Below are 57671 nucleotides of genomic sequence, written 5' to 3' on the forward strand. Positions count from 1 at the left end.
GGTGCAGGACGTAGATGCGGTCGGCGTGGCGGACGTTGGCGAGCCGGTGGGTGATGAGGATGGTGATGCCGTGGCGCTGCCGGTCGCGGATGGCCTGGAAGAGGGCGTCCTCGGCGCGGGGGTCGAGAGCGGAGGACGGTTCGTCCATGATGAGCACGTCGGCGTCGCGGAGGAAACCGCGAGCGGCGGTGATGCGTTGCCACTGACCACCGGAGAGGTCCTGGCCACCGGCGAAGGTGCGGTCGAGCAGGGTCTCGTACCCGTGGGGTAGTTCGGTGATCATGTCGTGGGCGACGGCGCGGGCGGCGGCGGCTTCGATGCGGTCCTGCTCGGCGGCGGTCGTGACGTCACCGATGGCGATGTTCGTCGCGGCGGTGAACGGCCACTTGTGGTACTCCTGCGTGACGACCGCGATCCGGGCCCGCAGCGCGTCGCCGTCCCAGTCGGTGACGGGCCGCCCGTTGTAGCGGATGCTGCCCCCGGTGGGGGTGCGCAGGGTGGCGATCATGGTGGCGAGGGTGGACTTCCCGGAGCCGTTCTCGCCGACGAACGCCACGGTCTGTCCCGCCTCGATGGTCAGGGTGACCTGGTCGACGGCGGCGCTGTCCCGGTCGGGGTAGCGCAGACTGACCGCGTCGACGGCCACCTCGCGCAGCCGCTCACCCGGCGGGGTGCGCGGGTCCGGGGTGGCGGCGGGCGGAAGGTAGTCGGCGGCGCGGGTCATGAACGCGGTGTAGTCGCGGAAGTGCTGGCCCTCGGTGTAGACGCGGTCGATCTGGAAGGTGACCACGGCCAGGTTGCGCTGCGCGGCCTGCACGGCGATGACGCAGGTCGCGGCGGCGGCGAGCGGGATCTGCCCGTCGATGAGCAGGAGCCCGAGCAGCACGTAGACCGCGGCGGTGGCGATCCCGCCGATCATCGCGCCGACGGTGGTGGTCGTGGTGACCCGCCGGGCCAACGCGAGTTGGATGCCGGTCTCGACCCCCATGACCCGGTCGTACTGGTCGAGCAGGAAGCCCCGGAGGCCGTAGGAGCGCAGTTCGGGGGCGGAGTCCCGCTCGGCCATCAGCCGGTGGAGCAGCCACAGCCTCCGACGCCGTACCGATCCCGCGGCGTAGGTCTGGTAGCGCAGGTGCCCGGCCCGCAGCGCCGCCCACCCGTTCGGCACGGTCGCGACGAGCAGGGCGAGCAGCAGCAGGGGGTGGATCACCGCGACGGCGACGGTGACGGCGAGGACACCGGTGACCCCGGCGAGCAGGTTCATCGACGACTGCACCAGGTCGGTGGTGGAGTCGGCGCCCCGGGAGGCGCGTTCCATGTCGTCGGCGAACGCGTCGGCGTCGAACGCCTCCAACCGGACCGCCGTGGTCACCTCGAACAGCCCCCGCTCGACCTCCCGGTCGACCTTCGGGGCGAGGCCGTTCTGCGCGTACCCCGTCGCGGCGGCCATGCCGGCGCGCAGCGCGGTCACCGCCGCGAGCGCGGCCAGCGCGGGCAGCGCGGCGACGACCTTGTCGGCGGTCGGCCCGCCGGCGAACAGTTCCACCAGCACCCGCTGGGTGGCGATCAGTCCGAACGCCGACAGCACCCCGGCGCCCACCGTCGTCGCCGCCACGATCGACGTCCGGAGCCGGTCGGCGCGCCAACTGACGGCGAGGGCGCTCCGGACCAGCCGGGGCAGCTCGGAGAAGACCGCGAACAGGCCGGCCTGGGCCCGCGCCCGCACCCCGGTCTCCCACCACATCTCCCGCAGCTCCGGCAGGACCGAGTCCGGCCGGGCCGGTTCGGGGCGACCGGAGTCACGGTCGGGGTGGTCGGCTCTGGTCATGGCGGTACCTCCCGAAGGTGAACGAGGGTGCGCGACGGCGGTGCTGGTGCCTACGGGGACGGGCAGGTGGTGGCGACGCGGCGGGGCCTGCCGGCACGGTAGAGCGCGGCGGGGCCGACACGCCCGCAGCGCCGTGCGCCGACATTGTCAGCACCTGCCAACACCGACTCCGACACCACGCCGGCCTGGCCCGACACCACCGGCCAGCCACGCCGGCCCGGCGTGCTGCCACCGGCCGGCACCGCCGGGCACGGCGCGGTGTCTGCCCACGGCCGAATGCCTTGGGTACGGGGCCGGCGGCCGGCGAGACTCGGGGGCATGCCGGAACTGATGGACGTCGCGGTCGGGGACCTGCACTTCGCACTGCGGGTGTGGCCCGCCCGCGACCAGGAGAGGACACCGACGGTGCTGCTGCACGGCACCGGGAAGACCGCACGGGACTGGGACGTGATCGCCGCCGGACTGGCGGCCGAGCGCCCGGTGTACGCCGTCGACCTGCGGGGTCACGGCGGCAGCGCCTGGCCCGGCAGGTACCGCGTCGGGCTCTTCGCCGACGACGTCGTCGGCATCCTGGAGCGGCTGGACACCGGCGCGGTGGACCTGGTGGGTCACTCCCTCGGCGGTCTGGTGGCCTGTGCGGTGGCCGCCGCCCGCCCCGGGCGGGTCCGCAGGCTCGTGCTCGAGGACATCGGCTTCCCGCACCCGCGAGCACCGGGGCTACCCGCCCGCCCCGCCGGGCCCCTGCCCTTCGACTGGCGGGTGGTGGAGCAGGTCCGGCCCGAGATCGACGATCCGGATCCCGGCTGGGCCGGCACCGTCGCGCGGGTCACCGCGCCCACGCTGCTCATCGCGGGTGGGGCGGCGAGCCCGGTCGCCCACGAGCACGTCACCGAACTCGCGCGACGCCTTCCCGACGCCCGGCTGACCACGATCGAGGCCGGTCACCTGGTGCACGAGACCGCCCCGGACGCGTACCTCGCGGCGCTGACCGCCTTCCTCGCGGACTGACCGCCCACCCCCCGGCGTGCGGTCCCGACAGCACCCGTCGGGACCGCACGCCGTACCCCGCCCCGGGGTCAGGTGGACAGGGGCTCCGGATCGCGGTACGCCGCGACCGGCACGACGGTGCTCACGGGGCCGGGGCGAACGGGTCCGGCGCCGCCGGCTCGAACACCAGGGGCAGGTCCTTCTCCATGGCGTACTCGTTGAGCCAGCGCTCGACCGGCCCGCCCGACGGCGCGACCCACGGCTCCGCGCCGTCCTTCGGCACCACCAGCGGGCCGGTGGCGAGGCTGTCCATGATGTCGCCGGTCTCGATCGCGCGCACGGTGTTGAAGGGGAAGAGCCGGCGTCAGGCAGTGCTCTACGGTCCCCGAAAGTCCCACCAGTCCGTATTCGGGGCGTTTTCACCTGGTTGCACCGCACGAACATGCCGTTCGGGCCATCGGAGGCGAACCCCATCCTCGGCGGTCAAGCACCCGTCGAGCACGCAGATACTGTAGCGACGAGAAACGTTCGCACTCACATCGGCGGATCCGCGTGCCGAGCCGCGCGTCGCGGGTGGCCACCAGCGGGTGGTGCTCTGCTCACCACCGCGACGGGCCGCCGTTGGTCAGGCGGGACGGGGCGACGGAGTCGACTGAGTCGACAGCCACGATCTCCGTGACCACCCTGAACCGGGCCGGCATCGCCGCCGACGCATCCGTCCGTGGCTGAGTTGCCGTCTGGTGGTCCACGAACCGCCGCAAGCGGCCGAGCGCTCCGCCCGTTTCCAGCACCTCGTCACAGCGGGCCAGGACATCGAGACTGGCCGTCCGCTCCGCCTTTTCGATCTTGCCGAGGAGGTCCGGGCTCACGTACACCAGCGCCGCGAGCCGTGCCAGCGACAACCCGCGCTGCTGCCGCCAGCACCGCAACTCCGCTCCGAGAAAGTGCCGCGCGGACGCATGTGGCCTCAACTCGGCCGGTCGCTGCTCCATCAGACCCGCCCACGCCCGTCAACGAGCGAATACACCCGCGCCCCGCTACCGGCGGTCAGCGGCAGCGCCGAAGGCTCGGAACCGTCCCCAGGCACCGTGGTCACGAGGACTCGGACCGGCCCACGACACTCACTGTCAAGCGTGATCACGACCGCTGCACCCGCCGCGACACCGAGATGAACGGTGGGGATCGCCTCCGCTTCGTCGGCCGGGGACGGGGCCGGTGTGGGCGCCGGCTTTGCCTCCCGTACCGGCGGTGCCACCGTCTCCGCCGCCTCGACCGACCGGCCCAGACCGTAGATCACGTACAACCCGATCGACGCATCGTTGGTCACGCCGAAGACGCCACGCAGCCCCGCCCGCACGTGGGCCACCGGCCAGCGATGCTCCCCACGCTCCAACTTCCCGATGTACGCGCCGCCCAGATACACGCGTCGCCCCTGGTGCTCCCAAATCCACGCGTTCACCGCCTCGGCAACCTCCTGCCGCGACATCACCCGCCCCGACCCCGTCGGCGACCGCAACCCCAGCCGCGCACGCCGCAACAGGTCATTCGGACAACGGGGAGCCCTCGCGTGAGCGCCCGGCACGGCGTTTACCTCCGTCGGCGTCATTAGTCGATGGGGGTTCGGTCGGCGAACAGGCCGCCGGTCGGGCCCTCCGGTCGCAGCGTCGCCAGCCACACGGGCTTTTCACGCGCGATCGCTGGTTGGCCACTCGCGGCGATCGCCCCGATACCGCTCACGGTCCCGCCTCCTCCGAACGTGATGAAGGTCCGATGGTTGGCTGCTGAGGGTGGGGATACCGATGTGTCCAGCCGAGGAACCGGTCGAACAGTCCCCCGCAACCGCCCGTACTCCTCGCGTCGAGATCACGCAGATTGTCGATGGCCTCGTGCAGACACGCCGACAGGTCCAGCGACAACGCCACCCGGTGGCCCGCGTACTCGACAAGAAGCGAGTCCCGCGCCGGGATGCAGGGCCAGGCATGGCCGCAGGCGCGGCAGTGCCACCGGGGACGCGACGGCACATGCTCGCCCCGCACCAGGCCACCGCTCTCGACTGTGCTCTCGCCGGAAGCAGGCTCTTCCGCGGTCACCGGCGGACCCCCTGTCGGCTCCGCTGCTCGAAGTACCGACGCCAGGCGTAGGTGAACAACGGCGGATCCGCAGCCGCCGCCGGCACCGACAGCGACGAAGGCGACGAGCCGGGCCGCACCCGCTGACTAGTTCTGGCGTGGCTGGAGACGTACACGGTCACGTCCGCTCCTCCGCCCTGGCTGTTCCCGGGAGGCGGTGGGCCCGCCACTGGCGAGGCGAGCCCACCGCCACCGGCCGGCGGCTGGGAGCGGACCGCCGGTCACCCACCCACGCAGCCCTGTCGGCAGTACGCGGACGGGGAGTCATCTGCACGACCGGCAGAGCGCCCGGCGGAAGCACCTGCCGGTATGCCGGATCGCTTTCCGGTCTGCCGCCGATCGACACATTCACGCTAAGCCCCCAGGTGAGACTGCCTCTGACCGTCATGGCGCCCGAAGAAGCGGCGCGCCGGCACATCCAGCCTGGCCTGGAAGACGAGTCGACGGAATGTCCTGTCGGTGCACTGGCGGTGCATCTGCTGTCACCCCACGTGCCGCTACGATCGACCAGGCAGGTGATTGTCCGTTTCGGGAGGGCATGCGATGGCTGCGGTGACGACCTGGACCGGTCGGGATGCGACCGCACTGCGCCAAGCGTCACGGATGAGCGTCACCGCCTTCGCCGAGCACCTGGGCGCGGCCCGACGGACGGTGGCCAAGTGGAGCAGCCAGGGCGACGGCGTCGTCCCGCGTGCCGACATGCAGGCCGCGCTGGACACCGTGCTGGCCCGAGCCACACCCGGCGTGCGGGCACGATTCGATGCCCTGAGAGCAACCGGCACCAGCGGTGCACCCATGAGCACCACACCACCGCGTTCCGGCACGGCCGCTGATACTGGAGAGGACAGACACGGTGGCTCGGACTCGGATGGTGACGTGCGACGAAGAGATCTTCTCCGCGGTGCGGCGGTCGGCGTCGCCGCTGCACCCAGCGTCGCGCCGTTGCTCGACGCGCTCGTCTCGCCCCGCCGTCCACCTGCGGCGGTGCCGTCCGTCGAGCAGCTCTCCCGCGACGTGGCCGCCGTCAAACGCGACTACCAGGCCTGCCGGTACGAGCGCGTCCTGACCCAGCTCACCAGGCTGCTACCGGCCCTCGACCCCGTCCGTACCAGCGCAGAGGCCGGGCGTCAGGCGCGGGTCGACGTCCTCGCCGCCGACCTGTACCACGTCGTCGGTAGTGTCCTGCTCAAGGTGGGCGACCGAGGGATGGCCCTGGTCGCGGCCGAGCGGAGCGCCCGCGCCGCCGGGGCGAGCCAGGACCCGGTGGCGGTCGCCGCGAGCGCACGGATCATGACCCACGCCCTGATGAGCAACGGCCACGACGCCCAAGCGGTGACCCTCGCCGGCAACGCGGCCGGCGTACTCGACCGGGACACCCGCCTCAGGTCTGCCGACGCGGTCGCCGTGTACGGCGCCCTCGTCCTCCGGGGCACCGTCGCCGCAGCCCGCCGCGACGACCGGGACACCGCACACTCCATGCTCGACGAGGCGACCCGCGCCGCCACCCGCCTCGGCTACGACGGCAACGACCGGTGGACCGGCTTCGGCGCCACCAACGTCCTGCTGCACCAGGTCAACGTCGCACTCACCCTCGGCGACGCCGGCACCGCCATCGCGATCGCCCGCACCGTCCCCCTCGACAAGGTGACGCTCGCCGAGCGCAAGGTATCGCTGTACCTCGACGTCGCCCGCGCCTACACCCAGTGGGGCCGCCACGAGCACGGCCTGACCGCGCTGCGCACCGCCTACGAGGTGGCACCCGAGGAGATCCGCTGCCGTCCAGCGGTCCAACGCATCGCCGACGACCTTGCTACCCACGCCACGGGCTCGGTCCGCACCGCTGCCGTCGCCTTCGCCCAGACCGCCAGAATCCCGCTGTGACCGGCAGCCATCTCCAGATCGTCGTCTGCGGCGCCGGCCCCACCACCGACGTCGCTCACCTCGTCCACGCCGCCCACGCGCAGACCTGGACAGCAGCCGTCACCGCCACACCCAACGCGATGAACTTCCTGAACACGCCTGCGATCGAGGAGTTGACCGGCACCGCAGTGCGGTCCAGCTACCGGGCAGCGCCGGGCGCCCGCCGGTCACTGCCCGCACCCGACGCCCTGGTCATCGCACCCGCCACCTTCAACTCCATCAACAAGATCGCCCTCGGCCTGGCCGACAACTACGCCATGACCTCGGTCGCCGAAATGATCGGACGCCGGGTCCCCACCGTCATCGTGCCCTTCGCCAACGCCGCCCTCGCCGCCCGACTCCCCTTCCGCCGCGCCGTGGCCAGCCTCCGCGACGAAGGCGTACACGTCATCGTCGGCCCCGAACACGACTGGGAACCACACCCACCCGGCAGCGGCAACGACCGGCAACGCACCTTCCCCTGGACAACCGCCTTCGAGATCGCGACCCGGCATGCCGGCTAACTGATTCGACCGACCACACCCAGGACCGGCGCCAGCCCGCCACGCGAAGACCGTGCGACAGTCGCGGGCGTGACCTTTCCACTGGAGGCACTGCCAGCCGCCGTGCTGGCCCGGACCCAGACCTGGGCGAGGCTCGGCATGACGTGGCACACGCGACCAATCGAGCCGAACCATGGCACGCCGATCGTCATCAGCGAGTTCGAGTCCACGTCGTGGCTCGCCGCGATCACGATCTGGAGCACCGGCGAGGCCGAACTGGAAACAGCCCGTCTGGCCGACGAACGGATCGTCAACAAGCACTACGACCTGAACACCCCCGACGACCTCGAACTCCTGCTCGACGACCTCGTCGCCCTCCTCGTCGACGACCACATCCCCGAGGCGGCAGTCGTTTCCCACGCACCTTCGGCACCAGCCTGAAGCCATCAATCGAACGCGCCCCGGCGGGACACCGGCGTGGGCTCCTGTCCGTCCAGGCCCGGGACGGTCCAACGGCTCCCGAGCACCCATCGAGCACCGGACCATCGGCGGGGAGATGAAGAAGGCCCTAACCCAGGGTGAAACCCCAGGTCAGAGCCCTTATTGCTGGTGCGCCGCCAGGGACTCGAACCCCGAACCCGCGGATTAAGAGCCAGCACCCACCCCCGCTCGGTGGCCGCGTCCGACAGCAGCGCCAGCGGCTTGCCCGACCCGCTCTGTTCGAGCCGCCGGAGCGCCGCGGCCGCCCGGACGAGTGCCCTGTCGGCGTTCATAGCTCGGTCCTCTCTCTTGGTCCTCGGCCCCGGTCACGGTGGTGACCGGGGCGGGCACCGGGATCAACTGACGGCTACCGGGGCCGGGGTCGTCCGTGGCCGCCCATCGTCAACGACTTCGGCACCAATAAGGCCTGGATCCGGATGCCGGCCGGCTGGACGCTGCTCAACGCCACCGCGGTGATCAGCGGTACGGCCGACTTCTTCGTCCTCACCCACACCTGCGCCGCGTCCAGCCCGGAGGTCAACCCGAGGCTGACGCTGACCAAGACGGGGTCGCCGACCAGTGGGCTGAAGGTCGGTGACGTGGTCACGTACACGTACACCGTGACCAACGCGAGCACCGGCACGGCCACGCCGATCACTTCCATCGCCGTCACCGACGACACGGTCACCGGCATCACGTGCGAGGACACCTCGCTCGTTCCCGGGCAGAGCACCACGTGCACCGGCACCTACACGGTGACCGAGGCCGACGTGGAGCGCGGCCGGATCGTCAACACGGCCCAGGCCACCGGGCGCTTCGGCGAGCAGCTCGTGCCCTCCAACGAGGCGACCTTCACCGTCACCACGAAGAAGACCCGGCCTGGCCTGAAGATCCACAAGGAGGCCCGGGTCGACACCGACTGCGAGGACAAGTGCAAGAACGGCGACGTCGCGCACAAGGGTGACGAGATCTTCTACACCTACCGGGTGACCAACACCGGGAACGTGTCGATCAGCAACGTCGCCGTCAACGACCCGACCGCCGGCCAGGTGGTCTGCGACCGCACCACCCTGGCGCCGGGCACCAGCACCGACTGCCACGCGGTCAACCCGTACGTCGTCACCGAGGCGGACGTGAAGGCCGGCAAGGTGGTCAACACGGCGCGGGCCACCGGCACGTACCGGGACCAGAACGTGGTCTCCTCCTCGGTCACCGTCACCGTCACCGTCTGCGTCGAGGAGCACGAGAAGGGCAACTGGAACGACAAGGAGAACGACAAGGAGAACGGCAAGGGCAAGGACGGTCTGCCCGTCACCGGCCAGAGCCTCACCGGCGCCCTCGCCCTCGGCGGCGGCCTCCTGGTCGCCGGCGGCGGCCTGATCGGGCTCAGCCGGATCCGCCGGGAGGTGAACTCCTCACTCTGACCGCTCCGTTCGCGAACTCCGGGCACCACCTGGTGCCCGGAGTTCGTCTGTCGTGCGGCGGTGGGCCGCCGGCGCCGTGGCCGGTCGGGCGGGGTCAGGGGCGTCGGGCCAGCCAGACGGTCCGGGTGGCCCGGACCGTGAGGTCGGTACGGCTCGCCACGCCCGCCGCGATCGTGTCCAGCGCCGCGAGGTCGGCCGCGGGGAGCCGCCCGTCGAGGCCGTGCCGCATCCGGGCCAGGGTGAGCTGGGCGTAGCGGCCGGTGGCGGCGGGCAGGGGTGCGCGCAGCGCGATGTCGAACCGCCGTTCCGCCTCGACGGTGAAGCCCGCCTCGGTCAGTCGGGCGGCCCAGTCCTCGGTCATGTGCAGGCCCTTCTCGGCCCGGAGTTCGGCGAGCACGGCATGGCACCGTTCCTCCAGGTCCGCCCCGGCCCCGTCGGGCAGGAACCGGGGGAAGGAGTCCAGCTCGGTGACCACGAACAGGCCCCCCGGGCGCAGCGTCGCGTGGGCCCGGCTGAGGGCGCGGGCGGGCTCGGCGAGGTGGTGCAGCGAGGCGGACGCCCAGATCAGGTCGGCGGGGCCCAGCGGTGGCCAGGACTGGTCCAGGTCGGCCTGGACGGTGTGCACCCGGTCGGCGACGCCGAGCGCGTGCGCCCGGCCCCGGAGGTGGTCGAGCATCTCGTCGTCGACGTCGACCGCGACGATCTCCGCGTCCGGCAACTGCCGGGCCAGCGCGAGGGTGCCGGTGCCGGAGCCCGCGCCCAGGTCGACGACGCGGGGCCGGGCGGGGGTGAGCGAGCCGACCCAGGTGAGCACGGTGTCGTGGTACTCGTGCAGGACGTCGGCGTCGAGGTCGAGCAGCTCGGCCAGGTGGGTGTGTGCCATGCCGCGACCGTACCCGCGTCTTGCTCGCGCGGCATACAATCTTGCGTATGAAGCAAGACGGTGAGGTGGACGCCCTCGTCCGGCAGCGGATCCGGGGGCTGCGGGTGGCCCGTGGCTGGTCGCTGGACGAGCTGGCGGCCCGCAGCTTCCTGAGCCCGTCGACCCTGAGCCGGATCGAGACCGGTCACCGGCGGATCGCCCTCGACCAGTTGACCCCGATCGCGCGGGCGCTGGGCACCACCCTCGACCAGCTCGTGGAGTCGGGCACCGACGACGACGTGGTGATCCGCCCGCACCGCGACGAGGAGCGCGGCGTGACCACCTGGCTGCTGACCCGGCACGGCGCGCCGGCCGGGATGACCGTGGCGAAACTGCGCGTCACCCGACCGGCCCCCGCCGAGCTGCGGGTGCACCCCGGGCGGGACTGGTTCACCGTGCTCTCCGGCACCGTGGTGCTGCGGCTCGGCGAGCGGACGATCCTGGTCCGGACGGGCGAGGCGGCCGAGTTCTCGACGATGGTGCCGCACGCGTTCGGTGCGCACGGCGGCCCGGCCGAGATCCTGTGCATCCTCGACCACGAGGGGGAACGCAGCCACCTCGGGCCGCAGCGGCCCCCGGCCGGCACCGGGTGACCCCCCGGCCGACCGGCCCGGCCCCGCCACCAGGCCGGCTCCACCCTCATCTCCACCCTCCGAAGGTGCCGGTCCACCCGGCCCCGCTCGTAGCGTTCGGCTCATGAACGAGCGGATCGACACCACGAGGAACGGCTTCCCGGCTGCCCGGCGCGGCACCGCCGTGCGGGCCGCGAACTATCTGCTGACCGGCGACGGGAAGGGCAGCCGGAGCACCCGGCTGGCCGGCACGGTCATCAACCGGGTGCTCGAACAGGAGGGGGGCAAGGTGACCGGCCGTGTGGTGATGGCGGTCCTGGTGGTGCTCGGCGTGGCGGGACTGGCGTTCGTCGCCTACCGTCTGCTGGTGCTGGACCTGATCCTGACCCTGGTGCGGGAACGCGGTTGACCCTGGTGGACGGGCTGCGTCGGCTGATCCGCCGGGGCGTACGGCTGCTGAAGGCCGACGACCCGGAGACCGGCTGGCTGGTCCGCGTCGTGCTCAGCGCGCTGCTGGTCTGGTCGCTGCTGTACCTGGCCCCGACCGAGCCCGGCGTGCGGCCGGTGCTCGCCGTCAGCCTCGCCTGGTGGGCCTGCTTCGTGGTCACCGACCGCCGGTGGCCCCGGCTCGCCCGTACCGCGTTGGCCCTGGCGGCACTGCTGCCGGCCACCGTCGCGGGCGTGCCGGACAACGCCGCGGCACTGATCTTCCTCTACGGCGCGCTGTTCACCTTCGTGCTGCTGCCCCGGACGCCGATGTGGGCCATCCTGGCCCTCACCGGCGCGGTCGTCGCGGTCCTGCTGACCGGCCTCTGGCTCGCCGGTCGCGGACCGACGGCGATGCTGACCCAGCCCGCGCTGATCGTCATCCTGCTGCTGTTCAGCCTGCACCGACGCGAGTACCGGCTGCGGGCCGACCAGACCGCGCTGCTGCTCGACCAGACCGCGCGCACCCAGCAGGCCCAGGCCCGGGCGGCGGCGCTGGACGAGCGGGCCCGGATCGCCCGGGAACTGCACGACGTGCTCGCCCACTCGCTGGGCGCGCTCGGCGTGCAACTGGAGGTCGCCGAGGCCCAACTGACCGAGAAGGGGGACGTCGTGGCTGCCACCGCCCGGATCCGCCGGGCCCGCCGGCTGGCCGGCGACGGCCTGGCCGAGGCCCGCTCGGCGGTCGCGGCCCTGCGTGCCGACGTGCCGCCGCTGCCCCAGGCGCTCGGCGACCTCGTCGCCGGCCACCGGGCGGACCACGCGGCCATGGTCACCCTGCGTACCGAGGGCAGCCCCCGGGGCCTGCCGTCGGCGGCCGAGGTGTCACTGCTGCGGACCGCCCGGGAGGCGTTGACCAACGCGGCCAAGCACGCCCCGGGTGCCCCGGTCACCGTCACCCTCGACTACCACGGGCCGGTCGTACGGCTCACCGTGGAGAACCCGGCCCCGGACCCGACCCGGGACCGGCCGGACGCCGGCGACGGCGTGGGTGGCCACGGGCTGACCGGAGCCCGGGAACGGATCGCGCTGGTCGGTGGGACCCTGGAGGCGGGCGTGGCCGACGGTACGTGGCGAGTCAGCGTGGAGGTGCCAGCATGACCGACCGCACCGAGCAGGCGGTGCCGGACGTGAGCCACGGCCGGGACGGCGAGGGCCGGGAGGGCATGCCAGTGCAGCCCAGCATGACCGACCGCACCGAGCAGGCGGTGCCGGACGTGAGCCACGGCCGGGACGGCGAGGGCCGGGAGGGCATGCCAGTGCGGCCCAGCATGACCGACCGCATCGACCAGCCGCTGCGGGTGCTGGTCGTCGACGACCAGCAACTCGTCCGGGAAGGGCTGACCGCCCTGCTGGAACTCACCGACGGGGTGGTCGTCGTCGGGGCGGCCGGCGACGGCCGGCAGGCGCTCGACCTGGTCGCCGACCGGAAGCCGGACGTGGTCCTGATGGACCTGCGGATGCCGGTACTCGACGGGATCGCCGCGACCGCCGAGGTCCGGGACCATTTCCCGGAGGTCGCGGTGGTGGTGCTGACCACGTACGCCGACGACGAGTCGATCGCCGGGGCGCTCGCGGCCGGGGCCCGTGGCTACCTGACCAAGGACGCCGGGCGTGCCGAGATCGGCATGGCGCTGCGGGCGGCGGTCGCCGGCCACTCGATGTTCGACCCGGTGATCTCCGCCCGGCTCGCCGCCGCACTGGCCCGGTCGACGCCACCACCGGCACGCGACCGGCTGCCGGACGGGTTGACCCAGCGGGAGGCGGAGGTGCTCGGCCTGATCGCCCAGGGGCGGACCAACGCTGAGATCGCGGTGGCCCTGTTCGTCGCCGAGACCACCGTCAAGACCCACACCAACAACGCCTTCGCGAAGATCGGCGCCCGGAACCGCACCGAGGCTGCCGGTTACGCGATCCGCCACCGGCTCGGCTGACCCGGCGTCGCCCCGGCGACCGGTCGGCCCGCTGGCAGACCGTCTTCACGGGCAGACCGGGGCCGGTGGCAGACCGGCCCGGTGAACGGCCGGGCCAGCCGATCCACGGCCGGGCCACACGAAACCCCGGGACAGGCGACAGGCCAGCGATGGCGGCCACCTGTGCCCGAAATGTCGAGTAACAGCACCGAGAAGGAGGGGATCAGTGCGACCGAGGATGCGGGCGTTCACCGTCGCGATGGCGGCCGTGACGCTCGTCGCGGGCACCGGTACCGGCGCGGCCGGGGCGGGGCCACGGGCGCAGGAGCGCGACCGTGACCGTGGCTACCGCGCCGACATCACCTGGGTACCGTGCCCGGAGGCGGCCGACGTCGAGTGCGGCACGGTGCCGATGCCGGTGGACTGGGCCGATCCGGGTGGCGAGACGTTCACCCTCGCGCTGGCCCGCCGCCCGGCGACCGTCCCCGCCGAGCGCGAGGGCGTGCTGTTCGTCAACATCGGCGGGCCCGGCGGCTCGGGCGTGGACTTCGCCCTGGTGGCGGACCGGTACTTCAGCCCGCAGGTGCGGCAGCGGTTCGACATCGTGGGCATCGACCCCCGGGGGATCGCCCGCAGCACCGAGGTGGCGTGCCCGCCGGGCCGACTCGACCAGCGCCCCTCGCTGACGCCGGCCAACCAGGCCGGGTTCGCGCGCCTGGCCCGGTTCAACCGGCAGTTCGCCGCCGAGTGCCGGGCCCTGACCGGCCCGCTCTACGACCACGTGGACACCCGTAGCGTGGTCGAGGACATGGACGCCGTACGGCGGTCGTTGGGCGAGCGCACCATCAGCTACTTCGGCCTCTCCTACAGCACGCTGATCGGCCAGCAGTACGCCGAGCGGTACGGCCACCGGGTCCGGGCCATGGTCCTGGACAGCGTCATGGACCACAGCCTCGGTACCCGGGGCTTCGTCGAGACCGAGGCGGCAGCCGCCGAGGACTCGTTCCGCGAGTTCGTGGCCTGGTGCGGCCGGACCGAGTCGTGCACGCTGCACGGCCGGGACGTGCCACGGCTGTGGCACAGCCTGCTGCGACGGGCCGACCGGGGCGAGCTGTCCGACCCCGGATCGGGTACGCCGGTCACCGCCCGGCAGGTGCGGGACCGCGCCTTCGCCGACTTCTACGGCCCGACCTGGTCCTCCCTCGCCGACTTCCTGTCGGCGCTGGACGGCTCCACCGCCCCGACGAAGCCGACCGGGGAGGCCGACCCGTACCTGAAGGCGCACCTGTTCCCGGCGGTGTTCTGCCTGGACTGGAGCATGCCGGTGCGTGACCACCGGGAGCTGACCACGCTGACCGGGCGGGCCGCCCGGGTGGCGCCGGCCATGGGCGGCTCACCACTGGCCACCGAGGCGGTCGGGTCGTGTGTCGGCCGGTCCGGGGACACGGTGAACCCGCAGCAGCGGCTGCGGATCACCACGGCACCGACGATCCTGTTGCTCAACGCCCGGCACGACCCGTCGACCGCGTACGAGTGGGCGGCCAACGTGCACCGGCAGGCCCGTGACGCCACCGTCCTGCTCACCTACGAGGGCTGGGGCCATGGCGTGTACGACCGCAGCGCCTGCACCAGGAACACGACCGACGCGTACCTGCTCGACCTGACCGTGCCCCGGGCCGGTACCCGGTGCGCCGCCGTCGAGCCGGCTGCCGCCACGGGCCGGCCGGCTCCGGTGGAGTCGCTGGTCAGCCCGCTGCGGAGCGTCGGCTGAGGCGGTGACCGGGCGGCGGGTGCCGGTGGGGTCGCCCCGTCGGCACCCGCCGCCGTGTTCGGGTCGGGTCAGGTCAGGCGACCGTGCAGGTTGCGCCGTTGAGGGTGAACGAGGACGGCCGGGCGGTGTTGCCCGTGTGGGTGGCCTGGAAGCCGACGCTGACCGAGGCGTTGGGCGCGAGCACGCCGTTGTAGTCGACGTTCCTGGCCGTCACCTGCCCGGAGGTGGGGGCGTAGCTGGCGTTCCAGCCGCCGGTGATGGTCTGCCCGCCGGGCAGGGTGAAGACCAGGGACCAGCCGGTGATCGTGGTGCTGCCGGTGTTGGTGATGGTGAGGTCCTCGGTCAGGCCGTTGCCCCACGCGTTGACGGTGGCGGTGACCCGGCAACCCGCCGGGCCCGGCGGCGGAGTCGTCGGATTGGGCGTCGGGGTGGTCGGACCGGGCGCCGGGGTGGTCGGGTTGGGCGTCGGGTTCGCCCCGAACTGGGTGAAGAACCGCCACGTCTCGCCCGGCAGCCAGGTCCGGGAGCCGCTGTCACCGGGGGCGCCGTCCTGCGGGGCGGCGATGTGGCCCTCGTCGAAGGCGGCCCACACCACGGGGTACCCGGCCGCGCAGCCGGAGTAGGTGGTGCTCCGGTGGGTCAGGCTGCCCTGTGCCGGCTCGGGCGGGTTCTGGGCGGTGCACCCGTTGTTGCGGACGAAGCGGTCGCGCAAAGTACGGCCACCGGAGATGCCGAGCACGTTGTCCCGGATGCCGTGCGCCCCGAAGTACGCGACCCGGCCGGTACCGCCGCTGCACCCGCTGATCTGGCCGGCGCCGTAGACCGCGACCGCGCGGAACACGTCCGGGCGGGCGCAGGCGAGCGCGTAGCTCATGCCGCCGCCCCAACTGAAGCCGAGCGCGAAGCGCTGGGTCGTCTCGACGCAGAGCTCCCCCTCGATGCGGCGGAGCATGTCGTCGACGAAGGTGACGTCCTCGCCGCCGCTGTTGGCCCAGCCGTTGTTGAGGCCCTGCGGGGCGACGAAGATGGTGCTGTTGTTCGCCAGCCGCAGCAGCCCGTAGTACGCCCAGACGTCGCGCTGCACGGTCTGACCGGTGGCGACGTCGGTGGCCGTGGCGCCCCGCCAGTGGAACCCGAAGACCAGGCGGTGGGGGGTGCGGTTGTCGTAGTTGTCGGGCAGCCGCAGGATGAAGCTGCGGCTCTTGCCGCCGCTCTGGATCGTGTGCGTACCGCTGGTCAGCGTCGGGGTCCGGCCGCAGCCGGCGGTCGAGGCGGCGGCGCCGACGTCCGTGGCCGCCGTGGCCGCGCCGGACGCGGCCGACGAGCTGGCGGCGGCGCCGACGGCGAGCGTCGTGCCGCCGAGGGTCAGGGCGAGCAGGGCCGCGACCGCGACCGATCTGGGTCTCACCATCACGCGAAAACTCCCTCTGCCGTCCATGCGTCGGCATCAGTGGCGATGTGGGGTTCGGATCGGCTCGACGTACCGGACGGCTCCCGCGACTGGTCTCTGTGTCGGCCGGTACGTGTCCGATCGGTGTCCCGCCGGGGTGCCCGGGGGGTGTCCGTTGTCGATGTCGGCGAGCGCTGCTCGGGCAGCGGACGACGGACCCGGTGGGGACGGCGGAGCGTGCCCTTCGCTCCTGTCTGGAACCTACATTGTGAACGATAACATCGCAATGCGTGGATGGAATGTGGCGGCTGTCGGGCGGGTGGGGTCAGGCCGGGTGCTGGTACGCGGGATAGGTCAGGTAGCCGGCGTCGCCGCCGGTGTACCAGGTCGCCTCGTCGTGCGCGGCGATCGGCAGGCCCTGGCGCAGCCGCTCGACCAGATCGGGGTTGGCGAGGTAGGCGCGGCCGAAGCTGATCAGATCGGCGCCCAGCGCCAGCCAGTGGTCGGCGGCGGCCCGGTCGGTCTGCCGGGCGCCCATCGGGAAGACCGGGTTGACGACGAACGTGCCGGGCCAGGCGCGGCGCAGTCCCACCAGGACCTCCTCGTCGGTGGTGGCCTCGACGTGGACGTACGCCAGGCCGAGGGGAGCGAGTTCGGCGAGCAGCGCGCCGTACAGGTCGGGCACCTCGGTCTCCCGGGCCCCCCCAGATGCCCGCGCCCGGCGAGAGCCGGATGCCGGTGCGCCGCCCACCCACCGCGTCGACGGTGGCGGCGACCGCCTCCACCGCGAACCGGATCCGGTTGCCGATCGACCCGCCGTACCGGTCGGTACGCAGGTTGGCGTTGCTGGACAGGAACTGGGCGATGAGGTACCCGTTGGCGCCGTGCAGTTCCACGCCGTCGAAGCCGGCGTCGACGGCGCGGCGGGCGGCGTCGGCGTAGGACCGGGCGTGCTCGGGCACCTCCCCGGTGGCCAACGCCCGGGGCACGGGCGCCGGCTTCGGCCCGGTGGGGGTGAACACGTCGCCCTCGGCGGCGACCGCCGAGGGGCCGACCGGCTGCGTCCCCGTCGTCTCCGAATGGGACACCCGGCCCCCGTGCATGAGCTGGGCGAAGATCCGTCCCCCGTTGGTGTGCACCGCGTCGGTGACCGGTCGCCAGCTCGCGACCTGCGCGTCGGTGTGCAGGCCCGGGGTGCCCGGGTTGGACTGCCCGACCAGGCTCGGCTGCACGCCTTCGGTGACGATCAGCCCGGCGGTCGCGCGCTGGGCGTAGTACGTCGCCATCGACGGGGTCGCCAACCCGCCCGTGGCGGCGCGGACCCGGGTCGTCGGGGCCATCACCACGCGGTTGGGCAGGGTCAGCTCACCGAGCCGGTAGCGGTCGAACAGGGTGGTCATGGGGTGCCCTCCACGGGTGTCGGACGCAACGGTCGCGTCGGTGGCTCCGGCGCAGCGCTACGCTAAAACCTGACGTTTACGTCAGAGGCAAGTGTTGCGGGACGGATCACAGGGAGGCGCGGTGCGGATCGGGGACCTCGCGGCGAGCGCGGGGGTGAGCGTGCGCGCGCTGCGCTACTACGAGGAGCAGGGCCTGCTCACCAGCGTCCGCAGCCCCGGCGGCCAACGCCGGTACGCCGACCGCGACGTCGCCCGGGTGCTCCTCATCCAACGCCTGTACCAGGCCGGGCTCTCCAGCCGGACGATCGTCGACCTGCTGCCCTGCACCGAAACGCCCAGCCATGAGGCCTCCGACCTCGCGTTCGAGCGGATGCGGCAGGAACGGGACCGGATCACCGGGCACATCGCGGAACTCACCCGTACCCGGGACGCCCTGGACCGGCTCCTCGCCGCCAACCGCGCCCACCGGGAGGGGCTCGTCCCCGGCTGACCTCCGGCCCCCCGGTCAGTTCGATGGTTTGCCCGTGCCGGGCCCGCCACCCGTACCACGATGGTCGGGCAGGCCGGTACGGGTGACGGGGGCACGGGGTGAGCGCGCTTGTCCTGATCGTGGTGCTGGGCGCCACGGTGATCATCGGCACCACCCTGGGCGGCCGGTACAGCGTCGCCCCGCCCGTCCTGCTCATCACGATGGGCGGTCTGCTCGCGCTGCTGCCGCCCTTCTCGCACGTGGTGCTGGAACCCGAGGTGGTGCTGGTGCTGTTCCTGCCGGCGATCCTCTACCGGGAGAGCCTGGTGGTCAGCCTGCGGGAGATCCGGGCGAACCTCCTCGTGATCACGTTGCTCGCGGTCGTCCTGGTCGTGCTGACGATGGTCTCGGTGGCGGTGGTCGCCCAGGCGCTCGGCGTCGTGCCGGCCGCCGCCTGGGTGCTCGGCGCGGTCCTCGCGCCCACCGACGCCGCCGCGGTCGCCGGCCTGGCCAAGCGGATGCCCCGCCGGATCCTCACCACCCTGCGCGCGGAGAGCCTGATCAACGACGGTACGGCGCTGGTGCTGTTCAGCGTGGCGGTCGGCGTGATCGCCGGGCACGCCTCACCGGGGTTCCTCGTCCTGCTCGGTGAGTTCGCCGGCAAGGCCGCCGTCGGGGTCGCCGCCGGGCTGCTCACCGGGGGCGTGGTGATCATGGTCCGGCGCCGCCTCGACGACCCGCTGCGGGAGGGGGCGTTGAGCGTCATGACGCCCTTCGTCGCGTTCCTGCTCGCCGAGTCGGTGCACAGCAGCGGGGTGCTCGCGGTGGTGGTCGCCGGCCTGCTCCTGACGTACGCGGCCCCCCGGGTCATCCGGGCCCCCTCCCGGGTCCTGGCGCTCAACTTCTGGGACCTCACCACCTTCCTGATCAACGGTTCGCTCTTCGTCCTGCTCGGCATGCAGATCCCCCGCGCGGTGCGGAGCATCACCAGCACCTCGACCGGCGAGGCGTTGATCATTTCGGCGGTGATCGCCGGCGTCGTGGTGGTCACCCGGATGGCCTGGGTGCACCTGTCGATCGCCACCCTCCAGGCGGTCGAGCGCCGGCCGGCCCGCCGGGAGAACCGGGTCGACTGGCGGGTCCGGACCATGGCCGGCTGGGCGGGTTTCCGGGGCGCGGTCTCCCTGGCGGCGGCGCTCGCGGTACCGGTGACCACCGACACCGGCTCACCCGCCGCCGAGCGGGATCTGATCATCTTCTGTACCGCCGTGGTGATCGTGCTGACCATGCTGGTCCAGGGCACCACCCTGCCGGCCGTGGTCGGCTGGGCCGGCCTGGTCGGCGACCCCGACCGCGAGGACGAGGTCCGGCGGGCCCGGTTGGCGGCCACCCAGGCGGGGCTGGCCGCGCTGCCCGAGGTCGCCGCCCGCATCGGCGTCGGGCCGGACGCGGTGGACCGGCTCCGCAGCGACTACCAGCGGCACCTCGACGAGGTCCAGTCCGCCCCCGACGACGAGGAGGCCGCCCGGGACCGGGATCTGGACCGGCAGTTGCGGCTCGACGTCCTCGAACACAAGCGCCGCGAGGTGACCCGGCTGCGGGACAACCACGAGATCGACGACGCGGTGCAGCGGGAGTTGCAGGCGGCGTTGGACATCGAGGAGATCCGCCTGCTGGGGCCACAGAACAACGACTGATCCCGGGCCGCGCGCCGGGCGTCCCGACCGCCGCGCCCGCTGTCGGGCACACCCTCCGCTGTGTACGGAGCGCACACCACAGCGTCGCTCACTGCTAGGATTCGTCGTCGCCGGGCCCTCCGACGCCGCCCTGCCGGGTGCCGTCCACCGACCACGCCGAGGTGTGTTCACGCCGAACCGCGACCACCCCGAACCGCGACCACCGCAGAACCGCGACCCCCCGAGGTGCCCGTCCGCCGATCACGTCCATGTCGCGTCAGTCGATCCGAGAGGACAGTGTCAATGACCGTCAGCGCGGATGCAGGACGACCCTTCGACTACCGGGTCGCCGACCTGGGCCTGGCCGAGTTCGGCCGCAAGGAGATCCGCCTCGCCGAGCAGGAGATGCCCGGCCTCATGGTCCTGCGGGACGAGTTCCGCGACACCCGCCCGCTGCGCGGGGCCCGGATCTCCGGTTCGCTGCACATGACCGTGCAGACCGCCGTCCTGATCGAGACCCTGGTGGCGCTCGGCGCCGAGGTGCGCTGGGCGAGCTGCAACATCTTCTCCACCCAGGACCACGCCGCCGCCGCGGTCGTCGTCGGTCCGGAAGGGACGGTCGACCAGCCGCGCGGCGTCCCGGTCTTCGCCTGGAAGGGCGAGACGCTCCAGGAGTACTGGTGGTGCACCGAGCAGATGCTCACCTGGCCGGGCGCCACCGGGCCGACCACGATCGTCGACGACGGCGGGGACGCCACCCTGCTGGTGCACCTCGGCGCGGAGTACGCGCGGGCCGGAGCGGTGCCGGCGACCAGCCCCGAGGACAGCGAGGAGTTCGGCGTCCTGCTCGACGTGCTGCGCCGCTCGATCGCCGAGCGGCCCGACACGTGGACCGCGATGGCCGACGGGATCCGGGGCGTCACCGAGGAGACCACCACCGGCGTGCACCGCCTCTACGACCTGGAGCGCAGCGGGCGGCTGCTCTTCCCGGCGATCAACGTCAACGACTCGGTGACCAAGTCGAAGTTCGACAACCGCTACGGCATCCGGCACTCGCTGATCGACGGCATCAACCGGGCCACCGACGTGCTGATCGGCGGCAAGGTGGCGGTCGTCTGCGGCTACGGCGACGTCGGCAAGGGCTGCGCCGAGTCGCTGCGCGGCCAGGGCGCGCGGGTGGTGGTCACCGAGATCGACCCGATCTGCGCCCTCCAGGCGGTGATGGACGGGTACCAGGTGGCCCGGCTGGAGGACGTGGTCGAGCAGGCCGACATCTTCGTCACCGCCACCGGCAGCCGCGACGTGATCACCGCCGACCACATGGCCCGGATGCGGCACCAGGCGATCGTGTGCAACATCGGGCACTTCGACAACGAGATCGACGTGGCCGGGCTGACCGCCGTGCCGGGGATCGTCCGGGACCAGGTCAAGCCGCAGGTGGACGAGTGGCGGTTCGCCGACGGCCACTCGGTCATCCTGCTCAGCGAGGGCCGGCTGGTGAACCTCGGCAACGCCACCGGCCACCCCAGCTTCGTCATGTCCACCTCCTTCGCCAACCAGGTGCTGGCCCAGATCGAGGTGTTCACCAAGCCGGACCAGTACCAGCGGCGGGTCTACACGCTGCCCAAGCAGCTCGACGAGCGGATCGCCCGGGTCCACCTGGAGGCCCTCGGCGCGCGGCTGACCACGCTGACCAAGTCGCAGGCCGACTACCTGAACCTCCCCGTCGACGGGCCGTACAAGCCGGACCACTACCGGTACTGACGGTCACCCCGTCCGCCCGGTCGTGGCCGCCGGCCCGAGCAGGGCCAGGGCCGCGGCCGGGCTGCGGATCGTCACGTCGGCGGGGACGGCCGGGTCGTACTCGTGTCCCCAGCCGGCGGCGACCGCGAGCGCGCCGGCGTTCCAGGCCGCCATCAGGTCCCGGGCCGAGTCGCCGACCATCGCCAGCGCGTCCGGCGCCACACCCAGCCGCGCGGCGACCACGAGCAGCCCGTCCGGCGCGGGCTTGGCCCGCCGGGCGTCCTCGGCGCAGACCAGCACGTCCACCAGGTCGGCCAGGCCGGCGTCGTGGAGCAGCACCGCCGCCGCCCGCCGGCTCGCCCCGGTGCAGACCGCCACCGGCCCGTAGGCCCGCTGGGCGCGCAGCACACCCGGCACCCCCGGGTACGCCACCACGCCGGTCGCGCCGAGCTGCGTGTAGTACGCGCTCAGGTCCTCCTCGGTGGTGGGGCGGCGCAGCAGGTGGGCGAGCATCCGTTCCGGCGGCCCGAGGGGGTACGCGGCCTCGACGTCCGCCGGGCTGACGACGTGCCCGCCGACGGCCGCGACCGTCCGGACGAAGGCCTGCGGCACGTGGTGACCGGAGTCCACCAGCGTGCCGTCGAGGTCCCAGACCAGCATCTCGGGCGGGGCGGTGGGGGTGGCGGGCGGCACGGCCGGCTCAGCTCGGCGGCAGCGGCAGGTCGGCGCGGCCGGGGGTGCGTGGTGGCCGGGGCGCGAACGTCACCGGGAGCCGGCGGAAGCCGTTGACCTGGCCGACCGACGGGTACCGCCGCACCCCGGCGGCGTCGACGCGGAAGTCCGGGATGCGCCGCAGCACGGCGGCGAGCAGGACCCGGAACATCGTCCGGGCGAAGTGGGCGCCGAGGCAGTGGTGCACCCCGGCGCCGAAGGCGACGTGCCGGTTGTCGGGGCGGTCCAGCACCACCCGGTCGGGCTCGGCGATCGCCGTGTCGTCGTGGTTCGCCCCGGCCCAGGAGATCAGCAGCCGGTCGCCGGCCTTCAGCGGGCAGCCGTCGAGCACCGTGTCGGCGGCGACGGTCCGGCCGTTGAGGTGGATCGGGGAGAAGTACCGCAGGAACTCCTCGGTCGCCGGCTCCAGCAGACGCGGGTCGGCGGCGAGCCGGTCCCGTTCGGCGGGGTGCGCGTCGAGCCAGTGCACGACGCTGCTGATCAGCGCGGTGGTGCTGTCCACGCCGCCGAAGAAGACCAGTTGGGCGAGGCTGACCACCTCCTGGTCGGTCAGCGGCCGGTCCCCGTCGGCGTCGCCGACCAGCCCGCTGATCAGGTCGGTGCCCGGTTCCCGGCGGCGGCGCGCCACGGTCTCGGCGAGCAGCGCGAGCACGTCGGCCAGCCCGGCCTGGGCCCGGTCGTGGCTCGGGGTGCCGGGCGGATGGGTGACCAGGGTGTGGAACGGGTCGACCAGCTCGCGCCACCGGGGCACGGGCAGCCCGAGCAGCGCGACGACGAGCGCCGCCGGCACGGGGAAGCCGAGGTCGTCGGCGACGTCGAGCCGGCCGGTGGCGATCCTCGCGTCGATCAGGTGCTCGGTCAGCTCGGTGAGCCACGGCTCCCAGCGGGCCACCTCGCGCGGCGAGAACCAGCGGCTCATCCGGCGTCGGTAGAACGCCGACTCGGGCGGGTCCGCCTCCTGCGGCAGGCTGCGGGTGCCCACGGAGGCGGGGATGCCCACCCCCCGGTACCCGGTGCGCTCCCCGGTCGGGTCGTGGTCGGAGGAGAAGACCTCCGGGGTGCGAGCCACCTCGCGGACCGCCGCGTACGAGGAGACGACCCAGAAACCGCCGTGCGCCCGGGAGTAGCCGACCGGGCAGGTGGCCCGCAGACCGGCGTAGATCTCCGGCCAGTGCCGGGCGTACTCCGTGGAACTGAAGTCGAAGTCGATGACCGGTCGGGCCTGGGTCACCTCGCGCCACCTCCCCCGTCGCGCACCGGTGCGAATAGCCGGCACGAACCGGCAAATCGATCGACGGCGATCGTACTCTCAATCGCGCCGGAGGGGCAAACGCATTGCGCTCGTCCGGTCGCTTCGAGTGACGTACGGGGTTGTGTTCATCGAACGCCTGTGCCTAGCATCGATCGGAGCAAGTAGATCAATGCCAAATGTTGCCGGTAAGACGGGTATCCGGGTCGTGGCTGTGGTCCGCCCGGGCCCGGTGCCGATGTCGGCGCCCGCACATCAATTGCATCCCTGATCGAAAGCGCGGGGGACCATGCCCGAACTTCTCACCATCGGTGGATCGCGTCCGGAGGGTTCCCGGGACCGCACCCGGGTGCACTACCGCAGATTCCACAACATCTATCTCTACATCACCGAGCGGTGCCAGTTGCGCTGCGGCCACTGCTACATGGGCGACCGGCTCGAACGCGGGCTCTCGCTCAGCTACGACAAGGCCGTCCGCATCATGAACCAGTGCCGCACGCTGGGCGGCGAGTACATCACCTTCCTCGGTGGCGAGCCGACCCTGCACCCCGACCTGCCCCGCATGGTCGACCACGCCCGCGAGGTCGGCTACCGGCAGGTGATGATCAACTCCAACGGTCTGCTGGAGCGCACCATCGACAAGATCGCACCGGAGAAGCTGCACTACATCTCGTTCAGCCTGGACGGCGCCTCGGCCGAGGTGCACGACGCGGTCCGGGGCGAGGGAATGTTCGACAAGACGGTGCCCTGCATCCGCAGCACCGTCGAGGCGGGATATCCGGTCCGGCTGATCTGCACGATCTCGCAGATCAACATCGCCGACGCGCCGAACATCCTCGCGCTGGCCGACGAGATCGGCGTGCAAATGGTGAACTTCCACGTCTTCTCCGAAGAGGGGCGGGGCATCGCCAACGCGGAGACCTGGTCGCTGTCGCCGTACGAGTGGATCAGTTTCTACGAGCACCTGGAAAGCATCAAGGACGAATACCGGACCTCGATCTGGTACCCGCCGACGTACGCCAACCGCGAACGGCTCGAACGCTACGTCGACGAGGGGTACCGGGGCTGTGTCGGCTGCTCCCTGGACCGCCTCTCGATCTTTCCGGACGGACGCTCGTACGTCTGCTCGGTCCTCTTCGACGAGCCGATGCACTTCGCCGTGATGACCGACCAGGGGCTCCGGCTCAACCGCCAGCAGAACGAGTTCGAACTCTTCACCCAGGCCACCTTCCAGGCCGGTGACGAGCCGTGGCTCAGCGGCTGCCCGGCCGAGGCGGTCCTCGCCCGCAACGGCAAGCCGACCACCCCACCGGACCTGGTCTCGCTCTGCCGGCTCTGGAAATCGCAGGCATGACCACGACCGACACCGAGCGGGGCCCGGCCGCCGGCCGCGCCGCCGCGCCGCCGACCGACCCACCGTCGACCGACGCGGCCCGCTCCGGGACGCGCCCGAGCGCCAGCGCGACGGCCCGGCTGCGCCTGGCCTGGCGGCAGATGCCGGTGCTCGCCGCGCTGCGCCGCCAGGTCCGCGCGGACCGCCCGCTGCTCGGCGTACCGGTGGCGGCGGCGATGCACGTGAGCACCGAGACCGCCCACCTCATGGTCACGCTGAAGGACGCCGGGGCCCGGCTCCTGCTGCACCCGTCCAACCTGGGCACCCTCGACCCGGCGGCGGTGGCGGAGCTGCGGCGGCGGGCGATCCGGGTGAACCTGCCGGACACCGGATCGGCGTCGCTCACCGAGCAGCTCGCCGCCTTCCGGCCCCGCCTGCTCGCCGACAACGGCACCCTGCTCACCGCCTGCGCCGACGTCCCCGCCCTGGCCGGCGACCTGCTGGGCGCCACCGTGCACTCGCGCAACGCGGAGCGGACGGCCCGCGCCCTGGCCGCCGCCGGCCGGCTGCCCGTACCGGTCATCCCGGTGGCCGACTCGGTGCTCAAGAGCGCGGTGGAGACCCCGGCCGGCACCGGCCAGTCCACCGTGCACGCGCTGGTCCGGGCGACCGGGGTGCAGCTCGGTGGCAAACGCGCGGTGGTCGTCGGGTACGGCACCGCCGGCACCGGCATCGCCCGGTACCTCCAGGCGATGCGGTGCCGGGTCACGGTGGTCGACACCTCGGCGGTCGCCTGCCTGCGGGCCCTGGCCGACGGCCACGCCGTCGGGGCGCTCGACACCGTCCTCGCCGACGCCGACATCGTCGTCGTCGCCACCGGCACCCGGAAGGTGGTCACCGACCGGCACCTCGACCTGCTGCCGGACGGGGTGCTGCTGGGCAACATCGGCCACTACCCGGACGCGATCGACGTGCCCGCCCTGACCCGTGCCGCCGACCGGGTGACCGCCCTCGGCGGCGGTGTGCACGAGTACCTGCTCGCCGGCCGGTCGGTGTTCCTGCTCGGCGAGGGCAGCCAGCTCAACCACGTCTGCGCGGGCGGGAACTCCAGCGAGACCATGGACCTGACCCTCTCCCTGCACGTGCTCTGCCTGCTGCACCTGGTACGGCGACCGGACGACCTGGTACCCGGTCTCAACCCGCTGCCGGACTCGTTCTCCGAGACCGTCGCGCGGGCGAAGCTGCGCGCCCTCGGACACGTGGCCTGACCATGGCCGAGCCGATCGACAACGCTGTGCTGGCCGCCCGGATGCCGGTGCTGGCACGACTCGCCCGGGAGTTCGCCACCGACCGGCCGCTCGCCGGGCGTCGGGTGGCGGCGGCGCTCAACGTCACCCCGGAGGCGACCGCCCTGGTCCGGGTGCTGTTGGCCGGCGCCGCCGAGGTGCTGGTGGTCTCCTCGAAACCGACCACCTTCGACCCGGCCGCCGCCGGGGCGATGGGCCGGCTCGGCGCCCGGGTGCTGCCCGGCCCCGACACCGCCAAGGAGGTGCTGGCCTTCGCGCCCGACCTGGTGGTCGACAACGGCTCCGTGGCCGAACTCTGGGCCGCCGAGCCGGACCCGCCCGCCGTCGTCGGCGGCACGGTCCACTCCCAGCACGCCCTCGGCCGGGTGCGCCGGGCCGGCCGGCTGCCGTTCCCGCTCTACACCGTCACCGAGTCGGCGGTGAAGACCGCCGTCGAGACCGCGCACGGCACCGGACAGGCCGCCCTGCGCGGCCTGCTCGACGCGGGGGTGCAGGTCGCCGGCAAGCGGGTGCTGGTGGTCGGGTTCGGGGTGACCGGCCGGGCGGTCGCCGACTACCTGCGCGGCTGCCACGCCCGGGTGGCGGTCGCCGAGGTCGCCCCGGTGCCGCTGCTCCAGGCGGTCCACCTCGGCTTCGAGGTGGTCGGCCTGACCGCCGGGCTGGCCACCGCCGACGTGGTGGTCACCGTGACCGACGCGGAACAGGTGCTCGACCTCGACCACCTGCGGCTGCTCCCCGACGGGGCGGTGCTGGGCGGGATCGGGCACGCCGCCACCGAGATCGACCGCGCCGGCCTGGCCGCCGCCGCCGACCGGGTCGATCCGGTCCCGGGCGGGCAGCGGTACCGGCTCGCCGGCCGGCACCTCACCCTGCTGGCGGGGGCGGGCGGCAACCACGTCTTCGCCGGCATCAACCCGCCCGAACTGATGGACCTGAGCCTCGCCCTGCACGCGTTGTGCCTGGCCCGGCTCGCGTCGACCGGTCCACCACCGGCCGGGCTGCACCCGGTGCCCGCCGAGGTGGACGCCCGGGTCGCCCGTACCAAACTGGCCGTCCTCGGCCTGGCCGGGGTCCTGCCGTGACCGGCTCCCCGCAGCGGCCCGCCGGGCCGGGCGAGGTGCTCGACGTGGTCGTGCACGGTCCGGTCAGCGACCTGGGGCGGGACCTCATCCGGCGGGAGCTGCCGCCCGACCGGTTCACGGTCCGTTTCTCCGACCGCGCCGACCCGGACCGGCCCGCCGTGCTCGCCGGCTGCGAGGCGATCGTCGTCGACCACGCCCCGCTGACCGGGGCCGACTTCGCGGCGATGCCCCGGCTGCGGCTGGTGCAGCGGCTGGGCCGGGGGCCGTTCGACATCAGCGCGGAGATCGCCGCCGCGCACGCCCACGGCGTCCCGTTCGCGCACAACCGGTCCGGCTTCGCCGCCTCGGCGACCGCCGAGTACACCGTGCTGGCCATGCTCGCCCTGCCCCGCCGGCTCGTCGAGGCCGACGGGTACGTCCGGCGGGGCGGGTGGGGCCCCGACAACCGGTTCGACGCCGCCACCGCGGACCTGGCCGGCAGCACCGTCGGCCTGGTCGGCATGGGCCGGGTCGGCCGGCAGGTGGCCCGGCTGCTGCGCCCGTTCGGCGTGACCGTCCGGTACGCGTCCCGCCGCCGGCTGCCGGCCGAGGAGGAACGGGCGCTCGCCGTCGAGTACCTGCCCCTGCCCGACCTGGTCGCCACCGTGGACGTGGTCAGCCTGCACGTGCGGGCCACCGGGCCGGAGCCGTTCCGGTTCGACGCCGCGCTGATCGACCGGATGCGCCCGGCGGCGTACCTGATCAACACCTCGCGGGGTCCGTTGCTGGACCAGGCCGCGCTGGTCCGCGCGCTGACCGAGGGCCGGCTGGCCGGCGCCGCGCTGGACGTCTTCGACCCGGAGCCGCTGCCCGCCGACTCCCCCCTGCACACCCTGCCCACCGTCATCCTCACCCCGCACATCGCCGGACGCACCCGGCAGGTCGCGGAGATGTACTACCGGTGCGCGGTCGACAACCTCGTCCGGCTGGCCGCCGGCGAGCCGCTGCGCGACCTGGTGCCACCCGCATCCGTGGAGGAGGCCACGTGCTCGTCCTAGGCGTCAACTTCGGATTCCACGACCCGTCCGCCGCGCTGGTCGCCGACGGCCGGCTGCTCGCCCTCGCCGAGCAGGAACGCTTCAGCCGGCGCAAGCGGGCGCCGCTGGAGATGCCGCTGGACGCAGTCACCGCCTGCCTGGAGACGGCCGGCGTCCGGCCCGCCGACGTCGACGCGGTCGCCTGGGGCTGGGACGTCGACCGTTTCGACCCGCCGCTGCCGCCCGCCCCCCACCTCGACCCGGCCAACGCCCTGCCGGCCGGCTTCGACCCGGCCCCACCGGTCACCCCGGTCGCCCACCACGTCGCCCACGCCGCCAGCGCCTTCTGGGCCAGCGGGTTCCCCTCCGCCGCCGTCCTGATCGCCGACGGCCAGGGGGAACGGGAGGCCACCTCGCTGGGCGTCGCCGACGAGTCGGGCGTCAAGCTCCTGGCGACGTACCCGGTCAACGCCTCGCTCGGGCACTTCTACCGGGGCGCGGCGCAGTACGCCGGGCTGGAGCGGGGCGCGTCCCGTGGCGAGGGCAAGCTGATGGGGCTGGCCGCGTACGGCCGGCCGGTCGACGCGATGCCCCTGCTCACCGGGGACGGGCAGCTCGCCCTCGACCCCCGGGTCCGGGTACCGCACACCGCCGACACCCGCAGCGAGATGCGGGACGCGCTGCGCCGCTGGTGGACGACGCACACCTTCCCGTACGTCAGCGGCAACACCGCCGAGCAGATGGCGTACGTCAACTTCGCCGCGTCGGCGCAGGCCGCCCTGGAGACCGCGCTGGTGAACCTCGCCGCGCAGGCACGTCACCTGACCGGCCAGCGCCGGCTGGTGATCGCGGGTGGCGTGGCGCAGAACTGCTCGGCGAACGCGGCGATCGTGGAGGCCGGTCACTTCGACGAGTACTACGTCCTCCCGGTGCCGCACGACGCCGGGGTCTCGTACGGCGCCGCGCTGGCCGTGGCACACGCCGAGGCCCTGCGCACCGGGACGCCGTTCCGGCCGCAGCGGCTCGACCACGCCTACTGGGGGCCGGACGTCCGGCCCGAGCAGGTGACGGCGGCGCTGCACGGCAGCGGCCTGCACGCCGAGCGGCTGCCCGAGGAGGAACTGCTGGGCCGGGTGGCCGCCGCGCTGGCCGAGGGCCGCATCGTCGGGTGGTACTCGGGGCGGGCCGAGATCGGCCCCCGCGCGCTGGGCGCCCGGAGCCTGCTCGCCGACCCCCGCCGCCGCGAGACGGTGCTGCGGCTGAACACCCTCAAGGGGCGGGAGGTGTGGCGGCCGCTTGCCCCCAGTGTCCTCGCCGAACGCTTCGACGAGTACTTCGAGGCGGGGCTGGCCTCGCCCTTCATGAACGTCCGGGCGATGACCCGCCCGGCGGTCCGCAGTCGGATCGCGGCGGTGGTGCACGTCGACGGCTCGGCCCGCCCGCAGGCGGTCAACCGCGCGGACTCGCCCCGGTACTGGTCGCTGATCAGCGCGTTCGAGCGGCTGACCGGGGTGCCGGTGGTGCTCAACACGTCGTTCAACCTGGCCGGCGAGCCGATCGTCAACACCCCGGCGGAGGCGGTGCGGACGTTCCTCGCCGGCCAGCTCGACCTGTTGGTGCTCCAGGACCGGCTGGTCACCCGGCCCGAGCCGGCCGACCCCGGCTCGGCCGGGTGACCGCTCCGGCGCGGGTGGGCTGCCCGGCTCGGCTCAGCGGTGTGCCGCCACCAGCGGGTCGCTGACCACGAGTCCGTCGCGCAGCCACCGGGCCACGTCGGCGTGCCCCACCCCGGACCGGCGGCCCAGCTCACCGACCGTGGTCCCGGCCGACAGTTCCGGGACGCACCGGACGAACCCCTCGTCGTCGCGGTGGTAGCCGGTGTAGTCGTGGTAGTAGCCGGCGCGCAGCGGCGCCGCCCACGGCGGTACGGCGAGCCGCGTCTCGTCGGTGATCGGCCCCGCCAGCGGGCGCAACGGCAGCTCCGGGCCGCGCTCGCACTCCAGCAGCGCCCGCTCGTAGCCGCGCAGCATCTGCGACAGGCCGAACCGGTCGCGCAGCAGCGCCCGCAGCTCCGGCCCGGTCCGCTCGCCCTTGCCGATGATCTCCGCCAGGTGGTCGGCGACCGCCTCGGTGTCCTTCGGGTCGACCTTGCGGGTCAGCTCCTCGGGCACGGTGGTGCGCTGCGCCGCCACCCGGGCCAGCACGGCCGGCGTGCCGGAGAGCATCGACTCCACGTGCACGTTGCCGAACGCCTCGGGGAAGGTGCCGACGCAGAGGGTCGCCGCCCCCACCGAGTAGTACGCCGCCATGTCCGCCATCGGCACCCACGGGTGCAGGTGCAGCTTGTCCGCCACGCCGAGCCCGTCGGCGTACTGCTGGGCCTCCGGGTACAGCGTCTGCTGGATCTGGGTGGAGTTCTCCACCAGGTGGGTGTCCTGCCAGATCGGCACCAGCAGGCGTACCCGGGCGTACGTGTCGGCCGGCAGCCGGCTCTTGAGCTGCTGCACCGCCAGCAGCGCGTCGTACAGGCCCTTGTCCGGGTCGGGCCGGTGCGGGTAGAGGATCGCGACGGCGTCCTCCGGCAGCCCGAGACGGGCCCGCATCCCGGCCGGGTCGGTCGGGGCGAACCGCTCGGCGAACCCGTTGTTGACCACGAAGAGCGAGTCGTCGTCGAGTGGCCGGAAGCGCCGGAACAGCTCGTGCAGGCAGGCGCCGAGGTAGTCGGAGACGGCGATCAGCCGGTCCCGGGTGAACTCCAGCGCCCCGGACATGCTGTCGCCGTACACCAGGTCGTGGACGGCGGCCACGGTCGGCCGCTGCGCCCCGGCGAACTTGAAGTGCAACTGGCTGTCGTGCACGTAGAAGACGTCGTGGTCCTCGGCCGCCCGGCGCAACGTGTCGATGATGTCGGCGAGGTGGTACGGGCTGGTCCAGTACGGCTCGGGGTAGGTCTCCTTGAACCGCAGCACGGGCCGGACCCGGACGCCGGGGAAGAGTTCGAACTCCTCGGGATTGTCCCGACGCCAGGTGCAGTGCACCGTCACCTGGACCCCGAGCGAGCTGAAGTGCCGCAGCATCTCGGTGAGGATGGCCTGCGCGCCGCCGTGCGCCGACCCGGCGAAGAGCGGGGCCACCTGGAACACGGAGAGTCGCAACCCCTGGTACGGGCTGGTTCGGGACACGGAACCTCCTGACAGGGCGATCACTGGGCGGGCAGGTGGACGCGGACGTCCCGGCCGATGCGGTGGGCCTCCGCCCGGAGGTCGTCCCCCCAGCGGTCGTGCAGGCCGGTCAACCGGGACGACACCACCACCAGGTCGAACGAGGCGTCGTCGTACGGGGTGCGCAGGCCGATGGCGAGCCGGGCCGGCGCGGCGGGCCGGTCCGCGGCGGCCTGCCGGAGCAGTTCCTCGTCGAAGTCGACCAGGGTGCCGGTCGCCGGCCAGGAGGGCGGCAGGACGCCGCCGCAGCCGATGGCGGCGATCCGGCCGCCGGCCGGCAACGCCTCGACGGCAGCCGCCAACTCCGCGCGGACGTCGAGGTCCCGGGCCTGCTCGGCCCAGCCGGAGAGGGTGCGCAGCTCCTGCTCCAACGGCACCAGGATGCCCCGCGAGTAGATGGCCCAGTACAGCTCCACCGGCGGCTCGCCGTGCTTGTCGAGGAAGCGCCGGGCGTTGCGGCGGCTGCTGGCCAGGTTGGCCTCGGTGTCCCGGTCGTGCGGGGTCTCGATCGCCCAGGCGTCCCGGGAGACCGCGAAGCGCACCCCGTGCCCGGCCGTCCGGTAGCCGAACTCCAGGTCCTCGACGCCCCAGCTCCGGAAGCCCTCGTCGAAGCCGCCGACGGCGCGGAAGTCCTCGGCCCGCACCGAGAGGTTGACCGTCCACGACAGCATCCACGGGGCGGCCAGCCGGGACAGGTCGAAGTCCACCGCCGCGAACTCGGGGTGCCGCATGTCCTGGAAGGACCGGGTGTCGGCGAGCCGGGCGACCACCTCGGCCGGCGGCAGCTCGGCCAGCAGCTCGGCCAGGCCGGGGCAGGGATCGTACGGGTTGTAGCCGTAGGTGTAGCCGATCACCGCCCGGCCCGGCCCGGCCGTGCCCAGGGTGCCCTGGTGGGCGGCCCGGTGCGCGGCCACGAAGTCCGGCCCGACCAGGACGCCGGTGTCGAGGAAGGCCAGCACCGGGGCCGAGGCGAGCCGGGCCCCGGCGTTGCGCGCCTCGGCCACCCGGAACCCCTCGTCCGGCTGGAAGTGGTAACGCAGCGTCAACCGGTCGGCGAAGGCGTCGACCACGGCGCGGGTGTCGTCGGCCGAGCCGTCGTCGGAGACCACGACCTCGAAGGCGGGCCCGGTGGGACGTTGGGCGGCCAGCGCGGCCAGGGTGCGGTGCAGCAGCGGGGCCCGGTTGTAGGTCGGCACGACGACCGAGACCTCCGGACAACCCGGTGTCGCCGAATGCGGCGTCGTCATCTTCTGTCCCCGTGGTGTGTGGCGGGCCCCGTTGTGTGTGGCGGGTCGGCACCCTGACGTGCGGAATCGGCAGGTGGTGTCGCGGGCGGCCACGTGGCCCGGCGACGGCTTCGGGGAGTGTACCGCGCCGCCGACCGTCGCCGATGTCCCGACAATGTGATCGACGCCGTTGGCCCTGGTCGTCGGCGCCTTTTCGGTGCGGCGGCGGCCCGCTTTTTCTGATCATTATCCGGGTGGACGTTGATCAATTTGTGGCGGCCGTATTCCCGGTGACGGCGGTCGCAATTTCCGGGTACAGTTCGCCGCGAACGTGCTCCCACGCCGGCCCGACCGGCGTTCACGGGGGAAGGACCTGTTCCATGTCCACGTCCGAGCACCGGGCCCGACGCGCCGATCCGACGTCCGCCCGATCCGTCGACCGCCGCCGCCTGTTGCGGTACGCCTCGCTGGGGGGCCTGGCCGCGCTCACCGCCCCGCTGGTGGCGGGCTGCGGTGACCCGCCGGCCGCCACCAGGGCCGGCCCCGGCACCATCACGTACCGGCTGTCGTGGGTCAAGAACGTGCAGTTCGCCGCCGCCTACATCGCCACCGAGCAGGGCTTCTACGCCGACGAGGGGATCGCCGGGGTGAACCTGGTCGCGGGCGGCCCGGCGGCCACCCCGGTCGACGCCGACGTGGCCACCGGCAAGGCGCTGGTCGGCGTCAGCGCCCCCGACATCACCGGGGCCGCGATCGGCCAGGGCGCCGACCTCACCGTCGTCGCCGCCGAGTTCCAGAAGAGTCCGTTCGCTGTCGTCTCCCTCGCGGACAGACCGATCCGCACCCCGCAGGAGATGTACGGACGCTCGATCGGGGTGCAGGCCGCCAACGAGACGACGTGGAACGCATTCCTGCGCGCCGCGGATCTCGACGGCACCAGGATTCGTACGGTCCCGGTGCAGTTCGATCCGTTGCCGCTGACCCAGGGCGAGGTCGACGGCTGGTTCTCCTTCATCACCGACGAACCGAATCGACTCCGCGTCAAGGGATTCGAGGTGACGACGTTCCTCTTCGCCGATCACGGATATCCACTCGTCGCGCAGACCTACTGCGTACGCCGGGACACCATCGAGAAACAGCGGGATCTGGTGAAGTCCTTCCTGCGGGCGCAGATCCGGGGATGGCGGGCGAATGTCGCCGATCCGGCCCTCGGTGCCCGGCTGGCCGTCGAGAAGTACGGCCGCGACCTCGGCCTGGACCTGCGCGAGCAGACCCTGGCCGCGCAGAGCGGCAACGACCTGCTGGTCACCACGGACACCGAGCGCAACGGCCTGCTGACCATGACGCCGGAGCTGGTCGACCGCAACATCGCCACGCTGCGTGCGGCCGGTCTGTCGGTCTCCGCCGACCGGCTCTTCGACCTCTCCCTGATCGAGGAGGTCCACCAGGAGGATCCCACGCTGCGCTGAGGCGTGAACACGTCGGACGGGGGACCACCGTGAGTAGCACCGCCACCGGGCCCGGCGCCGACCGGGCGTACGTCACCGCCACACCCGCCGGGCCCGCCACACGACCCGACACCGCCGGCACCACCGCGGGCAGCGCCACCGCGAGCGCCGCAGGAAGCGGCCTGCTCCTGCGCGACCTGCGCCGGGAGTTCCGGATCGGGCGGCGGCGCGTCCTCGCGCTGGACGGGGTCGACCTCACCGTCGAGGCGGGGCAGTTCGTCTCGCTGATCGGCCCCTCGGGCTGCGGCAAGTCGACGGTCCTGCGCATCCTGGCCGGCCTCGACCAGCCCAGCTCCGGCACGGTACGGGTGCGCGGCGAGGCACCGGAGCTGGTCCGACGCCGGCACCAGCTCGGTGTGGCCTTCCAGGACAGCGCCCTGCTGCCGTGGCGGTCGGTGGCCGGCAACATCCGGCTGCCGTTGCAGATCAGCGGCCGGCGGGACACCTCGGCCACGGTCCGCGAGCTGATCGAGCTGGTCGGGCTCACCGGCTTCGAGCGGGCCCTGCCCCGGCAGCTCTCCGGCGGCATGCGGCAACGGGTGGCGATCGCCCGGGCCCTCGCCGTCCAACCCCGGGTGCTGCTGCTGGACGAGCCCTTCGGCGCCCTGGACGACGTCTCCCGGCAACGGCTCAACATCGAACTGCAACGGATCTGGCAGCAACGGGCCGTCACCACCCTGCTGGTCACCCACAGTCTCGCCGAGGCGGTGCTGCTCAGCGACGTGGTCGCGGTGATGTCGCCGCGACCGGGGCGGATCCGGCGCACCGTACCCGTCGAACTGCCCCGACCCCGGACGGCCGCGACGCTGCGGACCCCGGAGTTCCACGCCTACCACGACGCGCTCTCCGCCCTGCTGTTCGACCAGGAGGACCGGTGAGTCTTCGACCAGGAGGACCGGTGAGCCTCCGGCCGCCACCGCAGCGGGCCCGGCCGCGCCACCGGCCCGACCGGCCGGGCGGTCGCCCCGGCCGCCGGTGGGGCACCGGGCTGGCGGGCGGGCTGGGCCTGCTGCTGCTCTGGTCGGTGCTGGCCACGACGGTCCTCTCCACCGCCGACGGGGTGCCCACCCCGTGGGCGGTGCTGGGCCGGCTGCTCCACGACGGCTGGTCGTTCTACGCGCCGCACGTGCGCCAGACCGGCGGCGCGGCGCTGCGCGGCTACCTCGTCGGGAACGCGGTGGCGCTCGGCGCCGCCCTGCTGGTGCTGCTGGTCCCCGCCCTGGAACGGCTGGTCACCCAGGTCGCCCTGGCCTCGTACTGCCTGCCGCTGGTCGCGGTGGGTCCACTGCTGTCCACCCTGCTCGACGGGGACACCCCGATCGTGGTGCTGGCCGCCCTCGCGGTCGTCTTCACCACCCTGATCGGGGCCCTGCTCGGGCTCCGCTCGGCCGACCGCGCCGCCCTCGACGTGGTGTACGCCAGCGGCGGTGGACGCTGGGCGGCCCTGTGGCGGGTCCGGGTGGTGGCGGCCCTGCCGAGCACCCTCGCCGGGTTGCAGATCGCCGCCCCCGGCGCGCTGCTCGGCGCGGTGATCGGCGAGTACCTGGGCCGCGTCGACCAGGGGCTCGGCATCGCCCTGACGATCAGCGCCCAGCAGTTGGAGGTCGCCCGGACCTGGGGGATCGCCCTGGTCTGCGGGGGCCTGGCCGGCGCCGGGTACGCGGCGACGGCGCTGCTGTCCCGGCTGGCGCTGCCCTGGGCCCGGGACGCCACCGTGGACGGCGGGCCGGGATGACCGCCCGTCGACTGCTCCGGCCGCTGCTCGGCGGTCCCGTGGTGCTGGGCACGGTGGTCGGGCTGTGGCAGGCGCTCCTGTCCGTCTTCGCCGTCGACCCCTTCCTCGCCCGGACCCCGGCCGACGTCTGGCGGTACCTGACGACCGCGCCGGACGCGGCGGCCCACCGGGAGCGGCTGGCCGCCGGGCTCGGGCACACCCTCGCCGACGCCGCCCTGGGCTTCGGCTGCGGGCTGGCCTCGGCGGTCGGCGTGGCGCTGCTGTTCGTGCTGGCCCGCCCGGTCCGGCAGGCCCTGCTGCCGATCGCGGTGCTGCTGCGCTCGGTCCCGCTGGTCGCGATGACCCCGCTGCTGATCCTGGTGTTCGGGCGCGGCCTGCTCGCCACGGCGGTGATCGCCGGGCTGGTGGTCTTCTTCCCCGCCCTGGTCACCATCACTAACGGGCTGCGCACGGCCGCCCGGCACACGGTGGAGCTGTGCCGCGCGTACGGGGCGGGAAGCTGGACGATCGCGCGGGCGGTACTGCTCCCGGCGGCCGTACCGGCGATCTTCGCCAGCGCCCGGATCGGGGTGCCGGCCGCCCTGATCGGCGCGACCCTCGCCGAGTGGCTGGCCACCGGCCGGGGCCTGGGCTACGAGATGCTCCAGGACGCGACGACGTTCGACTACGACCACCTGTGGGCGGCCGTGGCGGCCCTCACCCTGGTCTCGGTTCTGGTATACAACGGCTTCGCGCTCGTGGAGAGCATGGTGACGCCCCGGTTCACCGACGGGTGACCGGTTGCCACGAGGAGGACCCGATGACCGACGCCCCACCCGTACCCGGCGACGTCCGGGACCTGGCCGCCCTCCCCAAGGGGCACCTGCACCTGCACCTGGAGGGGGCGATGCGGCCGGAGACCCTGGCCGAGCTGGCGCAGCGGCACGGGAGGGCGGTCCCGCCGACCCGGGGCTACGGATCGTTCCTCGCCTTCGTGGACCTGTACGTCGCGGCCTGCGCGGTGCTGCGGACCACCGAGGACCTCCAACGGCTCACCCGGGAGGTGGTGCAGGACGCCGCCCGCGACGGCGCGGTGTGGGTGGAGCCGTCGATCTACCCCGTGCACCACGTCGGCACGATCGGGCCGGTCGAGGAGGTCACCGCCGCCGTGGTCACGGCCGGTCAGGAGGCCGCCCGCGAGTACGGCATCGGTTTCGGGCTGATGCTGGCGGCGAACCGGACGGCCGACCCGGCCGAGGCGGAACGGATCGCCCGGGTCGCCGCCGGGTGGGCCGGTCGGGGCGTGGTGTCGTTCGGCCTGGCCGACAACGAGGACGGGTACCCGCCCGAGCCGTTCGTCGAGGCGTTCCGGATCGCCCGGGAAGCCGGCCTGCTCGCCGCCCCGCACGCGGGTGAACTCGCCGGCCCGGAGAGCGTCGCGGCGGCGCTCACCCTGCTCGGCGCCGACCGCGTCCAGCACGGGGTCCGCGCGGTGGAGGACCCGGAGCTGCTGCGCCGCCTCGCCGACGCGGGGACCTGCCTGGACGTCTGCCCGACCAGCAACCTGCTGCTGTCGGTGGTGCCCTCGCTCGCCGAACACCCGCTGCCCCGCCTGCTGGCCGCCGGGGTGCGGTGCAGCGTGAACGCCGACGATCCGCTGCTCTTCGGCCCCGGCCTGCTCGCCGAGTACGAGCTGTGCCGCGACGAGCTGGGGCTCGACGACCGCGCGCTCGCCGCCGTCGCCCGCAGCTCGGTCGAGAGCAGCGGGGCGGACCCGGCGACCAAACGGTCGGCCGTGGCCGGCATCGACGCCTGGGAACGGCAGCCGGCGACCCCGACCGCCGGCCCCACCGGCGCTGCGGCCGGCCCGGTCCCGGCCGGGGACCGGCGGTCGCAGCCGTGACCGATCCCCGCCGCTGGCACCGGTACGCCCGGCGGCTCGCCGTCGGTGGGCTCGTCGCGCTGCTGCTCGCCAGCACCCCCTGGCTCTGGACGGAGATCGCCGCCCACGGCCACGAGTACGACTCGACCGACGCGCCGACCGCGGACGTGGTCGTCGTCCTCGGAACCGAGGTGGCGCCGGACGGGCAGCCCTCGGCGCGGCTCGCCGGCCGGCTGCGGACCGCCGCCGAGCTGGTGCACGCCGGTCGGGCCCGGGTGGTCCTCGTCTCCGGCGACGGCGGGGGCCTCTCCGGGGACGAGCCGGCGGCGATGACCGCGTACCTGACCGGGGAACTGGGGGTCGACCCCCGGCGGGTGGTGGCCGACCCGGCCGGCCTGGACACGTACGACACCTGCGTGCGGGCGCGGGACGTGTACGGCGTCGGCCGGGCCCTGATCGTCACGCAGGCGTACCACCTCTCCCGGGCGGTGGCCCTCTGCCGGCACGTCGGGCTGGACGTCGACGGGGTGACCGCCGACTGCCCCGGCTGCTCCACCGCGCTGCTCGCGGAGAAGGCGGCCCGGGACTACCTGGCCAGCGGCAAGGCGGCCTGGGACGCGGTACGCCGCCGGCCACCGGCGGTCCGCTCACCGGAGAGCCCGCACCTGCGCGACGCCCTCCGGGCGGGGTGAGCGTCCGGCCCGGACGCCTCGCCCCCACCCGGCCCCGGACGGAGATTGTCCGGCCGGGGCCGGGCCGCGGGCGGGGGGCGACCCGACACCGCTGGAGGTGAAGCGTGTGGCGCGCGGCCCGGCCCGGCGGTCGTCTCACCGGTGCCGTGGGCCAGCGCCGGTGGGTACCGTAGCCCGTCGGGCCGCGCCGCCGGATCAGGGCCACGCCGTGCCGCCGGATTCAGGACGGTGCCGCCGGGACCAGTCAGGACGGTGCCGCCGGGACCAGTCAGGACGGTGCCGCCGGATTCAGTATGGCGTGGGGCGAGGGCGGGTCGGCTCCAGACGGTAGTGCAGGCGGAGCGCCTGCGCCCGGTAGAGCCGCAACTCGTGGTCGGTACGGAGCACGCCCCGCCGGTCCCGGTAGACATGGAAGCGCTCGTGGATCGGCACCCGCGCGGCGTACGACCGGCGACCGTGCCGGACCACGACGTACGCGCCGTCGTCGCCGAAGGCCCCCACGCCGGAGGTCAGCACCAACGAGCCGTCGGCCCGTACGGCGGGGCGGAGGAAGACCTGCACGTTGCCGGCCTCCAGCGGGAACGCCACGTGCACCGAGGGCTGCGCCGAGCCGGGCAACAGGCGGGCCGAGTAGCAGCCGCTGTAGACGTACTCGCCGGTGGCGGAGAGGGTCCTCAGCCACCCGGCGGCGTGCTGCGCCCCGTCGGCGTCGAGCAGGTGCACGACCCGCGAGTCCATGCCGTGCGCGACGTCGAGCGGGCGGGTGGGCAGGGCGAGCTGCTGGACCCGCCGACCGAAGAGCCGGCTCACCAGCTCGCCACCCGGCTGGAACAGGGCCGACCACTGCGTCCACACCTCCATCCGCCAGCCCGCGGTGTGCTCGTAGAAGTCCCGGACCGCCGGGTCCAGGTCGGTGGCGCGGAACTCCGCTGCGTCGAGCACCGACATCGACGACAGCAGCCCACCGTCCGTGACGTCCTCGCGCACGGTACCGCCGACCCGCTCGGCCTCGGCCGCGAGCCAGGAGCCGCCGACCGGTCCCGGGCCGCACATCGGCGCGTCCAGCCACCGGTGTTCGCCGTCGAGGTCCACCGGGCGGCCGACCAGCCGCCACCAGGCCCGGGCGGCCGGGTCGAGGGCCCTGCTCAGTCGCCTGCCGGTCACCGCGACAGCCTCCCCACCGGTCCCGATGCCGGTGCCCGTGCTCCGGCCACGCGTCCCGGGTCCGACCCACCATAGGACCCGCTGCGCCGCTGCCGGAACGGTGTGCACGACCCGACGCCGCCGCTGGCGTGTCGCGTCGGAGAACCGGCACCGCGCTCAGCGGAAGGCTGCGCCTGACGGCAGAGGGTGAGCCGGCCGGCCCCGGGCCCCATCCGGGGCCGGCCCGGTCTCAGACCAGGGACTGTTCCGCCGCCAGGGTGGCGTAGAGCGAGTCGGTGCGGACCAGGTCGGGGTGGGAGCCGACCGAGCGGGCCGAGCCGTTCTCCAGCACCACGATCTGCGCCGCGCCGAGCACCGTGGAGAGCCGGTGCGCGACCATCAGCACCGTGGTCCGGCGGGAGACCTCCTGGATCACCTCGCGCAGCGCCGCCTCGTTGGCCGCGTCCAGTTGCGAGGTCGCCTCGTCGAGCAGCAGCAGCCGGGGCCGGCGCAGCAGCGCCCGGGCCACCGCGATGCGCTGCCGTTCCCCACCGGAGACGGAGCCGCCCCGGTGCGCGATCGGGGCGTCCAGGTCGCCGCCGAGGCGCTCCAGCAGCGGGCCGAGCCGGGTGGTGCGCAGCACCGCGTGGATCTCCTCGTCGGTGGCGCCGGGCGTCGCGTACGCCACGTTCTCCCGCAGCGTCCCGGCGAGCACGGCGACGTCCTGCTCGACGTAGCCGATCGAGGCCCGCAGCTCGGCCAGCGGCCAGTCGGCCAGTGGTCGCCCGTCGAACAGGATCCGGCCGTGCTCCGGCTCGTGGAAGCGCTCGATCAGGGCGAGCACCGTGGTCTTGCCGGAGCCGGACGGTCCGACGAGGGCGGTCAGCCCGCCCGCCGGCACGGTCAGGTTGAGGTCGTGCAGGGCCGGCTCGGCGCGGCCCGGGTAGCCGAAGCCGACCTGCTCGAAGACCACCGCCGCCGGCTCCGCCCGAGCCGCCCCGGCGTCCGCGCCGGTGCGACCGGCCCCGCCGCCACCCGGCCCGGCGACCCCCGACGTCGGGATCCCGACCGACGTCGGGGGTCCGGCGGGCCTCGCGGTCCCGGCCGGCGGGGGCAGATCGATGGGCTCGACGGGGAGCGCGTCGATCTCGCCGATCCGGGTCAGCGCGGCCCGGCCGATCTGGAGGTACGTGCCGGCGCCGACGAGTTGCAGCACCGGGTGGGTCAGGTACGCCACGTAGAGCAGGAACGCCACCAGCGCCGAGACCGGCATCGCGCCGCTGGCCACCCGCGCGCCACCGACGCCGAGCACCACCAGGAACGCGACCTGGATGGCCAGTCCGGCGCTGGTGCCGGCGATCGAGCCCCACCGGGCCAGGCTCACGCCCTGCCGGTACGCGGCCAGCGCCGCCGCGTCGACCCGGGCCGCCTCCGTCGCCTCGGTACCGGACGCCTTCATGGTGGTGAAGGCGCCCAGCGCCCGCTCCAGGGTGGCCCCCATATCGCCCACCGACTCCTGCGAGCGCAGCGCCGCCTCGCGGATCCGGGGCATCAGCACCCCCATGATCACCAGCAGCAGCGCCACCACGACCGCGGTCACCCCGAGCAGCGCCAGGTCGACCACCGCCATCAGCACCACCGCGCCGAGCAGCATCACTCCGCCGGTGAACAGGTCGATCAGGGCCTGGCTGGCGATCTGGCGCAGCAGCATGGTGTCCCCGGCGACCCGGGCCAGCAGGTCACCGGGGGCCTGCCGCTGCATCGCCGGCACGGTGAGCCGCAGCAGGTGCCGGACCAGACCCCGCCGGCCGTCCAGGGCGACCGCCTCGGCGGTGCGCAGGATCAGGTAGTTGCCGACGCCGAGCAGCACGGCGGCGGCCAGCACCAGCCCGGTCAGCGCGACCAGCGCCCGGCCCACGCCCTGTCCGGCGGAGAGCCCGTCGATCAGCGCCTTGGCGGCCAGCGGCTGCGCCAGGCCGAGCAGACTGGAGACGAGCAGCAGCATCCCGGCGGCCAGGAACGGGCCCCGGTGCGGCCGGACGTACCCGGCGAGCATGCCCAGCCAGTGCCGCTGCCCGCCGGTCGCCGGGTTCACCGCTCGTCCCCGGCGCGGTACACGCTGACGTACATCGGCTCCGCGCCGGTGAACTCGGTGCCGGTCCAGTCGGCGTGCCGGGCGACCGGTGCCAGCCCGGCCCGCTCGGCGTACCCGTCGACCTCGTCGGGGGTGGTGAGCCGGCTCAACTCGGTGGCGATCCGGGACCGGCCCTCCTCGATCCAGATGTGCGCCAGGTGCCACACCCGGTGCGTCACGTCGATTGTCGAGTAGGAGAGCAGCCCGGTGTCCCGCCCCGGGTAGGGGACGAAGAAGGAGTCCCGGGCCCGGCCCTGGTTGAGCACCGCGAGCGCGAACTCCGGGTTGTGGGTCTCCACCACCAGGGTCCCGCCGGGGGCCAGCCGGTCCGCGGCGACCTGCACGGTCCGCTGCTGCTCCGCCGGGTCCAGCAGCATGGAGAGCGTGCCGCAGACGCAGTAGACCAGCCCGTACCGGCGCTCGTCGGCCCAGTCGCGGATGTCGCCGTGCACCGGGGTGACCGGGCGGGGCCGGTCGGCCAGCGCGGCGCGGAGCACGTCGAGCATCTCCGGCGAGGAGTCCACCCCGACGATCTCCCCGACCCGCTCGGCCAGCGGCAGGGCGATCCGGCCGGTGCCCACGCCGAGTTCCAGGGTGGGCAGGCCGCCGCCGGGGTGCCGGTCGGCGAGGTACCCGACGGTCTGCTCCACCGCCGGCCCGCCGGGGAAGAGCCGGTCGTAGAAGTCGACGAACTGGCGTCCGTAGCCGCTGTCGGCGATCTCAGTCATCGGAGCTGCCCTCCAGGGGTACGAACGGTGAGACGAGCAGGTACTCGGGCTTCTGCGACTCGTCGTAGCCGGTGCTGCGGGCGATCACGAACTGGAAGCCCTTGGGGGTACGCGCCGGGTGGGTCTCCCGCACGGCGGCCTCGACGATGTCCCGCAGCACCTCGTACGCCGGGGTGTCGGTGACGTCCACGCCCGGCTGCCCGAGGTGCACGATCAGGTCGGCGCAGATGTCGAAGATGGCCTTGTCCTGGCGGCGCTCCGGGAACCAGACCACCTGCCGCCAGCACCGGCGGGGGATCTCGATCGTCTCCGACCAGCGGCTCTGCTCGCCGTCGGTGTGCAGGACCCGGTGCAGGATGTGGAAGTCGTGCTGCGCCGGCTCCGGGGCGAAGAACCGCCAGTTGCCGATCAGCAGCCCGGAGACGTCGAAGCGGCGGAACCGGTCGAAGACCTGCTGCGGGTGCTGGCTGAGCACGGTCACCCCGAACCAGCCGACCAGGCCGGCGGTGACCATGGTGGTCAGCGGGCGCAGGTCGGTGCCGACGCGGCGGCTCATCGCTCCTCCTCGTGCCGGCCGGCACCGGGGCCGTGCCCGGTGACGTCGTCGACGAAGGCGGTCAGGATCTTGACCACCTCCTCGGCCCGGTCGGCGGCGGTGAGGATCTCGTCGTGGTCGGCGTCCTCGACCACGTACCGCTCGGCGCGGGGCGCCGCCGCCGCGAACTCGTCGTGCAGGTCGGCCTGGACGGCGTCGGTCCGGGCGGTCCGCCCGGCGGTCACCACCACCAGCGGTACGTCGATGCGGGGCAGCCCGACGCTCTCGTCCTCGAAGCGGTCCCGGACCACCGACCACTCACGGCGGGCGGCGGCCCACAGCTCCGGGTCGCGGTACTGGGCCAGGGCGAGTCGGCGCACCGGCTCGGGCATCCGGTCGACCCAGTCGGCCCGGGGCAGCAGCGCGCCGAAGCCGGCCCGCAGCGAACCGGGCATGATGGCCAGCGTGCTGGTCAGGGCCCGGCCCCCCTCGGCCTGGCGCAGCGAGCGACGCAGCTCGGCGGGGTGACTGGAGTCGACCAGGGCCACCCCCCGGACCCGGGGGCCGAGCCGTTCGGCGGCGAGCAGCGCCAGGTAGCCGCCGAGGGAGTGGCCGACCAGCACCACCGGGCGGTCCCCGGCGACGTGCCGGGCCAGGTCCACCAGGTCGTCCACCATGGTCTCGAAGCGGAACCCCCGGCCGCCCGTGTAGCGGCTGGCGCCGTAGCCGGCCCGCTGGTAGGTCACCGTGGTGAACCGCTCGCCCAGCGGGGCGGCGATCCGCTCCCAGTGCTCGGCGGTGGCGGCCAGCCCGCTCTCCAGCAGCACCACCGGCCCGGTCCGGTCGTCGTCGCCGCCGGCGTACCGGTAGGAGAGCACGTTGCCGGCGGTGGTGGTGAGGGTCCGCTCGTCGCCGCGTCCCCGCTCGATGATCCGCCGCCGGCGGATCCGGGCGGCCTGGCCGGCGGCGAAGAGGGCCAGCCCGGCGGCGGCGACCGCGGCGGGCAGGGTGTCGTCGCGGCGGACCCCGTCGCGGCCGGCGGTCCGGGCGCGGGGCCGGGTGGTGTAGACGACCGCCGGGTACGTCGAGGTGAACGCCCAGAAGAACCGGCCCAGCCCCATCACCCGGGCGTTGACCAGGTGGAACGCCCCGGCGGCGGCGAGCAGGTACGGCGCCGGCCGGCCCTTGGCCGCGTACGCCAGCGGGAACGCGCACTCCATCGCCAGCACGCCGTGCGCGGTGAGCCTGGTCAGCCGGGGGTACCGCTGCATCAGCCGCCACACCTGCGGGTCGCCGTAGGTGAGGGTCCGGGTGATCCCGGGCAGGGCCCGCCCGCTGCGCCAGGTGTCGCTGGGCAGCTTCGCCCAGCCGGAGACGGTGTACGACAGCACCGACTGGAGGGCGACGAACCAGAGGCAGGCGTCCACCACGGCGGGGCGGCGCTGACCGATCCGGCCCAGTGTGGTGAGCGCCTGGACGAGGAAGGAGACCTGGTCGGCGCCGTCGCTGCCGTAGAGGTGCTGGGCGTGCAGGGCGGCCTGGCTGCCGGTGAGCACGGCGTTGGCGGCGACCCGCTGCCGGGGGCTCAGCGGCAGCCAGAGCGCGGCGGCCGAGACGGCCCGGCTGACGTGCAGCGCGGTGGCGACCCGGTCGTCGGCGACCAGGTCGAGGGCGCGGGTGATCCGGGGGACCTGGGTGTGGAAGGTGCGCCGGTTCACCGCCCAGTTGTTCGCCCCGCCCCGCTGCCGGTCGCGGCGCCGGGTCAGGTACTCCAGGCTGGCGAAGAGGTGGGTCACCGAGCTGATCCGCTCGGTCCAGGTCAGCACGGCGGATCGGTCGTACGTGGCGGGCGGCCGGAGCCGGTCGCGCCAGGCTGGTCTCGTCATGGTCAGCGCTTCCTGACGGTCGGGGGCCGGGGCGGCGGGACGGGTGGTGGGGCTGTCGGAGGAGCCGGTGTGCCGCCGGGACGGCACACCGGACCCGTACCGTGGTGGCCGGCCGCCCGGGTGGGCGGGGCCGGTTGGTCAGTTCTGGACTGGCGGGCGGGTGCCACCGAGGTTGCGGCCGACGACGTAGCCGGCGCCGAAGAGCGCCGCCACGGAGCCGACCAGGCCGACACCGGCCGCGACGCTGACGATGGTGGCCGGGGTGGCGAGCACGGGCATGCCGCCGACCTGGCTGCACGCCTCGCCGCTGTCGATCGGGATCGCGGCGAGGTCGGGGTCGGTGTTCACCCGGATGGCGAGGACGGACACGGGATCACCTCCTGGTTCAGGGCGCGTTGCCGCGCGGGGACGGGAGTGCCCTTACTGCGGCCGGGGGCGGGTGCCCTCGGCCATGTTGCGGACGATGCCGACCATGTAGCCGGCGTGGAACGCGACGGCGCCGACGGCGACGCCCAGTGCCACGGCGGTCGGGGTGGCGAGCACCGGCGTCAGACCGGCCAGCCCCTCGGCGGTGCGGTCCTCGGTCAGCTCACCGAACATCTCGGCGGAGATGTCGTTGGTGTGCGCGACGAGTGCGGTCATCTGAATTCACCTCCTGGTAACCAGTTAGCTGATGTGAAGCAAGGCAAGTTGCTTCATTCATCTCAGCTAAATTCCGAATGGCTAGGATGTCCGAGGTGGCTCCCGCCGTCAACCACGTCGACCGGGAGACCACCGGTCGACGAGGGGAGGGGTCGCGTGCGCCAGTCACCCGGGGGCACCCTCGCCGAAAAGATCAACAGACTCTTCGAGGTCGTCCGACGGCCCGACCGTGAGCAGTACCGCAACGACGAGGTCGCCGCCGCCTGCCGCGAGGCGACCGGAGAGAGCTTCTCCGCCACCTACCTGTGGCAGTTGCGCAACGGTCGCCGGGACAACCCGACCAAGCGCCACCTGGAGGCCCTGGCCCAGTTCTTCCAGGTCCCGACCGCGTACTTCTTCGACGACGAGCAGAGCGCCCGGATCGCCGGTGAGCTGGAACTGCTCGGCGCGCTGCGGGACAGCGCGGTCCGGCAGATCGCGCTCCGGGCGGTCACCCTCTCGCCGGAAGGGCTGGACACCATCAGCGACATGATCGAAGCTATCGGTCGGCGGGAGGCGAGCCGGAACACCACGTCCGGTGTGGACCGCCCGGATCGCGGCGAACGGCAGGGCAAGAGCGGGGCGTGATGGCGGTCGACCGGAGCATGTGGCGCCGGTGCCGGCGGATCGTCGACGGGTTGACGATTCCGACACCCTTCGAGCCGGCCCGCTTCGTCGCGGCCCTCGCCCGGCAGCGGGGCCGGCCGGTCGAACTGGTGCCGATGCCCGGCGGCGCCACCCAGTGCGGCGCCCTGATCGCCACCGACCAGGCCGACTACCTCTTCTACGCCACCAGCACCACCCGGCTGCACCGCGAGCACATCCTGCTGCACGAGGTCGGTCACCTGCTCTGCGGCCACGTCGGCGACCGCGCCCTGGCCGCCCTGCCCGACCTGCTGCTGCCGAACCTCTCCGCCGACCTGGTGCGTCGGGTGCTCGGCCGCTCCGACTACTCCGCCCAGCAGGAGCAGGAAGCCGAACTGGTCGCCTCGATGATCTCCCAGCGCGCCCGGCGCGACCCGTCCGGGCGGGCCGGGCCGGTCACCCCCGAGGTCGCCGACGGCCTGGCCCGCCTCGGCTCGATCTTCGACGCGGGCTGACCGTCGGCGGGCGTACCCATGCTGAACTGGCTCAACTTCTGCGCCCTGGCCCTCGCCGTGGTGGTCGCCACCTACAAGCTCCTGCGGGGACGCGGCGCCCGTCAGGCCGCCGGCACCCGCTACCTCTCCGGGTTCTTCCTCTGCATCGGTCTCGGCCTGGCGTTGATGGCGCCCCCGGTGCTGATCGCGATCAGCCACGTCGAGCCGGTGCCGAACCTGGGCCGGCTGCTCGGCAACAGCCTGGAGATGCTCGCCGCGTACTTCCTCGGCGCGCTCGGCCAGAGCATCGCCCGCCCGGCCGGCATTCCACGCTGGCTGCGCCGTTACGGCCTCCTGCTGGCCGCCGCGGTGACCCTGATGGGGACGCTGCTCGTCGTCGCCGACACCACGTTCACGCTGAACTTCGTCAACGCGTACTCCCGCGAACCCCTGGTGGTCGGCTACCTCGTCACGTTCTTCTGCTACATCGCCGTCTGCCTGGCCGCCTTCATCGCCAGCGTGGGCGGCTACCTGCGGCACGTGCAGGCCGGGCTGTTCCGGGTCGGGTTGTGCTTCGTCGTCGCCGGGGCCGGGCTCGGCATCGTCTGGGCGGCCTGGTCCGGGGTACGCCCGGTGCTCGTCCTGGTCACCGGCCGGTCGCTGGCCACCCCGCTGCCGGTGGGGGCCACCCTCGGCTCGATCTGCATGCTGCTCTGGCTGGTCGGGGCGACCCTGACCAGGTGGAACGACCGGCTCACCGCGCCACTGCGCTGGGTGCCCGCCTGGTGGCGGCTGCGCCGGATCGACCCGCTCTGGCAGGCGGTCCGGGCCGAGCTGCCGCAGATCGCCCTGCACACCAGCGGTGGCTGGCCGCTGGCCGACGCGGAGTTCGCGCTCTACCGGCGGGTGATCGAGATCCGCGACGCGCAACTGACCCTGCGCCCGTACGCGCACCCGGACGTCCCCCGCTGGGTCGGCCCGGATGCGGATCCGGCCACCCTGGAGGCGGCGCTGATCGCCGCCGCGCTGGTCGGCCACGCGCACGGTCGCCACTACCGCGCCGAGCACCCGTTCCAGGACGTGGCCGCCTCGGTGGCCTCGGAGAGCGCCTGGCTGGCCCGGGTCGCCCGGCAGTTCGCCCGCGCCGACGCGGTACAGCGGGCCCGCTGGCACGCCACCCTGGCGGCCACCACCGACCCCGACCCGCACCCCACCGGCACCGTCGGGCCGGACCGGGGCGGCACCTGACCCGGCCCGTACGCCGACGGGTCAGCGGGGCGGGTTCATCGGGGCGCCCACGTCCGGGTCGTTGGTGTGGGTCAGGTACGCGGTCTCCGGCAGCCCACCGCCGGCCGGTCGGTCCGCCTCGGCGGTCGCCGGGTCGATCTCGCGCAGCACCTGGGTACCCCAGCCGGGCCCGTTCCAGGAGTTGCCCGCCTCGTCGACCCCGTCCACCAGGACCCGCTGCTCGTCGTTGCCGAGGGCCACGTTGTCCCGGACCGTCGACGGGGAGGCGAAGGCGAAGCCGTGCCCGGCGTTGCGGAACGCGGTGTTCCGGGTGATCCGGTGCGCGCCACCCGTCCCGCTGTCGGTGAAGCCGTGCCCGTGGTTCTTCCAGGCGGCGCTGCGGGTCACCACGTGGGCGGTGGCGGCGTCGCCCAGGTCGAAACCGTGCCCGGAACCGGGCTCCCCGGGCGCCTCCGCCCGCCGCCCGCCGTTGCCGTACGACCAGGTGGCGTCGATGGTGACCGGGTCGGTGAAGCCGTCGACGACCAGCCCGTCGTCGACGTTGCCGAAGGTACGGCAGCCCCGTACGACGTTGCCCCGGCCGGAGCCGGCGCCGAAGGTCAACCCGTCGGCCTCCCGGCGGGCCGGGTCCGCGTTGTCGAAGAAGTCGCTGTCGAGCACCTGGTTGTCGCTGGTGCCCCGGCCCCGCAGGGTGAGCCCGGTGCCCCCGTTGTCGTGGATCCGCAGGTCCCGCAGGACCGTGTGCCGGCACGACTGGCAGACGTACGCCTCCCCCGGGGCCCCGCTGACGTCGAGCCCCCGTACCGTCCAGTGGCTGGCCCGGTGGGTGATGTACGGCCGCCCGGCCGGCACCCCGCTCGCGTCGATGGTCGGCCGCTCGCCGGGGTAGTTGGTCAGGGTGATCCGCCGTGCCGCCGTACCGTTGGTGGTGATCTCCACCGGCCGGGTGGCCCGGTGCACCCCGTCGCGCAGGTAGATGGTCTGCCCCGGTCGCGCGGCGGCGACCGCCCGGTGCACGGTGGCGTACGGTTCCGCCTCGGTGCCGGCGGCGGCGTCGTCGCCGTCCGGGGCGACGAAGAGCTCCGTGGGTACCGCCGTCGGGGGCGCGCTGCCCGGTGGCGTGGGCGCGGTCGCCGCCGGGCTGGGCCCGGCGGCCGGCGCGGTCACCGGCGGCGGGGGCGGTTGGGCCAGCGGTTCGTCACCGTCGGAGGGCAGGAGCAGGCCGGTCGAGAGCACGGCCACCGCGCCGACGACCGGGGTGGCGACCAGGGCGGCCGGCTTGCCGACGACGTACTCCGCCAGCCGACGGAAGACGGTGACCAGCGGGGCGGCGAGGAACGCCAGCACCTTCCCCACCACCGGCGCCGCGACGCCCGCGGCGAGCAGGTCGGACAGGGGCAGGGCGGGCGCGGCGAGCAGCCCGATGCTGACCACGTGGTGCTCGGTGGGCGCCTGGGCCGCGCCGAGCGCGCCGCAGGCGGGGCAGGCACGGACGTGCCGGGCCAGCTTGCGGAACCAGTACGGGTTGGCGCTGCCGTCCCAGCCCGCCCCGGCCCGGCTGAGGCCGGGACAGCGGGCCGGCTGCCGCAACGCCTGCAACACGGTGCGGGCCAGCAGCACCTGGCCCTTCATCCGCTGGATCCGGACCCCGGCGTGCGCGACGGTGACGCCCAGCGCCTCGGCCAGCTCGGCGCGGGTCAGGGTGCCGTTCAACTCCTGCCACCACAGGGCGAGCACCTGGCGTTCGTCGGGGTTCAGCCAGCGGACGGCGGCCAGCAGGTCCTGTCGCTGCGCCTCGTGGGCGGCGTGGGCCACGACGTCGGCGGCGACGTCGGTCTCGGGGTCCGGGGTCTCGGTGTACTCCGCCAGCGGCGTCTGCTGTCGCAGGGTGACCTGCCGGACCCGCATCCGGTCCTTGATCTGCCGGATGGTGATGCTGATCAGCCAGGCCCGGAACCGCGTCGGGTCCCGCAGGTCGCCCAGCCGTTGGACGACCCGCAACATGGTCTCCTGGACCACGTCGTCCACGTCGGCGCGTTCGGGCAGGGCCCGGCCGGCGACGTTGTGCACCAGGGGCAGGTGGGTGGCGACCAGTTCCGCGAGCGCCCGCTGGTCGCCCGCCTGCGCGGCCTGTACCAGGTCGGCGTCCATCGTCGTCTCCACGCCGTACCACCCTTCGGGATCGCGCCGAGCCTAGTCGGGGTCGACCGCCACCGGGCCCGAAAAAACTCATCGAAGTTCTGTTATGCCCATGACGGTAATCCGTCTGTAACCCCGACGGGTAGCGCCATCCACCCGCGACGCACCGATCACCACCATCACCACCGCGTCCCGAGGAGAGCTTCAGACATGCAGGGGAGCAGGAAAGCCAGGATCTGGCGTGCCGGCCTGGTCGCGTCCACGACCGCCGCGCTGGTCGCCACCGGAGCCGTGCTGGCGGTCTCCGCCCAGGCCGCCGCCGGGTGCCGGGTCGACTACCGGGTGAGCAGCAGTTGGGGCGGGGGTTTCACCGCCGACGTGACGGTCACCAACCTGGGTGACGCGGTCAACGGCTGGCGGCTGACCTGGACGTTCACCGGCGGCCAGCAGGTGAACCAGGCATGGAACGCCACCATCCCGAGCGGCACCTCGGCCATCACCGCGACGAACGTGTCCTACAACGCGTCGATCCCGACCAACGGAACGGTGAACTTCGGCTTCAACGGTTCGCAGGGCGGCAGCAACCCGAACCCCACGAACTTCGCCCTCAACGGTACGGCCTGCACCGGGTCGGTCGGCCCGACCACCGGCGCGCCCACCACCCCGCCGAACCCGACCACTCCGCCGCCGACCACCCCGCCGCCGACCACCGGACCGAGCGTGCCGTACTCGAACACGGCGGACGGGTTCGCCGGGGCGGCCGGGACCACCGGGGGCGCGGGCGGGACCACGGTCACCGTCTCCAACCAGGCCGACCTGGAACGGTACGCCTCGGCCAGCGCCGCGCACACCATCCGGGTGAACACCGCGATCACGATCCGCCCCTACGGCAAGGAGATCCCGATCGCCTCGAACAAGACCGTCGTCGGCGTCGGCACCAGCGGCCAGATCGTCAACGGCGGGTTCTTCCTCGGCGCCGGGACCAGCAACGTCATCATCCGCAACCTCACCATCCGCGACACCCGGATGGCCGAGGACGACCCGGACGACAAGGACTTCGACTACGACGGCATCCAGATGGACACCGCCAACCGGATCTGGATCGACCACAACCACATCACCCGGATGAACGACGGCGCCATCGACAGCCGCAAGGACACCACCAACCTGACCGTGTCCTGGAACATCATCTCCGAGGCCAACAAGACCTTCGGGATCGGCTGGACCGAGAACGTCACGTCCCGCATGACCATCCACCACAACTGGTTCCGCGACGTGAACTCCCGCGTCCCCAGCACCGACAACGTCGCCTACGCCCACCTCTACAACAACTACCTCCAGAACGCCCGCTCGGGGAACCACTCCCGGGGCACCACGAAGATGGTCCTGGAGAACAGCTACTTCGACCGGGTCACCAACCCCTACTACCGCGACTCCGGGGCGGAACTGCGCCAGAGCGGCAACGTCGTGGTCAACAGCAGCGGCCGCCGCGAGTCCAGCGGCTCCGCGTTCAACCCCGCCAGCTTCTACCCCTACACCCTCCACCCCGCCGCCGACGTCCCCGCCCTCCTGCGCACCCACGCCGGTCCCCAGGCCACCATCGGCCAGTAACACCGGCACCAGAACGGGTACGGCGGGGACCGGCCAGTCCGGGGGTCTGGTCCCCGCCGTACCGCCCCTCCGGTGGTGGGCCGGAGTGGGCGGGGGTGACGCGTCGCGCGTCACCCCCGCCACCCGTTCGTCGTGGCTAGGTCCGCCAGGTGTCGGTGAGGGTGAGGTTGCCGCTGGCGGGCACGGTGGCCCGGCGGTTGCCGCCGCCCTCCCAGGTCACCCCGCCGCCGGCGTCCCTGCGGAGGTACTTGTACTCGACGGTGGCCCCGGCGGGCAGCCCGAGGGTGGCCTGCCACTGCGGGTAGCTCGCCGGGTCCAGGGCACGGGCGTTGGCCGGGTTCCACGATCCCAGGCTCGGGTGGTCACCGGTGACGAAGACGTTCTGCCCCCACGAGGTGGTGGCGGTGACCGTGAACCGCACGTCGGTGACCCCGGAGCCCGGCGGACTGGTGGTCGGGCCGGTGGTCGGCTGGCCGGTGGCGCCGACGTACAGGGCCACCGCGTCGTTCGACGGGACGGTCGCGGTGAACCGGCCCGACCCGTCGACGGTGTACGTGGTGCCGGTGCAGCCGCCACCCGGGGTCGGGTCGCCGTGCTGGACGTCGCAGTAGGTGCCGGCCGGCAGGGAGGTCTGGAAGGTGCGGGTCAGCGCGCCACCCTCCTTGTTGATGGCGACGAAGGCGCGGTTGCCCCGACCGAAGGCGATCTGGTTGTTGCCGTTGTCCCACCAGTTCGTCACGCCGGTGCCCCGGGCGGCGTTGCGGAAGCCGACCATGTTGGCGATCTGCGGCCAGGCGTGCTGACACTTCCACCCGTCGGCGTAGCAGGCGTTGACCGTGCCGCCGTTGGGCGGGCCGGCGTCGTGGTTGCCGAACTCGTACCCGGAGTGCACGTGCGGGGTGCCGTACGGCCAGGCCAGCATGAAGACGCTGGCCAGGGTGTAGGCGGCACCGTTCTTGTAGTTCAGGGTCTCCCCGTTGCGCTCGGTGTCGTGGTTGTCCACGAAGACCCCGGCCTTGCCGCTGGACAGGTAACCCCAGCTCTCGCCGAAGGTGTTCAGGTGGGACAGCCGTTCGTTCAGGAAGATCCGCTTGAGGTCGCGGGCGTACCGGAACTCCTGGACGTCCCCGGTGCCGAGGTACTCGCCGGGCTGCACCGCCTCACCGGCGCCGTAGATGACCTCCTGGATCCAGTACGCGTTCGGGTTGCTCATCCGGGCGCGGATGGCGGCCAGGTCACCGGCGGCCATGTGCTTGGCGGCGTCGATGCGGAACCCGTCGACGCCGAGGGAGAGCAGGTCGTTGAGGTACCCCGCGATCCGGCCCCGGACGTAGTCGGAGCCGGTGTTCAGGTCGGAGAGCCCGACCAGTTCGCACTCCTGCACGTCGTACCGGTTGCGGTAGTCGTTGATCGAGCTGCGGCAGGAGTGGAAGTCCTGCACCTGGTAGACGCCGGGGTAGTTGTACTTGCTGTAGGTGGTGCCCCCGGTCCCGGTGCCGGAGCCGGCGCTCATGTGGTTGATCACCGCGTCGACGATGACCTTCACGCCGGCGCCGTGGCAGGCGTTCACCATCGACCGGAACGCGGCCCGGTCCCCGAGGCGCCCGGCGATCTGGTAGCTGACCGGCTGGTACGAGGTCCACCACTGGCCGCCCTGGATGTGTTCCTGCGGTGGGGAGACCTGGACGAAGCCGTACCCCTTCGGGCCGAGGGTGTCCCGGCAGGCGCGGGCGATGGAGTCGAAACGCCACTCGAACAGCACGGCGGTGACGTCCTTGTCGCCGGCCGGTGCGGCCTGGGCGGCGGTGGTGGTGGGTGCGCCGCCGGTGACGAGGGTGGCGGCGAGGGCGGTGACGGTGGCGGCGAGCAGGCCGACGCCGAGGCGCCAGCGGCGGTGCGGGGACGGTTCGGGCAACACCGGTTCTCCTCCGGGTGGTACGGACGGGACGGGGTGTCGGCTGCCACGCTCCGCCGCGTGGGGCGGCGGACCGTGCCGGGTGCGGAAAGAGTTGCAGCAACTTTTTTGAAACTTGCCGGAAACTCTTGCGAAGCAAGTTACGTCCGTCACTTCGTCCACGTCAAGGCCCGGCCGTCGGTGAACCGCCGGACGCGGAACGGGCCGCGATCGACGATCGATCGCGGCCCGTTCGTGGCCGGAGGTCCGCGCCGGGCGCGGGACCGGGCTCAGGAGAGGGTGCCGGTGACGCTGCTCCCCGACTTGGTGACGTGGTACGTGACCGTCGCGCCGCTCCAGAAGTGGAAGGTGAGGGTCACCCGGGCGCCGTCGTTGACCTCGCCGAAGAAGGTCTCGGTGAGCTTGATGGTGTTCCCGGTGTAGTCGGGGGCGAAGGTGACGTCGAACTCCTTGAACGACGTCCAGTTGTGCGGGCCGGCGTTGCTGCCGTCGGCGTACTTCGCCTCCATGGTGGCGAGCTGGTCACCACGGAACTGGGTCGGGATGGCGAACGAGGCCGTCGTCCCGGTGGCGTTCGACAGCACCGGCGGGTCGTGGCTGATGATGTCGATCCGCCACGGCACCCCGGTGGAGAACCGCGCCTGGAGGCTGGCGTTCACGCCGTACGCCCGGTTGCCGACCAGTCGGGTCAGCGCGCTGGCGGTGAGCGTGAGCTGGCTGCCGGAGACGGTGTAGTCGGTGCCCTGCACCAGGTTGGTGGTGCCCTGACGGAGCCCCTGGAAGGTGGTGCCGTTCAGGTTCAGGGTCAGCGACTTGGCGGTGATCGCCCCGGTCCGGGGCACGTACACCTGGTCGGACGATGCGGTGCCGGAACGGGTGGTCCAGCTCGACTTGATCTGGGCCCACAGCTCCGGGTCCCGCCACTGGAAGGTGGTCCGGTTGAAGTGCTGCCCGTTGTCCCAGAGCTGGGTGGTGAGCTGCCGCTGCTTGGCGTAGTGCCCGAGGAACTCGAAGAACTTGAGCTTCTCGCCCTGCTGGATGGTGCCGGTGTGCCGGTCGAAGCCGAGCAGGCCGTACTCCCCGACGATCACCGGGATGTTCCGGGTGACGAAGGTGTTGTACACCCGGTCGAACTGGTCGGTCAGGTCCTTCTGGGTGGTGGCGTCGAAGCGGGTGCCCCCGGCGACGTTCACGCTGAAGGGCCAGTACCCGTAGAAGTGCACGGTGGCGATCAGGTTGCGGTCGTTGAGCTGGTTGATGGTGGCCAGCAGCTCGTCGGCGCGGGCCTGGTCGGTCTGGGTGTACACGGTCGGCAGGACCAGCATCCGGGTGGCGTTGGTACCCCCGGAGGCCCGCACGATCCGGTGGAAGGAGGTGTTCAGCTCGTTCAGCAACTGGGCGTTCTGGGCGTCACCGGAGCTGTTGGCGAACTGCGGCTCGTTGACGCTCTCGAACTGCAGCTTCGGCGAGTGGTCCTTGAACGCGGCGGCGATCTGGGTCCAGAGCGCGTTGTACCGGTTGAGGACGTTGGTCCGGTCGGTCGGCATGGTGTTGATCCACTGCCACGAGTCGTGGTGCAGGTTGATCATCACGTAGAAGCCGTCGTCGAGCGCCCAGCCGACGACCTCCTTGATCCGGTTCAGCCACGCCGGGTCGATCGTGTACGTCGGGGCCGGCCCGTGGTGGTTGCTCCAGGTGATCGGGATCCGGATGCTGTTGAAGCCCTGGGCGCGGATGTTGTCGAGCTGCGCCTGGGTGACCCGGGGGTTGCCCCACGCCGTCTCGTCGGCGCCGACCGCGTCGAAGGTGTTGCCGAGGTTCCAGCCGGGCTGCATGGCGGCGACGTAGGCCATCGGGTCACCGGCCGGCGGCGGGGTGGTCGGCGGCGGGGTGGTGACCGGCGGGGTGGTCGGCGGCGTGGTGGGCGGGGTGGTGGGGCCGACGCTGCCGGTGCAGGTCACGCCGTTGAGAGCGAACGACGTGGGGGCGTTGTTGGCGCCCGTCCAGGAGCCGTTGAAGCCGAACGACGCGGTGCCGTTGGTGCCGATCGCGGCGTTGTAGCCCACGTTGGTGGCGGTGACGCTCGCGCCGCTGGCGGTGACGGTGGCGTTCCACGCCTGCGACACCTGCTGGCCGGAGGGGAAAGCCCAGGTCAGGCGCCATCCGTTGACCGGGTCACCGAGGTTGGTCACGGTCACGTTCGCGGTGAAGCCACCGGGCCACTGGTTGGTGGAGTAGTCCACCTTGCAGCCGGCCGCCGCGTGCGCGCTGACCGCGAACGTCATGCCGAGGCTGACCAGCAGCATGGTGAGCGCCCCGGTGAACATGCCGAGCCGCCATCGGGTCCTTCGTGTCGTGCCTCGTGTACCGGCCATGACGCTCCTCGCCTGGATTTCCGCTGGGACGGGTTGCGGCAGGCGCCACCGCGAACGCGGCCGGCGCCCGATCGGGAACCGCAGATTAAGTTGGGATGACAAACTTTGTCAATCGGCGTAACCCTATATACGCAGGAGAAACAGCTCTGGTGTGGAATGTCGCTCAGGACAGCACGAGCTGGGCAACCACCAGCACGGCCACCACGTCGAGTCCACGCAGGACCTGACCCAACAGGCCGACCGGGATCATCCCGAACGGGGTGTCCACCACCGCCGTGTCGTAGTCCATCCGCCGCCGGGTGGCGACCCGGTGCACGGCGACGACGACACCGGCCACCAGGATCGCGTCCAGCCAGCCCGGGTGCGCCCCACCGACGGGCAGCGTCGCCAGCCACCACAGCACCGCCCCCACCGCCGGCACGACGACGTGCGCCACCTGGTTGCCGCCGTCACCGCCGCCCAGCACCCGCCGCAGGCCGGGCGAGCGGCTCACCGACCGCAGGCCGCCGGCCCACCGCTCGGCGGCCAGGTACGCCCCGACCACCTGCGCCGACCCGGCGACCGACGGCACCGCCACGGCCACGGCGTACTGCACCAGGATCAGCGCCGCCCAGGCGGCGACCGCGCTCGGGTGCCGGCCGAGCCGGCGTACCTCCGCCTGGAGCAGCACCCACCAGCGGCGACCGGCGCGGAACGGGCGGCTGTGGACCCGGCCCACCCCACGCCACCGGCGGCTCTCCACCACCGCGGCGAGCAGGCTCGGGTCCAGCATCACCGCCGCCGTGGCCGCCGCGTTGGCGAACTGGGCCCCGGTGGTCAGCGCCGCCCGGTCCACCCGGGGCAACGCCCGGACCGCCCGCACGGTGAGCACCACCGCCAGCGGCAACCCCACCACGACCACCACCCCGACCAGCCAGGCCCCCGGCCGGCCGAGCCGGCCGCCCGCGAAGTGACTGACGACGACGCCGACCGTCAGCAGCGCGCCACCCATGACCAGCCCCGCCCCGAGCAGCCGGGGCCAGCGCGCGGTGGCCCGGCTGGCCTGGGCGAGCACGGCCGCCGCCAGCGCCGCCGTCGCCCACCCGCCGCCGGCCAGCGCCGCCACGGCGAGGTCGCCGCCGGCGTCGGCCCGCACGACGAACGCGATCCCCACGCCGAGCAGGGCACCCCCGACGCCCGCCGCACCGAGCAGGACGACGAAACGCGGCAGCAGCCAGCCCCGCCGGTCGACCGGGGAACCCGCCGCCCAGCTCTGCGCCGCCGCGCTGACCAGCAACGGACCCACCGCGCGCAGCGCCCGCCAACCGAGCCCGGCGACGGCCAGCAGGGCGGCCACCGCGATCCAGTACCGCTCGCCGGGGTCGGCCGCCCCACCGGCCGGGGAGCCCAGGTACGCGCGCAGGTTGCTGACCAGCGCCCAGCCGTACATGGCGACGAAGAGAACCACCAGGTACACGTCGGTGAGCAGGTCACCGAGACCCTGGCGGTGGTGCCGGCGGCGGGCCCGCCGCAGCCGGGCACGGAGCTGTCGGGCGGTCGGCACGTCCGGCGGCGTCGCCGTCCGGTCGGGGGTGGCGGCGCTGGTCATCCCCCGAGCTCGATCCGGCTGTCGGCGACCGCGTCGATCAACTCGGCGTCGTGCG

At 73.4% G+C, this 57671-nt stretch carries 51 protein-coding genes, 1 tRNA gene and 2 pseudogenes (2 of these 54 running past the window's edge); 28 read left to right on the forward strand and 26 right to left on the reverse strand.

Annotated features, from left to right (window positions below; translation table 11 throughout):
• Window positions 1–1828: the 5' portion of an ABC transporter ATP-binding protein gene (locus ACQUFX_RS27425; RefSeq protein ID WP_428963108.1), read on the reverse strand. The gene continues 149 nt to the left of window position 1, outside the view; 1828 of the gene's 1977 nt are visible here — the first part of the coding sequence; the start codon lies at window positions 1826–1828; the stop codon falls past the left edge of the window.
• A gap of 318 nt (window positions 1829–2146) precedes the next feature.
• Here ACQUFX_RS27425 and ACQUFX_RS27430 point away from each other — a divergent pair, with 318 nt between their 5' ends.
• Window positions 2147–2836: an alpha/beta fold hydrolase gene (locus tag ACQUFX_RS27430; protein ID WP_428963109.1), complete on the forward strand. Its 690-nt coding sequence runs from the start codon at window positions 2147–2149 to the stop codon at window positions 2834–2836.
• A gap of 121 nt (window positions 2837–2957) precedes the next feature.
• Here ACQUFX_RS27430 and ACQUFX_RS27435 read toward each other — a convergent pair.
• The 4 genes and pseudogenes from ACQUFX_RS27435 to amcA all read right to left on the reverse strand — a co-directional run.
• A pseudogene (locus ACQUFX_RS27435) lies at window positions 2958–3161 on the reverse strand (YrhB domain-containing protein); the annotation flags it as partial.
• A gap of 253 nt (window positions 3162–3414) precedes the next feature.
• The gene (locus ACQUFX_RS27440) at window positions 3415–3807 is read right to left on the reverse strand and encodes a helix-turn-helix domain-containing protein (protein ID WP_428963110.1); all 393 of its coding nucleotides are present in this window, start codon (window positions 3805–3807) and stop codon (window positions 3415–3417) included.
• Complete coding sequence (locus ACQUFX_RS27445) at window positions 3807–4304, reverse strand: hypothetical protein (protein ID WP_428963111.1); 498 nt, start codon at window positions 4302–4304, stop codon at window positions 3807–3809. The genes ACQUFX_RS27440 and ACQUFX_RS27445 overlap by 1 nt, the downstream gene beginning before the upstream one ends.
• Before the next feature lie 597 nt (window positions 4305–4901).
• The gene (amcA, locus tag ACQUFX_RS27450) at window positions 4902–5066 is read right to left on the reverse strand and encodes a multiple cyclophane-containing RiPP AmcA (RefSeq protein WP_428963112.1); all 165 of its coding nucleotides are present in this window, start codon (window positions 5064–5066) and stop codon (window positions 4902–4904) included.
• Window positions 5067–5487: 421 nt separating this feature from the next.
• On the opposite strand from amcA, the gene ACQUFX_RS27455 reads away from it, so the two are divergent.
• The 3 genes from ACQUFX_RS27455 to ACQUFX_RS27465 all read left to right on the forward strand — a co-directional run bounded on the left by ACQUFX_RS27455 (window position 5488) and on the right by ACQUFX_RS27465 (window position 7787).
• Window positions 5488–6825, forward strand: a complete 1338-nt coding sequence (locus ACQUFX_RS27455; RefSeq protein WP_428963113.1) for a hypothetical protein — start codon at window positions 5488–5490, stop codon at window positions 6823–6825.
• The gene (locus ACQUFX_RS27460) at window positions 6822–7367 is read left to right on the forward strand and encodes a flavoprotein (RefSeq protein ID WP_428963114.1); all 546 of its coding nucleotides are present in this window, start codon (window positions 6822–6824) and stop codon (window positions 7365–7367) included. Before ACQUFX_RS27455 ends, ACQUFX_RS27460 begins: the two co-directional genes overlap by 4 nt.
• 69 nt (window positions 7368–7436) lie before the next feature.
• Entirely contained in the window at window positions 7437–7787 is a 351-nt protein-coding gene (locus ACQUFX_RS27465; protein ID WP_428963115.1) for a hypothetical protein, read from the forward strand.
• A gap of 166 nt (window positions 7788–7953) precedes the next feature.
• Here the strand turns inward: ACQUFX_RS27465 and ACQUFX_RS27470 are convergent.
• Window positions 7954–8041 (reverse strand) — tRNA-Lys (locus ACQUFX_RS27470).
• Between the two features lie 222 nt (window positions 8042–8263).
• Between ACQUFX_RS27470 and ACQUFX_RS27475 the strand changes: the two genes are divergently transcribed.
• On the forward strand, window positions 8264–9250 hold the full coding sequence (locus tag ACQUFX_RS27475) for a DUF7507 domain-containing protein (protein ID WP_428963116.1): 987 nt from the start codon (window positions 8264–8266) through the stop codon (window positions 9248–9250).
• A gap of 94 nt (window positions 9251–9344) precedes the next feature.
• On the opposite strand, the gene ACQUFX_RS27480 is transcribed toward ACQUFX_RS27475, so the two are convergent.
• Window positions 9345–10133, reverse strand: coding sequence for a class I SAM-dependent methyltransferase (locus tag ACQUFX_RS27480; RefSeq protein WP_428963117.1), 789 nt, complete (start codon window positions 10131–10133; stop codon window positions 9345–9347).
• Between the two features lie 47 nt (window positions 10134–10180).
• Here ACQUFX_RS27480 and ACQUFX_RS27485 point away from each other — a divergent pair, with 47 nt between their 5' ends.
• The 5 genes from ACQUFX_RS27485 (at window position 10181) to ACQUFX_RS27505 (ending at window position 14914) form a co-directional block, all read left to right on the forward strand.
• Entirely contained in the window at window positions 10181–10765 is a 585-nt protein-coding gene (locus ACQUFX_RS27485; protein ID WP_428963118.1) for a helix-turn-helix domain-containing protein, read from the forward strand.
• A 103-nt stretch (window positions 10766–10868) separates the two neighbouring features.
• The gene (locus ACQUFX_RS27490; RefSeq protein ID WP_428963119.1) at window positions 10869–11153 is read left to right on the forward strand and encodes a hypothetical protein; all 285 of its coding nucleotides are present in this window, start codon (window positions 10869–10871) and stop codon (window positions 11151–11153) included.
• A gap of 5 nt (window positions 11154–11158) precedes the next feature.
• The gene (locus ACQUFX_RS27495; protein ID WP_428967100.1) at window positions 11159–12331 is read left to right on the forward strand and encodes a sensor histidine kinase; all 1173 of its coding nucleotides are present in this window, start codon (window positions 11159–11161) and stop codon (window positions 12329–12331) included.
• Entirely contained in the window at window positions 12328–13164 is an 837-nt protein-coding gene (locus tag ACQUFX_RS27500) for a response regulator transcription factor (RefSeq protein WP_428963120.1), read from the forward strand. Before ACQUFX_RS27495 ends, ACQUFX_RS27500 begins: the two co-directional genes overlap by 4 nt.
• A gap of 205 nt (window positions 13165–13369) precedes the next feature.
• Complete coding sequence (locus ACQUFX_RS27505; protein WP_428963121.1) at window positions 13370–14914, forward strand: alpha/beta hydrolase; 1545 nt, start codon at window positions 13370–13372, stop codon at window positions 14912–14914.
• A 73-nt stretch (window positions 14915–14987) separates the two neighbouring features.
• Here ACQUFX_RS27505 and ACQUFX_RS27510 read toward each other — a convergent pair whose 3' ends face one another.
• From ACQUFX_RS27510 to ACQUFX_RS27520, 3 genes and pseudogenes are all read right to left on the reverse strand, one after another.
• Entirely contained in the window at window positions 14988–16325 is a 1338-nt protein-coding gene (locus ACQUFX_RS27510; RefSeq protein WP_428963122.1) for a CE1 family esterase, read from the reverse strand.
• A gap of 304 nt (window positions 16326–16629) precedes the next feature.
• On the reverse strand, window positions 16630–16989 hold the full coding sequence (locus ACQUFX_RS27515; RefSeq protein ID WP_428967157.1) for a beta/alpha barrel domain-containing protein: 360 nt from the start codon (window positions 16987–16989) through the stop codon (window positions 16630–16632).
• Between the two features lie 79 nt (window positions 16990–17068).
• Window positions 17069–17704 (reverse strand): annotated as a pseudogene (locus ACQUFX_RS27520) (alkene reductase); the annotation flags it as partial.
• 121 nt (window positions 17705–17825) lie between these two features.
• On the opposite strand from ACQUFX_RS27520, the gene ACQUFX_RS27525 reads away from it, so the two are divergent.
• From ACQUFX_RS27525 to ahcY, 3 genes are all read left to right on the forward strand, one after another.
• Window positions 17826–18194, forward strand: coding sequence for a MerR family transcriptional regulator (locus ACQUFX_RS27525; protein ID WP_428963123.1), 369 nt, complete (start codon window positions 17826–17828; stop codon window positions 18192–18194).
• 98 nt (window positions 18195–18292) lie between these two features.
• Entirely contained in the window at window positions 18293–19870 is a 1578-nt protein-coding gene (locus tag ACQUFX_RS27530) for a Na+/H+ antiporter (protein WP_428963124.1), read from the forward strand.
• Window positions 19871–20152: 282 nt separating this feature from the next.
• Complete coding sequence (gene ahcY, locus ACQUFX_RS27535; RefSeq protein WP_428963125.1) at window positions 20153–21613, forward strand: adenosylhomocysteinase; 1461 nt, start codon at window positions 20153–20155, stop codon at window positions 21611–21613.
• Window positions 21614–21616: 3 nt separating this feature from the next.
• Here ahcY and ACQUFX_RS27540 read toward each other — a convergent pair whose 3' ends face one another.
• Both ACQUFX_RS27540 and ACQUFX_RS27545 read right to left on the reverse strand, forming a co-directional pair.
• Window positions 21617–22285, reverse strand: coding sequence for an HAD family hydrolase (locus tag ACQUFX_RS27540; RefSeq protein WP_428963126.1), 669 nt, complete (start codon window positions 22283–22285; stop codon window positions 21617–21619).
• A 7-nt stretch (window positions 22286–22292) separates the two neighbouring features.
• A complete protein-coding gene (locus ACQUFX_RS27545; RefSeq protein WP_428963127.1) occupies window positions 22293–23555 on the reverse strand; it encodes a cytochrome P450 in 1263 nt (420 codons plus the stop codon).
• A 367-nt stretch (window positions 23556–23922) separates the two neighbouring features.
• Between ACQUFX_RS27545 and ACQUFX_RS27550 the strand changes: the two genes are divergently transcribed.
• From ACQUFX_RS27550 to ACQUFX_RS27570, 5 genes are read left to right on the forward strand one after another with little or no spacing between them, the layout of a single operon-like run.
• Window positions 23923–24927, forward strand: coding sequence for a radical SAM protein (locus ACQUFX_RS27550; protein WP_428963128.1), 1005 nt, complete (start codon window positions 23923–23925; stop codon window positions 24925–24927).
• Window positions 24924–26174, forward strand: coding sequence for an adenosylhomocysteinase (locus ACQUFX_RS27555; RefSeq protein WP_428963129.1), 1251 nt, complete (start codon window positions 24924–24926; stop codon window positions 26172–26174). The genes ACQUFX_RS27550 and ACQUFX_RS27555 overlap by 4 nt, the downstream gene beginning before the upstream one ends.
• Window positions 26175–26176: 2 nt before the next feature.
• Window positions 26177–27295, forward strand: a complete 1119-nt coding sequence (locus tag ACQUFX_RS27560) for an NAD(P)-dependent oxidoreductase (protein WP_428963130.1) — start codon at window positions 26177–26179, stop codon at window positions 27293–27295.
• On the forward strand, window positions 27292–28332 hold the full coding sequence (locus ACQUFX_RS27565) for a 2-hydroxyacid dehydrogenase (RefSeq protein ID WP_428963131.1): 1041 nt from the start codon (window positions 27292–27294) through the stop codon (window positions 28330–28332). The genes ACQUFX_RS27560 and ACQUFX_RS27565 overlap by 4 nt, the downstream gene beginning before the upstream one ends.
• On the forward strand, window positions 28320–29987 hold the full coding sequence (locus ACQUFX_RS27570; RefSeq protein ID WP_428963132.1) for a carbamoyltransferase family protein: 1668 nt from the start codon (window positions 28320–28322) through the stop codon (window positions 29985–29987). Before ACQUFX_RS27565 ends, ACQUFX_RS27570 begins: the two co-directional genes overlap by 13 nt.
• A gap of 33 nt (window positions 29988–30020) precedes the next feature.
• On the opposite strand, the gene ACQUFX_RS27575 is transcribed toward ACQUFX_RS27570, so the two are convergent.
• Window positions 30021–31493 carry a glycosyltransferase family 4 protein gene (locus tag ACQUFX_RS27575; RefSeq protein ID WP_428963133.1) on the reverse strand — a complete coding sequence of 491 codons (1473 nt, stop codon included), beginning with the start codon at window positions 31491–31493 and terminating at the stop codon, window positions 30021–30023.
• A 20-nt stretch (window positions 31494–31513) separates the two neighbouring features.
• A complete protein-coding gene (locus ACQUFX_RS27580; RefSeq protein ID WP_428963134.1) occupies window positions 31514–32779 on the reverse strand; it encodes a glycosyltransferase in 1266 nt (421 codons plus the stop codon).
• Window positions 32780–33138: 359 nt separating this feature from the next.
• Here ACQUFX_RS27580 and ACQUFX_RS27585 point away from each other — a divergent pair, with 359 nt between their 5' ends.
• The 6 genes from ACQUFX_RS27585 to ACQUFX_RS27610 are packed head-to-tail and all read left to right on the forward strand — an operon-like array spanning window position 33139 to window position 38554.
• Window positions 33139–34227: an ABC transporter substrate-binding protein gene (locus ACQUFX_RS27585; RefSeq protein ID WP_428963135.1), complete on the forward strand. Its 1089-nt coding sequence runs from the start codon at window positions 33139–33141 to the stop codon at window positions 34225–34227.
• Between the two features lie 29 nt (window positions 34228–34256).
• Window positions 34257–35144 (forward strand): ABC transporter ATP-binding protein, encoded by an 888-nt coding sequence (locus tag ACQUFX_RS27590; protein ID WP_428963136.1) that lies wholly within the window; start codon window positions 34257–34259, stop codon window positions 35142–35144.
• A gap of 20 nt (window positions 35145–35164) precedes the next feature.
• Window positions 35165–36001 carry an ABC transporter permease gene (locus ACQUFX_RS27595; protein ID WP_428963137.1) on the forward strand — a complete coding sequence of 279 codons (837 nt, stop codon included), beginning with the start codon at window positions 35165–35167 and terminating at the stop codon, window positions 35999–36001.
• Complete coding sequence (locus ACQUFX_RS27600; protein ID WP_428963138.1) at window positions 35998–36777, forward strand: ABC transporter permease; 780 nt, start codon at window positions 35998–36000, stop codon at window positions 36775–36777. The genes ACQUFX_RS27595 and ACQUFX_RS27600 overlap by 4 nt, the downstream gene beginning before the upstream one ends.
• Before the next feature lie 23 nt (window positions 36778–36800).
• A complete protein-coding gene (add, locus tag ACQUFX_RS27605; RefSeq protein WP_428963139.1) occupies window positions 36801–37883 on the forward strand; it encodes an adenosine deaminase in 1083 nt (360 codons plus the stop codon).
• Window positions 37880–38554: a SanA/YdcF family protein gene (locus tag ACQUFX_RS27610; RefSeq protein WP_428963140.1), complete on the forward strand. Its 675-nt coding sequence runs from the start codon at window positions 37880–37882 to the stop codon at window positions 38552–38554. Before add ends, ACQUFX_RS27610 begins: the two co-directional genes overlap by 4 nt.
• 288 nt (window positions 38555–38842) lie before the next feature.
• Here the strand turns inward: ACQUFX_RS27610 and ACQUFX_RS27615 are convergent, their stop codons facing one another.
• From ACQUFX_RS27615 to ACQUFX_RS27645, 7 genes are all read right to left on the reverse strand, one after another.
• Window positions 38843–39718 (reverse strand): hypothetical protein, encoded by an 876-nt coding sequence (locus ACQUFX_RS27615; RefSeq protein ID WP_428963141.1) that lies wholly within the window; start codon window positions 39716–39718, stop codon window positions 38843–38845.
• 229 nt (window positions 39719–39947) lie between these two features.
• Complete coding sequence (locus ACQUFX_RS27620; protein ID WP_428963142.1) at window positions 39948–41792, reverse strand: ABC transporter ATP-binding protein; 1845 nt, start codon at window positions 41790–41792, stop codon at window positions 39948–39950.
• Window positions 41789–42559, reverse strand: a complete 771-nt coding sequence (locus tag ACQUFX_RS27625; RefSeq protein WP_428963143.1) for a class I SAM-dependent methyltransferase — start codon at window positions 42557–42559, stop codon at window positions 41789–41791. The genes ACQUFX_RS27620 and ACQUFX_RS27625 overlap by 4 nt, the downstream gene beginning before the upstream one ends.
• Window positions 42552–43115, reverse strand: a complete 564-nt coding sequence (locus ACQUFX_RS27630) for a hypothetical protein (RefSeq protein ID WP_428963144.1) — start codon at window positions 43113–43115, stop codon at window positions 42552–42554. The genes ACQUFX_RS27625 and ACQUFX_RS27630 overlap by 8 nt, the downstream gene beginning before the upstream one ends.
• Complete coding sequence (locus ACQUFX_RS27635) at window positions 43112–44980, reverse strand: alpha/beta fold hydrolase (protein WP_428963145.1); 1869 nt, start codon at window positions 44978–44980, stop codon at window positions 43112–43114. Before ACQUFX_RS27635 ends, ACQUFX_RS27630 begins: the two co-directional genes overlap by 4 nt.
• 138 nt (window positions 44981–45118) lie before the next feature.
• Entirely contained in the window at window positions 45119–45349 is a 231-nt protein-coding gene (locus tag ACQUFX_RS27640; RefSeq protein WP_428963146.1) for a hypothetical protein, read from the reverse strand.
• 51 nt (window positions 45350–45400) lie between these two features.
• On the reverse strand, window positions 45401–45622 hold the full coding sequence (locus ACQUFX_RS27645; RefSeq protein WP_428963147.1) for a hypothetical protein: 222 nt from the start codon (window positions 45620–45622) through the stop codon (window positions 45401–45403).
• 156 nt (window positions 45623–45778) lie between these two features.
• Between ACQUFX_RS27645 and ACQUFX_RS27650 the strand changes: the two genes are divergently transcribed.
• Genes ACQUFX_RS27650 through ACQUFX_RS27660 form a run of 3 tightly spaced genes read left to right on the forward strand, consistent with a single transcriptional unit; the run spans window position 45779 to window position 47988 of the window.
• Complete coding sequence (locus ACQUFX_RS27650) at window positions 45779–46249, forward strand: XRE family transcriptional regulator (protein WP_428963148.1); 471 nt, start codon at window positions 45779–45781, stop codon at window positions 46247–46249.
• Window positions 46250–46299: 50 nt separating this feature from the next.
• The gene (locus ACQUFX_RS27655; protein ID WP_428963149.1) at window positions 46300–46761 is read left to right on the forward strand and encodes a hypothetical protein; all 462 of its coding nucleotides are present in this window, start codon (window positions 46300–46302) and stop codon (window positions 46759–46761) included.
• An 18-nt stretch (window positions 46762–46779) separates the two neighbouring features.
• Window positions 46780–47988: an MAB_1171c family putative transporter gene (locus ACQUFX_RS27660; RefSeq protein WP_428963150.1), complete on the forward strand. Its 1209-nt coding sequence runs from the start codon at window positions 46780–46782 to the stop codon at window positions 47986–47988.
• A gap of 21 nt (window positions 47989–48009) precedes the next feature.
• Here ACQUFX_RS27660 and ACQUFX_RS27665 read toward each other — a convergent pair whose 3' ends face one another.
• Window positions 48010–50151, reverse strand: a complete 2142-nt coding sequence (locus ACQUFX_RS27665) for a sigma-70 family RNA polymerase sigma factor (protein ID WP_428963151.1) — start codon at window positions 50149–50151, stop codon at window positions 48010–48012.
• Window positions 50152–50337: 186 nt separating this feature from the next.
• On the opposite strand from ACQUFX_RS27665, the gene ACQUFX_RS27670 reads away from it, so the two are divergent.
• Window positions 50338–51738, forward strand: a complete 1401-nt coding sequence (locus tag ACQUFX_RS27670; protein ID WP_428963152.1) for a cellulose binding domain-containing protein — start codon at window positions 50338–50340, stop codon at window positions 51736–51738.
• A gap of 136 nt (window positions 51739–51874) precedes the next feature.
• On the opposite strand, the gene ACQUFX_RS27675 is transcribed toward ACQUFX_RS27670, so the two are convergent.
• The 4 genes from ACQUFX_RS27675 to ACQUFX_RS27690 form a co-directional block, all read right to left on the reverse strand.
• Complete coding sequence (locus ACQUFX_RS27675; protein WP_428963153.1) at window positions 51875–53656, reverse strand: carbohydrate-binding module family 20 domain-containing protein; 1782 nt, start codon at window positions 53654–53656, stop codon at window positions 51875–51877.
• A 266-nt stretch (window positions 53657–53922) separates the two neighbouring features.
• Window positions 53923–55980 (reverse strand): cellulase family glycosylhydrolase, encoded by a 2058-nt coding sequence (locus ACQUFX_RS27680; protein WP_428967101.1) that lies wholly within the window; start codon window positions 55978–55980, stop codon window positions 53923–53925.
• Between the two features lie 211 nt (window positions 55981–56191).
• A complete protein-coding gene (locus ACQUFX_RS27685; RefSeq protein WP_428963154.1) occupies window positions 56192–57616 on the reverse strand; it encodes a DUF6297 family protein in 1425 nt (474 codons plus the stop codon).
• Window positions 57613–57671, reverse strand: partial view of an ABC transporter ATP-binding protein gene (locus ACQUFX_RS27690; RefSeq protein WP_428963155.1) — the 3' end only. It continues 559 nt past the right edge of the window; the window shows 59 of its 618 coding nt (coding positions 560–618); its start codon lies beyond the right edge, outside the window; it ends in the stop codon at window positions 57613–57615. Before ACQUFX_RS27690 ends, ACQUFX_RS27685 begins: the two co-directional genes overlap by 4 nt.

Origin of the sequence: Micromonospora fluostatini (genome assembly GCF_050410825.1) — a bacterium.
Classification (GTDB): Bacteria; Actinomycetota; Actinomycetes; order Mycobacteriales; family Micromonosporaceae; genus Micromonospora; species Micromonospora rosaria.

Excerpts from the sequence above, each read along its gene's own strand:
- ACQUFX_RS27430 (WP_428963109.1), top strand. The coding sequence starts at position 2,147 with ATGCCGGAACTGATGGACGTCGCGGTCGGGGACCTGCACTTCGCACTG.
- ACQUFX_RS27440 (WP_428963110.1), bottom strand. The coding sequence starts at position 3,807 with ATGGAGCAGCGACCGGCCGAGTTGAGGCCACATGCGTCCGCGCGGCAC.
- ACQUFX_RS27455 (WP_428963113.1), top strand. The coding sequence starts at position 5,488 with ATGGCTGCGGTGACGACCTGGACCGGTCGGGATGCGACCGCACTGCGC.
- ACQUFX_RS27475 (WP_428963116.1), top strand. The coding sequence starts at position 8,264 with ATGCCGGCCGGCTGGACGCTGCTCAACGCCACCGCGGTGATCAGCGGT.
- ACQUFX_RS27480 (WP_428963117.1), bottom strand. The coding sequence starts at position 10,133 with ATGGCACACACCCACCTGGCCGAGCTGCTCGACCTCGACGCCGACGTC.
- ACQUFX_RS27485 (WP_428963118.1), top strand. The coding sequence starts at position 10,181 with ATGAAGCAAGACGGTGAGGTGGACGCCCTCGTCCGGCAGCGGATCCGG.
- ACQUFX_RS27490 (WP_428963119.1), top strand. The coding sequence starts at position 10,869 with ATGAACGAGCGGATCGACACCACGAGGAACGGCTTCCCGGCTGCCCGG.
- ACQUFX_RS27500 (WP_428963120.1), top strand. The coding sequence starts at position 12,328 with ATGACCGACCGCACCGAGCAGGCGGTGCCGGACGTGAGCCACGGCCGG.
- ACQUFX_RS27510 (WP_428963122.1), bottom strand. The coding sequence starts at position 16,325 with ATGGTGAGACCCAGATCGGTCGCGGTCGCGGCCCTGCTCGCCCTGACC.
- ahcY (WP_428963125.1), top strand. The coding sequence starts at position 20,153 with ATGACCGTCAGCGCGGATGCAGGACGACCCTTCGACTACCGGGTCGCC.
- ACQUFX_RS27555 (WP_428963129.1), top strand. The coding sequence starts at position 24,924 with ATGACCACGACCGACACCGAGCGGGGCCCGGCCGCCGGCCGCGCCGCC.
- ACQUFX_RS27560 (WP_428963130.1), top strand. The coding sequence starts at position 26,177 with ATGGCCGAGCCGATCGACAACGCTGTGCTGGCCGCCCGGATGCCGGTG.
- ACQUFX_RS27580 (WP_428963134.1), bottom strand. The coding sequence starts at position 32,779 with ATGACGACGCCGCATTCGGCGACACCGGGTTGTCCGGAGGTCTCGGTC.
- ACQUFX_RS27585 (WP_428963135.1), top strand. The coding sequence starts at position 33,139 with ATGTCCACGTCCGAGCACCGGGCCCGACGCGCCGATCCGACGTCCGCC.
- ACQUFX_RS27600 (WP_428963138.1), top strand. The coding sequence starts at position 35,998 with ATGACCGCCCGTCGACTGCTCCGGCCGCTGCTCGGCGGTCCCGTGGTG.
- add (WP_428963139.1), top strand. The coding sequence starts at position 36,801 with ATGACCGACGCCCCACCCGTACCCGGCGACGTCCGGGACCTGGCCGCC.
- ACQUFX_RS27625 (WP_428963143.1), bottom strand. The coding sequence starts at position 42,559 with ATGACTGAGATCGCCGACAGCGGCTACGGACGCCAGTTCGTCGACTTC.
- ACQUFX_RS27630 (WP_428963144.1), bottom strand. The coding sequence starts at position 43,115 with ATGAGCCGCCGCGTCGGCACCGACCTGCGCCCGCTGACCACCATGGTC.
- ACQUFX_RS27635 (WP_428963145.1), bottom strand. The coding sequence starts at position 44,980 with ATGACGAGACCAGCCTGGCGCGACCGGCTCCGGCCGCCCGCCACGTAC.
- ACQUFX_RS27645 (WP_428963147.1), bottom strand. The coding sequence starts at position 45,622 with ATGACCGCACTCGTCGCGCACACCAACGACATCTCCGCCGAGATGTTC.
- ACQUFX_RS27660 (WP_428963150.1), top strand. The coding sequence starts at position 46,780 with ATGCTGAACTGGCTCAACTTCTGCGCCCTGGCCCTCGCCGTGGTGGTC.
- ACQUFX_RS27670 (WP_428963152.1), top strand. The coding sequence starts at position 50,338 with ATGCAGGGGAGCAGGAAAGCCAGGATCTGGCGTGCCGGCCTGGTCGCG.
- ACQUFX_RS27680 (WP_428967101.1), bottom strand. The coding sequence starts at position 55,980 with ATGTTCACCGGGGCGCTCACCATGCTGCTGGTCAGCCTCGGCATGACG.
- ACQUFX_RS27685 (WP_428963154.1), bottom strand. The coding sequence starts at position 57,616 with ATGACCAGCGCCGCCACCCCCGACCGGACGGCGACGCCGCCGGACGTG.